At 30.9% G+C, this 56,559-nt stretch carries 59 protein-coding genes (1 of these 59 only partly in view); 25 read left to right on the top strand and 34 right to left on the bottom strand.

Annotation, left to right across the window (positions count from 1 at the left end):
- The 3 genes from ACTTAY_RS02480 to ACTTAY_RS02490 form a co-directional block, all read right to left on the bottom strand.
- Positions 1 to 656, bottom strand: a 656-nt coding sequence (locus tag ACTTAY_RS02480; RefSeq protein WP_440672230.1) for a sulfite exporter TauE/SafE family protein, incomplete at its 3' end; no start/stop codon positions are given.
- Complete coding sequence (locus tag ACTTAY_RS02485) at positions 647 to 916, bottom strand: GNAT family N-acetyltransferase (RefSeq protein WP_440614542.1); 270 nt, start codon at positions 914 to 916, stop codon at positions 647 to 649. The genes ACTTAY_RS02480 and ACTTAY_RS02485, both read right to left, overlap by 10 nt.
- Before the next feature lie 173 nt (positions 917 to 1,089).
- Complete coding sequence (locus ACTTAY_RS02490) at positions 1,090 to 2,523, bottom strand: helix-turn-helix domain-containing protein (RefSeq protein WP_440672231.1); 1,434 nt, start codon at positions 2,521 to 2,523, stop codon at positions 1,090 to 1,092.
- A gap of 111 nt (positions 2,524 to 2,634) precedes the next feature.
- Between ACTTAY_RS02490 and ACTTAY_RS02495 the strand changes: the two genes are divergently transcribed.
- From ACTTAY_RS02495 to ACTTAY_RS02505, 3 genes are all read left to right on the top strand, one after another.
- Positions 2,635 to 2,796 carry a hypothetical protein gene (locus tag ACTTAY_RS02495; protein ID WP_440647684.1) on the top strand — a complete coding sequence of 54 codons (162 nt, stop codon included), beginning with the start codon at positions 2,635 to 2,637 and terminating at the stop codon, positions 2,794 to 2,796.
- 40 nt (positions 2,797 to 2,836) lie between these two features.
- Positions 2,837 to 4,111, top strand: coding sequence for an isocitrate lyase (gene aceA / locus ACTTAY_RS02500; RefSeq protein WP_440672232.1), 1,275 nt, complete (start codon positions 2,837 to 2,839; stop codon positions 4,109 to 4,111).
- A gap of 97 nt (positions 4,112 to 4,208) precedes the next feature.
- Positions 4,209 to 5,348 carry a glycine cleavage T C-terminal barrel domain-containing protein gene (locus ACTTAY_RS02505; RefSeq protein WP_440672234.1) on the top strand — a complete coding sequence of 380 codons (1,140 nt, stop codon included), beginning with the start codon at positions 4,209 to 4,211 and terminating at the stop codon, positions 5,346 to 5,348.
- Here the strand turns inward: ACTTAY_RS02505 and ACTTAY_RS02510 are convergent.
- Positions 5,345 to 6,112 carry an ABC transporter permease gene (locus tag ACTTAY_RS02510; RefSeq protein ID WP_262589435.1) on the bottom strand — a complete coding sequence of 256 codons (768 nt, stop codon included), beginning with the start codon at positions 6,110 to 6,112 and terminating at the stop codon, positions 5,345 to 5,347. The genes ACTTAY_RS02505 and ACTTAY_RS02510 overlap by 4 nt on opposite strands.
- A complete protein-coding gene (locus tag ACTTAY_RS02515; protein ID WP_262589436.1) occupies positions 6,102 to 7,034 on the bottom strand; it encodes an ABC transporter ATP-binding protein in 933 nt (310 codons plus the stop codon). The genes ACTTAY_RS02510 and ACTTAY_RS02515 overlap by 11 nt, the downstream gene beginning before the upstream one ends.
- Before the next feature lie 69 nt (positions 7,035 to 7,103).
- On the opposite strand from ACTTAY_RS02515, the gene ACTTAY_RS02520 reads away from it, so the two are divergent.
- Positions 7,104 to 7,472, top strand: coding sequence for a thioredoxin family protein (locus tag ACTTAY_RS02520; RefSeq protein WP_440672235.1), 369 nt, complete (start codon positions 7,104 to 7,106; stop codon positions 7,470 to 7,472).
- Position 7,473: 1 nt separating this feature from the next.
- On the opposite strand, the gene ACTTAY_RS02525 is transcribed toward ACTTAY_RS02520, so the two are convergent.
- The gene (locus tag ACTTAY_RS02525) at positions 7,474 to 8,913 is read right to left on the bottom strand and encodes a sodium:solute symporter family transporter (protein WP_440672236.1); all 1,440 of its coding nucleotides are present in this window, start codon (positions 8,911 to 8,913) and stop codon (positions 7,474 to 7,476) included.
- 128 nt (positions 8,914 to 9,041) lie between these two features.
- Between ACTTAY_RS02525 and mgrA the strand changes: the two genes are divergently transcribed.
- Positions 9,042 to 10,070: an L-glyceraldehyde 3-phosphate reductase gene (gene mgrA, locus ACTTAY_RS02530; protein ID WP_440672237.1), complete on the top strand. Its 1,029-nt coding sequence runs from the start codon at positions 9,042 to 9,044 to the stop codon at positions 10,068 to 10,070.
- A gap of 85 nt (positions 10,071 to 10,155) precedes the next feature.
- On the opposite strand, the gene ACTTAY_RS02535 is transcribed toward mgrA, so the two are convergent.
- Positions 10,156 to 10,449: a hypothetical protein gene (locus tag ACTTAY_RS02535; protein ID WP_262589440.1), complete on the bottom strand. Its 294-nt coding sequence runs from the start codon at positions 10,447 to 10,449 to the stop codon at positions 10,156 to 10,158.
- Positions 10,450 to 10,452: 3 nt separating this feature from the next.
- Positions 10,453 to 10,965, bottom strand: a complete 513-nt coding sequence (locus ACTTAY_RS02540; RefSeq protein WP_262589441.1) for a pentapeptide repeat-containing protein — start codon at positions 10,963 to 10,965, stop codon at positions 10,453 to 10,455.
- Between the two features lie 105 nt (positions 10,966 to 11,070).
- Here ACTTAY_RS02540 and ACTTAY_RS02545 point away from each other — a divergent pair, with 105 nt between their 5' ends.
- A complete protein-coding gene (locus ACTTAY_RS02545; protein WP_440672238.1) occupies positions 11,071 to 12,135 on the top strand; it encodes a tartrate dehydrogenase in 1,065 nt (354 codons plus the stop codon).
- On the opposite strand, the gene ACTTAY_RS02550 is transcribed toward ACTTAY_RS02545, so the two are convergent.
- From ACTTAY_RS02550 to ACTTAY_RS02605, 12 genes are all read right to left on the bottom strand, one after another.
- Complete coding sequence (locus ACTTAY_RS02550; protein WP_440652607.1) at positions 12,132 to 13,169, bottom strand: Gfo/Idh/MocA family protein; 1,038 nt, start codon at positions 13,167 to 13,169, stop codon at positions 12,132 to 12,134. The genes ACTTAY_RS02545 and ACTTAY_RS02550 overlap by 4 nt on opposite strands.
- Before the next feature lies 1 nt (position 13,170).
- Positions 13,171 to 14,154 (bottom strand): aldose epimerase family protein, encoded by a 984-nt coding sequence (locus ACTTAY_RS02555; protein ID WP_440672239.1) that lies wholly within the window; start codon positions 14,152 to 14,154, stop codon positions 13,171 to 13,173.
- 8 nt (positions 14,155 to 14,162) lie between these two features.
- A complete protein-coding gene (locus ACTTAY_RS02560) occupies positions 14,163 to 14,924 on the bottom strand; it encodes an SDR family NAD(P)-dependent oxidoreductase (RefSeq protein ID WP_440647702.1) in 762 nt (253 codons plus the stop codon).
- 133 nt (positions 14,925 to 15,057) lie between these two features.
- Positions 15,058 to 15,906: a phytanoyl-CoA dioxygenase family protein gene (locus ACTTAY_RS02565; RefSeq protein WP_440654457.1), complete on the bottom strand. Its 849-nt coding sequence runs from the start codon at positions 15,904 to 15,906 to the stop codon at positions 15,058 to 15,060.
- Between the two features lie 42 nt (positions 15,907 to 15,948).
- The gene (locus ACTTAY_RS02570; RefSeq protein ID WP_440672240.1) at positions 15,949 to 16,728 is read right to left on the bottom strand and encodes an ATP-binding cassette domain-containing protein; all 780 of its coding nucleotides are present in this window, start codon (positions 16,726 to 16,728) and stop codon (positions 15,949 to 15,951) included.
- Entirely contained in the window at positions 16,728 to 18,323 is a 1,596-nt protein-coding gene (locus ACTTAY_RS02575) for an ABC transporter permease (RefSeq protein ID WP_440672241.1), read from the bottom strand. Before ACTTAY_RS02575 ends, ACTTAY_RS02570 begins: the two co-directional genes overlap by 1 nt.
- Before the next feature lie 72 nt (positions 18,324 to 18,395).
- The gene (locus ACTTAY_RS02580) at positions 18,396 to 19,301 is read right to left on the bottom strand and encodes a sugar ABC transporter substrate-binding protein (protein ID WP_262589451.1); all 906 of its coding nucleotides are present in this window, start codon (positions 19,299 to 19,301) and stop codon (positions 18,396 to 18,398) included.
- A gap of 176 nt (positions 19,302 to 19,477) precedes the next feature.
- Positions 19,478 to 20,380, bottom strand: a complete 903-nt coding sequence (locus tag ACTTAY_RS02585) for an ROK family protein (protein WP_440672242.1) — start codon at positions 20,378 to 20,380, stop codon at positions 19,478 to 19,480.
- Positions 20,381 to 20,385: 5 nt separating this feature from the next.
- A complete protein-coding gene (locus ACTTAY_RS02590; protein ID WP_262589454.1) occupies positions 20,386 to 21,135 on the bottom strand; it encodes an SDR family NAD(P)-dependent oxidoreductase in 750 nt (249 codons plus the stop codon).
- Positions 21,128 to 22,609, bottom strand: a complete 1,482-nt coding sequence (locus tag ACTTAY_RS02595) for a tripartite tricarboxylate transporter permease (protein WP_440672243.1) — start codon at positions 22,607 to 22,609, stop codon at positions 21,128 to 21,130. The genes ACTTAY_RS02590 and ACTTAY_RS02595 overlap by 8 nt, the downstream gene beginning before the upstream one ends.
- Positions 22,610 to 23,116, bottom strand: a complete 507-nt coding sequence (locus ACTTAY_RS02600; RefSeq protein WP_440672244.1) for a tripartite tricarboxylate transporter TctB family protein — start codon at positions 23,114 to 23,116, stop codon at positions 22,610 to 22,612. It lies immediately after the preceding gene.
- A 23-nt stretch (positions 23,117 to 23,139) separates the two neighbouring features.
- Positions 23,140 to 24,114: a Bug family tripartite tricarboxylate transporter substrate binding protein gene (locus ACTTAY_RS02605; protein ID WP_440647715.1), complete on the bottom strand. Its 975-nt coding sequence runs from the start codon at positions 24,112 to 24,114 to the stop codon at positions 23,140 to 23,142.
- A gap of 89 nt (positions 24,115 to 24,203) precedes the next feature.
- Here ACTTAY_RS02605 and ACTTAY_RS02610 point away from each other — a divergent pair, with 89 nt between their 5' ends.
- Entirely contained in the window at positions 24,204 to 25,205 is a 1,002-nt protein-coding gene (locus tag ACTTAY_RS02610; RefSeq protein ID WP_440672245.1) for a 4-hydroxythreonine-4-phosphate dehydrogenase PdxA, read from the top strand.
- Positions 25,206 to 25,208: 3 nt separating this feature from the next.
- Here the strand turns inward: ACTTAY_RS02610 and ACTTAY_RS02615 are convergent, their stop codons facing one another.
- The 3 genes from ACTTAY_RS02615 to iolD are packed head-to-tail and all read right to left on the bottom strand — an operon-like array spanning position 25,209 to position 28,995.
- Positions 25,209 to 25,970 (bottom strand): SDR family NAD(P)-dependent oxidoreductase, encoded by a 762-nt coding sequence (locus ACTTAY_RS02615; protein WP_440672246.1) that lies wholly within the window; start codon positions 25,968 to 25,970, stop codon positions 25,209 to 25,211.
- A gap of 16 nt (positions 25,971 to 25,986) precedes the next feature.
- Complete coding sequence (locus tag ACTTAY_RS02620) at positions 25,987 to 27,144, bottom strand: Gfo/Idh/MocA family protein (RefSeq protein ID WP_440672247.1); 1,158 nt, start codon at positions 27,142 to 27,144, stop codon at positions 25,987 to 25,989.
- A gap of 6 nt (positions 27,145 to 27,150) precedes the next feature.
- Positions 27,151 to 28,995, bottom strand: coding sequence for a 3D-(3,5/4)-trihydroxycyclohexane-1,2-dione acylhydrolase (decyclizing) (gene iolD / locus ACTTAY_RS02625; protein WP_440672248.1), 1,845 nt, complete (start codon positions 28,993 to 28,995; stop codon positions 27,151 to 27,153).
- Positions 28,996 to 29,090: 95 nt separating this feature from the next.
- On the opposite strand from iolD, the gene ACTTAY_RS02630 reads away from it, so the two are divergent.
- Together ACTTAY_RS02630 and ACTTAY_RS02635 are read left to right on the top strand one after the other, a co-directional pair.
- Positions 29,091 to 30,533 (top strand): NAD-dependent succinate-semialdehyde dehydrogenase, encoded by a 1,443-nt coding sequence (locus tag ACTTAY_RS02630; protein ID WP_440672249.1) that lies wholly within the window; start codon positions 29,091 to 29,093, stop codon positions 30,531 to 30,533.
- A 2-nt stretch (positions 30,534 to 30,535) separates the two neighbouring features.
- Complete coding sequence (locus tag ACTTAY_RS02635) at positions 30,536 to 31,330, top strand: HpcH/HpaI aldolase family protein (protein WP_440672250.1); 795 nt, start codon at positions 30,536 to 30,538, stop codon at positions 31,328 to 31,330.
- Here ACTTAY_RS02635 and ACTTAY_RS02640 read toward each other — a convergent pair.
- From ACTTAY_RS02640 to ACTTAY_RS02650, 3 genes are read right to left on the bottom strand one after another with little or no spacing between them, the layout of a single operon-like run.
- Positions 31,327 to 32,142: a 3-methyl-2-oxobutanoate hydroxymethyltransferase gene (locus ACTTAY_RS02640; protein ID WP_440635014.1), complete on the bottom strand. Its 816-nt coding sequence runs from the start codon at positions 32,140 to 32,142 to the stop codon at positions 31,327 to 31,329. The two genes, ACTTAY_RS02635 and ACTTAY_RS02640, sit on opposite strands and share 4 nt — an antisense overlap.
- Positions 32,142 to 32,555, bottom strand: coding sequence for a MarR family transcriptional regulator (locus tag ACTTAY_RS02645; RefSeq protein WP_262589473.1), 414 nt, complete (start codon positions 32,553 to 32,555; stop codon positions 32,142 to 32,144). The genes ACTTAY_RS02640 and ACTTAY_RS02645 overlap by 1 nt, the downstream gene beginning before the upstream one ends.
- Positions 32,556 to 32,583: 28 nt before the next feature.
- A complete protein-coding gene (locus ACTTAY_RS02650; protein WP_440672251.1) occupies positions 32,584 to 33,561 on the bottom strand; it encodes a DUF1907 domain-containing protein in 978 nt (325 codons plus the stop codon).
- Positions 33,562 to 33,648: 87 nt separating this feature from the next.
- On the opposite strand from ACTTAY_RS02650, the gene ACTTAY_RS02655 reads away from it, so the two are divergent.
- The 5 genes from ACTTAY_RS02655 to ACTTAY_RS02675 are packed head-to-tail and all read left to right on the top strand — an operon-like array spanning position 33,649 to position 38,369.
- Positions 33,649 to 34,593, top strand: a complete 945-nt coding sequence (locus ACTTAY_RS02655; protein ID WP_262589476.1) for a ketopantoate reductase family protein — start codon at positions 33,649 to 33,651, stop codon at positions 34,591 to 34,593.
- Entirely contained in the window at positions 34,593 to 35,462 is an 870-nt protein-coding gene (locus tag ACTTAY_RS02660) for a 2OG-Fe(II) oxygenase (protein WP_262589477.1), read from the top strand. Before ACTTAY_RS02655 ends, ACTTAY_RS02660 begins: the two co-directional genes overlap by 1 nt.
- Positions 35,463 to 35,493: 31 nt before the next feature.
- Positions 35,494 to 36,477, top strand: coding sequence for a phytanoyl-CoA dioxygenase family protein (locus ACTTAY_RS02665; protein WP_440618617.1), 984 nt, complete (start codon positions 35,494 to 35,496; stop codon positions 36,475 to 36,477).
- A gap of 10 nt (positions 36,478 to 36,487) precedes the next feature.
- Complete coding sequence (locus ACTTAY_RS02670) at positions 36,488 to 37,408, top strand: DMT family transporter (RefSeq protein WP_440672252.1); 921 nt, start codon at positions 36,488 to 36,490, stop codon at positions 37,406 to 37,408.
- A gap of 37 nt (positions 37,409 to 37,445) precedes the next feature.
- Positions 37,446 to 38,369, top strand: coding sequence for an NAD(P)-dependent oxidoreductase (locus ACTTAY_RS02675; protein ID WP_440672253.1), 924 nt, complete (start codon positions 37,446 to 37,448; stop codon positions 38,367 to 38,369).
- Here ACTTAY_RS02675 and ACTTAY_RS02680 read toward each other — a convergent pair.
- Positions 38,362 to 39,444: a Gfo/Idh/MocA family protein gene (locus tag ACTTAY_RS02680; RefSeq protein WP_440672254.1), complete on the bottom strand. Its 1,083-nt coding sequence runs from the start codon at positions 39,442 to 39,444 to the stop codon at positions 38,362 to 38,364. The genes ACTTAY_RS02675 and ACTTAY_RS02680 overlap by 8 nt on opposite strands.
- 31 nt (positions 39,445 to 39,475) lie before the next feature.
- Positions 39,476 to 40,708 carry a cytochrome-c peroxidase gene (locus ACTTAY_RS02685; RefSeq protein WP_440672255.1) on the bottom strand — a complete coding sequence of 411 codons (1,233 nt, stop codon included), beginning with the start codon at positions 40,706 to 40,708 and terminating at the stop codon, positions 39,476 to 39,478.
- A 105-nt stretch (positions 40,709 to 40,813) separates the two neighbouring features.
- Here ACTTAY_RS02685 and ACTTAY_RS02690 point away from each other — a divergent pair, with 105 nt between their 5' ends.
- A complete protein-coding gene (locus ACTTAY_RS02690) occupies positions 40,814 to 41,284 on the top strand; it encodes a tetratricopeptide repeat protein (RefSeq protein WP_262589483.1) in 471 nt (156 codons plus the stop codon).
- A gap of 40 nt (positions 41,285 to 41,324) precedes the next feature.
- Here ACTTAY_RS02690 and ACTTAY_RS02695 read toward each other — a convergent pair whose 3' ends face one another.
- From ACTTAY_RS02695 to ACTTAY_RS02705, 3 genes are all read right to left on the bottom strand, one after another.
- Positions 41,325 to 42,377: a TRAP transporter substrate-binding protein gene (locus ACTTAY_RS02695; RefSeq protein WP_262589484.1), complete on the bottom strand. Its 1,053-nt coding sequence runs from the start codon at positions 42,375 to 42,377 to the stop codon at positions 41,325 to 41,327.
- An 86-nt stretch (positions 42,378 to 42,463) separates the two neighbouring features.
- Positions 42,464 to 43,753 (bottom strand): TRAP transporter large permease, encoded by a 1,290-nt coding sequence (locus tag ACTTAY_RS02700; RefSeq protein WP_440618623.1) that lies wholly within the window; start codon positions 43,751 to 43,753, stop codon positions 42,464 to 42,466.
- Complete coding sequence (locus ACTTAY_RS02705) at positions 43,753 to 44,349, bottom strand: TRAP transporter small permease (RefSeq protein WP_440614590.1); 597 nt, start codon at positions 44,347 to 44,349, stop codon at positions 43,753 to 43,755. The genes ACTTAY_RS02700 and ACTTAY_RS02705 overlap by 1 nt, the downstream gene beginning before the upstream one ends.
- A gap of 112 nt (positions 44,350 to 44,461) precedes the next feature.
- Between ACTTAY_RS02705 and ACTTAY_RS02710 the strand changes: the two genes are divergently transcribed.
- The gene (locus ACTTAY_RS02710) at positions 44,462 to 45,427 is read left to right on the top strand and encodes a hydroxyacid dehydrogenase (protein ID WP_262589488.1); all 966 of its coding nucleotides are present in this window, start codon (positions 44,462 to 44,464) and stop codon (positions 45,425 to 45,427) included.
- 43 nt (positions 45,428 to 45,470) lie between these two features.
- Here ACTTAY_RS02710 and iolE read toward each other — a convergent pair whose 3' ends face one another.
- The gene (gene iolE / locus ACTTAY_RS02715; protein ID WP_440672256.1) at positions 45,471 to 46,373 is read right to left on the bottom strand and encodes a myo-inosose-2 dehydratase; all 903 of its coding nucleotides are present in this window, start codon (positions 46,371 to 46,373) and stop codon (positions 45,471 to 45,473) included.
- 134 nt (positions 46,374 to 46,507) lie between these two features.
- On the opposite strand from iolE, the gene iolG reads away from it, so the two are divergent.
- Genes iolG through ACTTAY_RS02730 form a run of 3 tightly spaced genes read left to right on the top strand, consistent with a single transcriptional unit; the run spans position 46,508 to position 49,285 of the window.
- Positions 46,508 to 47,509: an inositol 2-dehydrogenase gene (iolG, locus tag ACTTAY_RS02720; protein ID WP_440672257.1), complete on the top strand. Its 1,002-nt coding sequence runs from the start codon at positions 46,508 to 46,510 to the stop codon at positions 47,507 to 47,509.
- A gap of 1 nt (position 47,510) precedes the next feature.
- A complete protein-coding gene (locus ACTTAY_RS02725) occupies positions 47,511 to 48,251 on the top strand; it encodes an ATP-binding cassette domain-containing protein (protein WP_440672258.1) in 741 nt (246 codons plus the stop codon).
- Positions 48,248 to 49,285, top strand: a complete 1,038-nt coding sequence (locus ACTTAY_RS02730; RefSeq protein ID WP_440672259.1) for an ABC transporter permease — start codon at positions 48,248 to 48,250, stop codon at positions 49,283 to 49,285. Before ACTTAY_RS02725 ends, ACTTAY_RS02730 begins: the two co-directional genes overlap by 4 nt.
- On the opposite strand, the gene ACTTAY_RS02735 is transcribed toward ACTTAY_RS02730, so the two are convergent.
- On the bottom strand, positions 49,286 to 50,305 hold the full coding sequence (locus tag ACTTAY_RS02735; RefSeq protein WP_440672260.1) for a LacI family DNA-binding transcriptional regulator: 1,020 nt from the start codon (positions 50,303 to 50,305) through the stop codon (positions 49,286 to 49,288).
- Between the two features lie 142 nt (positions 50,306 to 50,447).
- Here ACTTAY_RS02735 and ACTTAY_RS02740 point away from each other — a divergent pair, with 142 nt between their 5' ends.
- The 4 genes from ACTTAY_RS02740 to ACTTAY_RS02755 all read left to right on the top strand — a co-directional run bounded on the left by ACTTAY_RS02740 (position 50,448) and on the right by ACTTAY_RS02755 (position 54,209).
- Entirely contained in the window at positions 50,448 to 51,452 is a 1,005-nt protein-coding gene (locus ACTTAY_RS02740; RefSeq protein WP_440672261.1) for a substrate-binding domain-containing protein, read from the top strand.
- 74 nt (positions 51,453 to 51,526) lie between these two features.
- A complete protein-coding gene (locus ACTTAY_RS02745; RefSeq protein ID WP_440672262.1) occupies positions 51,527 to 52,381 on the top strand; it encodes an SDR family oxidoreductase in 855 nt (284 codons plus the stop codon).
- A gap of 19 nt (positions 52,382 to 52,400) precedes the next feature.
- On the top strand, positions 52,401 to 53,243 hold the full coding sequence (locus ACTTAY_RS02750) for an amidohydrolase family protein (protein WP_440651176.1): 843 nt from the start codon (positions 52,401 to 52,403) through the stop codon (positions 53,241 to 53,243).
- Between the two features lie 3 nt (positions 53,244 to 53,246).
- Entirely contained in the window at positions 53,247 to 54,209 is a 963-nt protein-coding gene (locus tag ACTTAY_RS02755) for an aldo/keto reductase (protein ID WP_440672263.1), read from the top strand.
- A gap of 35 nt (positions 54,210 to 54,244) precedes the next feature.
- On the opposite strand, the gene ACTTAY_RS02760 is transcribed toward ACTTAY_RS02755, so the two are convergent.
- Positions 54,245 to 55,084, bottom strand: a complete 840-nt coding sequence (locus tag ACTTAY_RS02760) for a phytanoyl-CoA dioxygenase family protein (RefSeq protein ID WP_440672264.1) — start codon at positions 55,082 to 55,084, stop codon at positions 54,245 to 54,247.
- A 33-nt stretch (positions 55,085 to 55,117) separates the two neighbouring features.
- On the opposite strand from ACTTAY_RS02760, the gene moaA reads away from it, so the two are divergent.
- Positions 55,118 to 56,110: a GTP 3',8-cyclase MoaA gene (gene moaA, locus ACTTAY_RS02765; RefSeq protein ID WP_440672265.1), complete on the top strand. Its 993-nt coding sequence runs from the start codon at positions 55,118 to 55,120 to the stop codon at positions 56,108 to 56,110.
- Position 56,111: 1 nt separating this feature from the next.
- Positions 56,112 to 56,559: the 5' portion of a cyclic pyranopterin monophosphate synthase MoaC gene (moaC, locus tag ACTTAY_RS02770; protein ID WP_440672266.1), read on the top strand. Its footprint extends 98 nt past the window's final position; 448 of the gene's 546 nt are visible here — the first part of the coding sequence; the start codon lies at positions 56,112 to 56,114; the stop codon falls past the right edge of the window.

The raw sequence follows: 56,559 nt of genomic DNA on the forward strand, positions 1-56,559 counted from the left end.
ATTAATCGATAACCAATCAGTATTCCTATAAAAGCAATTGGAAATAAAAATACTGATTGTTTAAAGGTCAGTAAATTTGTCATTGAAAGGTTAATATATAAAGGAAGCTTTATTAGATTAACAAAAGTAAAAAATATAATTCTTGTTCCCACATAAATTTCTTTCTGCATCCTTAAAGGAAGCATATAAACACTTACTGGTGTTCCTCCTGCGTGGACACAAAAACTTGTAAAGCCAGCTATAACCGAACAAATACCTCCTTTGATAGAATTTTTTTGAGACTTTGCCTCCTTATTTTTTTTAAAAAAGAAATAATGACCTGCAAAAATAAATCCCATTAAACCAATCATAAATTTTAATAACTCTTCAGAAAAATATGTGAACGTGAAAGATGCAATTATTATTCCAACAGCAGCAAATGGAACCATTAACTTTAAAGTACCTAAGTCATATTCTTTTCTATATTTATAAACAGCGATAAAATCTGAAAATATTAAAATTGGTAAAATTATTCCTAATGCTTGGTTCAAAGGCATTACAATGGTCATTAATGGAATAGATATTAAAGTCATCGATCCACCCAAACCAGATTTTGCAATACCATACAAAATTATTGCTGGCACAACTGTGAAAAAAAATAATAAGTTTATTTCCATTTGTTTAATGAATTTAATAGTTTTGATCCTAAAGGGCTAATTGGTTCTTGAAGAATTATTTCTTTTCCTGTTTTTTGTTTAACTAACTGTAATAATTTAGTTGCTATTCCCTTTTTTCTAAAAATTGGATTAACGAAAATGTACTCCACTTCTCCCTTTTCATTAAATCTAACAAACCCTAGCGTTGTATTTTCATTTTTATAAGTAAAAACACCATCCGCTTCATCTAATTTATAAGTAGATAAATCAATGCTGTTCATAAATCCTAGTAATTAAGGAGTAAAAGGATAATTGCTATTGCAGCAACTATAGAACTAACAACGATATAATTAAGCTTAATATTGAACTTTTTCTCAACAAAATCAGTTATTTTTTCCCAAAATAATACGATCAGAAAAATTATTATGGCAGGTAAAATATATTTAATCATAGTTTAAGATTTATCGTCACTGACATAAACAGAAACCCCACGACTATTTAAGTCAACGTCGAATTTTTTATGTAGTGGTGGAAATGCTCTTTGTGAACAATCTAATCTGTCACAGGTTCTACAAGAAACACCAATAGGAATTTCAGTAGATTTATCATTAATATTCATATTTTCAGTATAAATAAAATCTTTTGCATATTTTGCTTCACAACCTAACCCAATCGATAATACATTTTTAGATTGTCCAAATCTTCCAATTCCTTTTTCTACAGTTTTTGCAATACAAACATATTTTTCACCATTATTCATTTTACTAACTGCTGTATGTAAAACTCCTGGAGTAGTGAATGCAGTATAAACATTCCATCTTGGACAAGCTCCACCATATCTTGGTATATCAATTCCAGATAAAGAAAATCTTTTTGAGATATTTCCAGCCATATCAACTCTTAAAAAATGAAATGGGATACCTGGTAGTTTTGGATCTTGCAAACATGTAACTCTATGGGCTACTTGTTCAAACGAAGTTGCGAATGTATTTTGCAATAATTCTAAATCATATTTTAATTTTTTACATTCAGAATGAAATAGTTTGTATGGCATCAAAATTGCAGCGCCACAATAATTTAACAAAGCAACTTTAGTAAGTTTTTTTGATTCTTCTGATGGAAAACTAAATTTAGTTAAATAATATTCAACATCTTTAATAGCGCCCATTTGTGCAACTTGAGATGCTGCATGTAATTTTTTGGTTTCTATAGAACTATAATCACTAAGCAATAACTCTTTTTTATTTTTGTTATAAATTTTTGAAAATGGTTTGTTCTCATCAGGAATAACATCTTTAACAGTGATTGAATATTCTGACTGCAAGTAATCGCATAGAGCTATATATCTTGTTCGATTATTTTTTTGAATTTTATTAAAAACTTTATTTGCAAATTCTTCTAACTTTGGAAAATAATTTTTATTCTCTTGAAAAAAATCAACAACAACTTCTCCAGGAAAAGAATTTTTTCTATTATCTACAATTTTACCTGAAATTTTTTCAATCTTACTTATTAATTCATGATCTTTTTTTTTAAGAATATCTCCTAATCTAACGATAGCTTTTCCAATCTTTGGGTTAGTGCTTACTAAATCTTTTACTTCTGGACCTAGAATATCTAAGTCTTCAAACAAACTATCATCTAAAATTTCTGAAATTGTGTTTTGAAGATTAATATCTGTTTTAGATGTAAGATCCGATAATTGGATGTTTAGTTTTTCACAAACATTTAAAAGTAAATCACCATCTATTTTTCTTTTACCGCTTTCAATTAAGTTTAAATAACTAGGAGAAATACTTAAATCTTCAGCTAATTTATTGGCTTGTAACCCAAGTTGTCTTCTAAAAGCTCTTATTTTTGGCCCTATTTTAAGATCTATTTGACTCATTTTACTATTTGTAAATTTTGTAAATTTATTTTTACAATATTTTTTCCCTATTTACAAAGCTTTTTAACGTTTTTTATAGATTTTGTAAATTTTGTAAAATATATGACTCGTATGGATAAAAACTTAAAAAACACAGAAAATGAAGCTCAAATCATCAAAAAAGAGGATTTAGATCACCATCATAATAAAGGAATTTACATGAGGGACGATCATTGTGATTGGGGTTCAAGTGGAATGAGTGAACTAATCGAAGCTTTAAACGATAGTAACTAATTCTACTTTTTCAATTTTCTTCAACAAAGGATTATAAACAATGAGTGCAGAGAAAATCTCTTATGAGTTAAAAAGATATGCTGGTATCAAACGAGACTACACTGATGAAGAAGTGGAGAGATTAAGAGGTTCAATTAAAATTGAGTACTCACTTTGCAAAAATCAATCTGAAAAACTTTGGAAATTATTAAATACTGAAGCTTATGTTAATACACTTGGTTCTTTGTCAGGTAACCAAGCTGTACAGCATGCAAAAGCAGGTCTAAAAGCAATATATCTAAGTGGTTGGCAAGTTGCAGCAGATGCTAATACTGCTGGAGAAATGTATCCAGATCAATCTTTATATCCTTATGATAGTGCTCCTAAGTTAGTTGAATCTATGAACAATTCTTTAATTAGAGCTGATCAAATTCAACATATGGAAATGCAAGATGGTGACATGAAACCTGAAGAAAAAGTTGATTATATGCTTCCAATTATAGCTGATGGTGAAGCAGGTTTTGGTGGACCATTAAATGTATTTGAATTAACTAAAAAATTTATAAGAGCTGGTGCTGCAGGTGTTCACTTTGAAGACCAATTGGCTAGTGAAAAAAAATGTGGTCATATGGGTGGAAAAGTTTTGGTTCCAACTGGTACTATGGTCAAAAATTTAAAAGCTGCAAGATTAGCTGCTGATATTGCAGAAGTTCCTTTAATTATACTAGCAAGAACAGATGCTAATGCTGCAAAACTTATTACAAATGATTTTGATGAAAATGATAAACCATTTTTAACTGGTGAAAGATCTCCTGAAGGTTTTCATTATGTTAAAGATGGAATTGAACAAGCTATCTCTAGAGGTTTAGCGTATGCACCGTATGCTGATTTAATTTGGTGTGAAACAGCTACTCCTAATTTAGCTGAAGCCAAAAGATTTGCAGATGCAATTCATGAAAAGTTTCCTGGAAAACTATTGGCTTACAATTGTTCTCCATCATTCAATTGGAAAAAACATTTAAGTGATGACGAGATTGCTTCATTCCAACAAGTAATTGCTAAAATGGGTTACAAATTCCAGTTCATTACTCTTGCTGGATTTCACACTCAAAACATTGCAATCTTTGAACTTGCTGAGAAATATAGAAAAGAAGGTATGGCTGCATATTCTAGAATTCAACAACAAGAGTTTGCTAGAGAAAAAGATGGCTATACTAGTGTTAAGCACCAAAGAGAAGTTGGCACATCTTATTTTGATGCAGTCTCAAATACTATTAGTAGTGGCCAAAGCTCGACAACAGCAATGGCTGGATCTACTGAATCTGAACAGTTTTAAAAAAAATACTTTCCCTCTCCATTTTTTTTAGTAGCCCTTAATTATTAGGGCTATTTTTTTTATTTGTAATTAATACTCAGACTGTTAAGGCTCTCAAATGTCTAATAAAAACTTTGGTTTTGGAACGCAGATTAGAAAATCTCCTTATTTCGATGCTACTGTAAAATGGGGAGCAACAGGTTTTTCTGTATATAATCACATGTATATTCCAAGGGATTTTGGAAGTCCTGAGCAAAACTTTTGGAACCTAATTGAAAAATCAATTTTATGTGATGTTGCAGTTGAAAGACAGGTCGAGATCACAGGTCCTGATGCATATAAATTTACTCAGCTTTTAACTCCGAGAGATCTTTCAAAGTTATCAGTTGGACAATGTAAATATGTTTTAATTGTAAATAATGATGGTGGAATTTTAAATGATCCAGTTTTATTAAGACTAGCTGAAAACCATTTTTGGCTATCTTTAGCAGATAGTGATATTTTGTTATGGGCGCAAGGTGTTGCGGTTAATTCAGGTTTGGATGTTAAAATATCTGAACCAGATGTATCTCCTCTTCAGTTACAAGGCCCTACTTCACAAGAAATAATGGTCAAACTATTTGGTGAAGATATCAGAGATCTTAAATATTATTGGCTTAGAGAATATGAACTTGATGGAATTCCATTAATTGTATCAAGAACTGGTTGGTCAAGTGAACTTGGTTATGAAATTTATTTAAGAGATGGCTCTAAAGGTAATGAACTTTATGAAAAAATAATGGAAGCTGGTAAAGAACATGGTCTTCAACCTGGTCATACATCCTCTATTAGAAGAATTGAAGGTGGAATGCTTTCTTATCACGCAGATGCAGATATCCATACAAATCCATTTGAGCTAGGATTTGATCGATTAGTTAATTTAGATACTGATATAAATTTTATAGGTAAAGAAGCGCTAAAAAAAATAAAGCAAGAAGGAATTAAAAGAAAACAAGTTGGTCTTATAATAGATTGTGATCCTCTATCAGGACCAAATACAACTTTTTGGCCAATTGAAAAAGATGGCAAGAAAATTGGTAAGGTAACTTCAGCTGTATATTCGCCTAGATTAAAAAAGAATATTGCACTTGCAATGATTGAAATCAGCCATTCAGAATTAGGTAATAAATTAGATATAGAAACTCACGAAGGAAAATATTCAGCTACAATAGTAGAAAAACCTTTTTACGATCCAAAAAAGAAAATAGCTAGTAGCTAAGATTTAATATTGTATCCTTTTTTCAATAGAACTGTAACCACAGTTACACATGACATCAAAAATACTACCATTGAAATAACACTCACCCAAATATTGAAATCTGAAACACCATAAAAGGCAAATCTTAAACCATTAATTAAATAAACAACTGGGTTAAAATAAGTAACTGTTTGCCAGAACTCAGGTAACATATCTAAAGAATATAAACTACCACCTAAAAATACCATTGGCGTAATAACTAATGTGGGAATGATAGACATTTGCTCAAAATTAGAGCTCATTAAACCAATTAAAAAACCAAACAAAGCAAATGTAAATGCTACTAATACTAATAAAAATATCATTAACAATGGATACATCACTTGGACCTCAACAAAAAACGTTGATGTTAAAAATATAACCAATCCAACAATAAGAGTTTTAGTAGCACCAGCACCCACAAAAGCTAAAACAATTTCAAAAGTTGAAATTGGTGCAGCTAAAATTTCATAAATAGTTCCATTAAATTTTGGAAAAAATATCCCAAATGAAGTGTTACTGATTGATTGAGTTAACAACGTTAACATTAAAAGACCAGGAACAATAAAAGACCCATAACTAATTCCATCAATTTTTTCTACATAACCACCAATTACAGACCCAAAAACAATAAAATAAAGAGAGGTTGATAGAACTGGTGAAAATAATGATTGCATCAATGTTCTCTTAAATCGATCCATTTCATGTAAGTACATTGCTCTAAATGCGTAATAATTAAACTTCATTGTTCTCCTTTACTAATGTCACAAATATTTTCTCTAAAGTAGTTTGCTCAGTTTTTAAATCTTGTAATTTTAAATTTGCATCTTTTAAATCTTGTAACAAGTTAGTTATTCCAGTGCTTTTAGCTCTAACATTATATGTGTAATTGATTGATTTTTTATCTTCTCCAATTTCTAAATTATACTTATCTAAACTGCTTGGGATTTCAGTGATTTCTTCTTGAAGATCTACTGTAAGTTTTTTATGTCCCATTTTTTTCAATAGTTCTTTTGTTTCATCAACAACAATGATTTCTCCTTGATTGATTACTCCTACTCTATCTGCGATTGCTTCTGCTTCTTCAATATAATGAGTAGTAAGAATAATAGTAACACCAGTTTTTCTTAGAGTTTCAACTACCTTCCACATGTCTTGACGTAATTCAACATCAACACCAGCTGTTGGCTCATCTAAAAATAATATAGTTGGTTCGTGAGACAATGCTTTTGCAATTAATACCCGCCTCTTCATTCCTCCAGATAACTGTCTTAATCTTAAATCTTTTTTGTCCCATAAACTTAAATCTTTTAAAATTTTTTCAATATGTTTTGGATCTGGTTTTTTTCCATACAAACCTCTTGAGTATGAAACATTGTTAAAAACTGTTTCAAATTGTTCTAAGGTTAACTCTTGTGGAACTAATCCAATTCTAGATCTTGTTTCTCTGTAATCATCAATGATATCAAAGTCATCTACTGTAACTTTTCCTGAGGATGGCCTAACGATTCCACAAATAATACTTATAAGAGTAGTTTTGCCTGCACCATTCGGTCCAAGCATTGCAAAAATTTCACCTTTTTTGATGTTTAGGTTTATTTTCTTTAGTGCTTCAAAGCCATTATCGTAGACTTTTGATAGATTATTTATGCTTATTTGATCTGACATGGACTAGGCATATATAGAGACAATTTATTGTATTACAATATTTTAAAATTTGTTTACAACCTACGATTAATGAGAAAAATTTTTGTATTTATTTGTTTTATCTTTGCATTCACTACTAATGTGATGGCTAAAGAAACAACTTACACTAAAGAGTTGTTTGATAAGGCTTTAGCGGATGGAAAAGTTGTAGTGGTTAGTTCTTGGGTTAAATATTGTACATCTTGTGCCAGCCAAATGAAAGTTCTTGATAAAGCAAAAAATGATTTTGATAATATTGAATACTTTAAATTTGATGTAACAAATAAAGAAATAGCTAAATTTTTTAATGTTCAATATCAAACGACACTTTTAATTTTTAAAGATAATAAAGAAGTTTACAGAAGCATTGGTGAGACAACCAAAGAACTTATTTATGATGCTTTAAAATCAGTGATCTAAATTAATTACTTTTCAATTTCAAAATTACTGCTGGTAAAAAAGTTGCAACAACAAATGATAAAAATAATAAAGATTGTACAACAAAAGGTGAAAATAGATCTTTAGACATCAATCCCCCGACCAATAAACTTTTAGAAAAATCTGGATAAGGAAACATTAAAAACCCACCAATTAAACCAATTATAATTGAAACATAAGCAGTTTTTTCATTTAGCTTGTTGTAAAAACTGTAAAAGACTGTGAACACAAACGCACAACAAAATAAATCTGCAAGTAAAAATAAATACAAAATATCAAATCCTTTTGATGCAACACCAAATGCAATCAATGACAAAAATACAATAAAGTATTTAGAAACTTTTAAATAATCTGTTTTTTTATCTAAATTAAAAGTTGCTTTACCATCAACAACAAACAAACTTGATATCGCATTAACCAATGTATCAACTGTTGAAATTGTTAAAGCTAATCCAAGAATAATGATAATCAAGGATAGCATTTCGGTCTGTTCTTTTAACAATAAAGTGAAAAATCCTAAATCAGCTCTTGCTGAAGGATCAATAGAAAATGACACCATTCCAATAAAACCCATTAAAAAAACTATTGGCACTATTACAAAAAAAGAAATTACCAATGCTGATTTTAAAGTGTTGTAATCTTTAGCAGCATAAACTCGTTGCCAATTTCCTTGGTGAAATAGATTGGTAGCTGCAACTGCAATAAAAAAAGTTAATCCAGCTGTATAACTTGGAATATAAGATGAGCTTAATAGTTGCGGATTTTTTTCTTTAATCAATGCAAATGAAAAATTATCTCCTGTTGATGAACTGATAATTAAAATTAGAATTAATAAAAGAAAGCCAATTACTATCATTTGAATATTATCAGTAAAAATAGAAGCTCTTAATCCGCCATAAAGCGTGTACGTTAAAGTTGCTAAAAGCACAATTAATGCAGTGATCCAAAGATCTGTACCTGATAAATAATTTATCAAAACTGCAACAGCTGTCACCTCTGCACAAAGAAAGATAAACATATAAAAAATTGTCATTAACAGAATCAGTTTAAATAAACTTTTTCCAAATTTTTTTCTCATAAACTCAATTAGAGATGAGCCTTTTGGAAACTCTGATCTAATTTTTCTTCCAAAATAAATTAAGAAAATCATTGGAAAAGCTGTACCAAGTGCATAACCAATAACAGCCCCTATTCCTCCCCATGTAGCAGCAGCAACAGGGCCAAATAAAATCCATGCTCCTAAAGCAGATGCAACAAGACTTGTTGTTAATGAAAATAATTCTATATTTCTATTTGCTGTTAAATAGTTACTTATTCCTTGGAATTTTTTAGAATGATAAATTCCTAATGCAGCAAATACCAAACTAATAATAATTACTAATGTTAATGATGATGATTGACTTAAAAAGTATGTGTTATCCATTTTATCCCTTTCTGAATTACCGGACAGGTTCGTAGGGTTTAATCTCAGTCTGTTAAGACACCCCTTTGTTTTAAATATATATTTAATTTTATGTTTTTAAACTAAAATATTAAGTTATATTAAGAGTTATGAACTACAAGGCATCACCAAAAAGATATTCCAACATGAAATATAGAAGATGTGGAAAGAGTGGTGTTGATCTACCTTTGATTAGCCTTGGTCTTTGGCATAATTTTGGTGGTAAACAACTTACATCTGAAGCAAAGAAAATGTTGTTTTATTCTTTTGATTCAGGGATTACCCATTTTGATTTAGCAAATAATTATGGTCCCCCAGCAGGAAGTGCTGAGGCTAATTTTGGAAAAATTTTAAGTAAAGAATTTAAAAGATATAGAGATGAATTAATTATCTCATCTAAAGCAGGTTATGATATGTGGGAAGGACCTTACGGTGAATGGGGTTCAAAAAAATATATCATTGCAAGCTGTGATCAAAGTTTAAAGAGAATGGGATTAGATTATGTGGATATATTTTATTCTCATAGATTTGATCCAAATACACCATTAGAAGAAACAGCAGATGCTTTAGAACTTATTTATAGATCTGGTAAAGCACTTTATATTGGGATCTCTTCCTATTCTTCAAAGAAAACAATTGAGATGTTCAATATTTTAAAGAAAAGAAATATTAAAATATTTATCCATCAACCTTCTTACTCTTTAATAAATAGATGGTTTGAAAAAGACTTGGATAAAAATTTAATTAAATTAGGAATTGGAACTATTGCTTTTTCTCCATTAGCACAAGGAATGCTGTCAGATAAATATTTAAAAGGGATACCAAAAACATCAAGAGCAAGTGATCCAAAATCTGCCTTAGACAAAAGTTTTATAACTAAAAGAAATATAAAGATAATCTCAGATTTAAATCAAATTGCTAAAAAAAGAGGTCAAACATTATCGCAAATGGCTTTGGCTTGGGTGTTAAATAATAAAGCAGTCACAACAGCTTTAATTGGTGCAAGTAGCGTAAAACAAATAAAAGAAAATATTGAAAGCTTAAATAATTTAAATTTTTCTAAATCTGAACTTAAAGAGATAAATAAAAAAGCTAAAGATGGAAATATTAATAAGTGGGCAAGATCTAGTTCTTATTAAAAGAAGTGTTTTTCAATTAAATAATGAAGAGTAAAAATAATTAAAGAAGCACAAATAATTAGAAACACTCTTTCTTGATTACTCATTATTGTTGACCTTTGTGATTCATTATTTCGATCATACACTGAGTGGCGTACTCTCTCCACTCTGTAGAATTCTTATTTTTTAGGCTATTTAAATGATCGCGGTTACTTTGAATATCATCTTTATGTTTAAGATAATCAGCACCATTTAGATTTGCTTCCATAGAAGAAAGGTTGGTTTCCATTGCTTTTATCCATTCTTTTCCAAGCTCAACACATTTTTGATCATCTTTTTCATCACAGATTTGTTTGAAAAAATTAAAAATAACATCATCAGTATTAACTGAAGTGTTCATATCTTATTGCTCAATACAGGTTCCGATTGAGTCTGGACCACATGTCTTACCATTAGTCCAAGTAGCACCAATCAGATTTGCATTTTCAAAATTTGCATTAGTAATGTTTGCAGATGTAAAATTTGCTTCCATCAAATTTGCATTTTGAAAATTAGCTTCTATTAAAGTTGCTCCCATAAAATCAACTCTAGTTAAGTTTGCATTAGTAAAATTTGTTTTTTCAAAATTTCCACCAATACTAATTGTTTCATAAAGATTAGCTCTAACAAATGTAGACTCTGGAAAAGTTCCAAAAGATAAATTTGAATTCATCATAATGCTTTTATCTAAATTTACTTGTACAAAACTTGCAAAAGATAAATTTGAGTTTGGTAGATAACTACCTTGTAGATCCTGTGCATCTGAAAATCTGCATTTAGAATAATCTACACCATCTGTTAATGGATCATCGCATGCAGCATTTGAATTTGAAACAAAAAAGAAACTAAAGAAGATTAAAAGAAGTATTTTTTTCATAATCAAAACTAACAAATAAAATATGTCAAAACAATGAAGGTTTATGCCTTTAAAAATAATTTAACATTACAAATTATTGTATTTTTGAAGTATAAAAATCAACCTATGAAAGAATATAACATTGCATCAATAGCAGGAGATGGAATAGGAAAAGAAGTGGTTCCTGAAGGCTTAAAAGTATTAAAAGACGCTGCTGAAAAACATCAATTTAAAATAAATTTTACAGAATATGATTTTGCTTCATGTGATTATTATGAAAAACATGGAAAAATGCTTCCAGATGATTGGAAGGAAAAATTAGGAAAACATGATGCAATATTCTTTGGTGCAGTTGGAATGCCAGATCAAGTTCCAGATCATATATCTTTATGGGGATCCTTACTTCAGTTTAGAAGAGAATTTGATCAATATATCAATCTTAGACCAGTAAAATTATTTCCTGGTATTAATCCTCCTTTAGCAAATAAAAAACCAGGTGATATTGATATGCTAATTGTTAGAGAAAATACTGAAGGTGAATACTCTTCTGTTGGTGGAAGAATGTTTAAAAATACTGATAGAGAAATAGCTATTCAGGAAACTATCATGTCTGCACATGGAATAGATAGAGTTCAAAAATTTGCTTTTGAATTAGCAAAACAAAGAAAAAGAAAAAAATTAACGAATGCAACAAAATCAAATGGTATTTCAATTACAATGCCTTTTTGGGATGAACGTTTTAATGCAATGAAAAAAAATTATCCTGATATTGAAACAGATCAATATCATATTGATATTTTGGTTGCTAGATTTGTACTAAATCCAGAATGGTTTGATGTTGTTGTTGCTTCCAATTTATTTGGAGACATTCTTTCAGACTTAGGACCTGCTTGCACTGGAACTATTGGAATTGCTCCATCTGGAAACATTAATCCTGAAAATAAATTTCCATCTTTATTTGAACCAGTTCATGGTTCAGCACCTGATATTGCAGGAAAAGGTATTGCTAATCCTGTGGGACAAATTTGGTCTGGGGCAATGATGTTGGATTATTTGGGCGAAAAAGAAGCTTCTAATTCAATTGTTGAAGCTATTGAAAAATCTTTAAGTGAAAAAGAAAATAGAACTAAGGACTTAGGTGGAGATGCTGATACCTTAAAATGTTCTAATTCAATATTGGCTAATCTTTAAATCTTAACCTTCTTACCAGTTTTTGCACTTTTGGTTATTGCTGCAAAAATTTTTAAAGAAATTAAACCGTCATTGCCATTTACTTTTGGCTTAACTTTTTTAGATACCACATCTGCAAAATGATCAATTTGGTTTACTAAAGTACTGTCATCTTTTTTGTTTTTATCTTCATTAACAAATATCTTATTCCACCAACTTCGCTCATTTTTATAGAACCAATATTTTAAATTAGGAAATTGCAATGATCCCTTAGTTCCACCGATCATGTATGCAGATTGATTAGTTATAGGATAGGCTGGATTTTCTCCTGCAGTTAACTCATAACTCCATGGAGCAACAATAGTATCTGACAAATTTAATGTACATAGCGCACCTGAATTAAAAATTAAGCTAATAGTTGCTGTATCTTCGACTGCAAATTTTCTAGTTTTGTTGGTTGTAAATGCTTGAACGTATTTAATAGATCCAAGTAAGTAGCAAATCATATCGATATCATGTACTAAATTAATTCCTAAAGGCCCTCCACCTTTACTAATTCTCCATTTTTCTTTGTAATAAGCTTTGTGCTTATAAAGCCAACACAAGACATTTGCTGAAACGATGTTTCCTAATTTACCTTTATCGATTAACTCTTTTACTTTTGATACAATAGAGTTATGTCTTCTATGATACCCAATTAATAACGGTGTTTTATTTTTATTAGCACTACTAATAATTTTTTTAGCTGAATTAATGTTATCTGAAATAGGTTTTTCTAATAATACTGGAATTTTTTTCTTTAAAAAACTGACTGTATGCTTTTCATGAAGTTGATTTGGAGTAGCTACAATTACTGCATCTAAATTCTTTGAATTTAAAAGTTCGTCTACATTTGAAAATAATGGGATTTTATATTTTTTTGATAAATTTTTAGCATTGTTGCTAATATCTACTATTGAATGAAGGTTTGCTTTTTTAGATTTTGAAATTGCCTTTATATGTTGCAATCCCATTAAACCAGTCCCAACAATGGATATGTTAATTTTTTTATTCATTTTACAAAATATTTATTTTTGTAAAGTACTTATAAAGTTTTTTAGGTTTAATTAAAGAACTTGGAAAATTTTTATTGTTTGGTGCATCTGGGTAGTGTTGTGTTTCTAAACAAACCCCCTGGTAAGGAGCAAGTTTATTTTTATATCTCAAACCTTGACTGGTATAGAGCTGTACTCCAGGAAGATTTGAATAAAAGTCTAATTGAATATTAGTTTTTTTATTTTTTAGAGAGGCTAAATAATTTTTAGAATTTTTTTTAATACAATATGTTAAATCAAATCCCAATTGATTGATTGTATTAGATACTCTCTTTATTTTTTTGTTTTTAATAATGTCTATTTTTTTTCCAATATTTTGAAACTTATTAAAATCATTAATAGTATTTTTAACTTTTTTAATTTTACCAGTTGGGATTAATTTATTAGTTACTTCAAGATATTTTTCAGAGTTAATTTTTAAATCATGATTGAAAATTGTCTCTTTTTTACTCTTATTCAAGTTCCAATAACTATGATTGGTTAAACTCACGTGAGTTAATTCGCTTGATTTATATTGATATTTTATAAATAAGCTTTTGTTTTTGATTTCAAAAATACACTCTGAATTTAAGTCCCCTGGGAAACCTTGGTCTAAATTTTTAGATAACAATTGATAGATAATTTTATTTTTTGAATGATGTTTTATTTTCCATTCTAATCTATCAAATCCTATTTTTCCTCCATGGAGTGTATTTCTTCCTTCGTTGCCATTAAGTTTATAAATCTTATTTTTAATCTTAAATCTTGAATTTGAAATTCTGCCCGCGTACCTGCCGCAAGTAGCGCCCACATAAAAATTCTTACTGCCATAATTTTTTGTAGGACCTAGGTTTAAGATTAAGTTAATTTTCCTTTGCTTGTCATAAACCTCATACAAACAAGCGCCAATATTAATTGACTTAACTCTTAAATATTTATTTTCTATCGTTGAACTTTGTACTTTCACAAAGTCTCTTATAGCCAACCTTTATCAACGATGTAAGATTGATTTGTGCAACCAGAAGACTGTTCTGATGAAAAAAACAAAACAGTTTGCGCAAGCTCATGAGGCATTAGTTTCTCTTTTAAACATTGGTTTTTCATCAAATCTTTTTCGGATTCTTCGTTTAACCACATATCAATTTGTCTTTGTGTTAAGACCCACCCTGGGACTACTGAGTTAACTCTAATATTAAATTCTCCTAAATCTCTAGCGAATGACCTTGTTAAGCCAACTACTCCAGATTTCGCAGCTGTATAAGCTGCCATACCACCTTGTCCAACCATCCAAGATGCTGAACCCATATTAACAATTACACCACCTTTATTTTCAATCATTGATTTTTTTACTGATTGAACTGTGAAAAAATAATGTCTTAAGTTTACATTTATTCTCTCATTCCAGTATTCTTCTGTAACATCATCAATTTTATGTCTTGTGTCATTAGCAGCGTTGTTGATTAAAATATCAATTGGACCTTTTTGATCTATGATGTCTGCAATTGTCTTTTGAAGTTGTTTTATGTTTAATAAATCACATTCAATAAAAGTTGGTATTGAATATTTTTTATTTTTTATACTTTCAATTAACTTTTCAGATTCTGATACATTAATATCTATAAAGTAAACTTCTGAACCTTGTTCACAAAAATGTTCAACAATTGAAGCACCAATTCCAGATCCTCCACCTGTTATAAATACTCTTTTATTTTCTAAATCATAATATTTTACTTTCATTTTCTTAATCCTCCACCAGTTATAAATGCTCTTAAATTTTCTAAATAGTGATATTTAAAAATTTTATTAATTAAATAATTTAAATTCTGTTTATTTTAGTACTTATAAAGAATTTAAATTAAAAATATAGAATTTATTTTGCCTTATAACCCAAACCAATATTATTTATTTTTTTACTTGCATCCATTATTTTTGGATATTCATAATTTAATCCTAAAAGCTGTCGCACTTTTGGATTTGAATTATTTTTGAAGTCTTCAGATAAATAAGTAACTAAATCTTCAACTGGTTTTATATACTTTGGAAGAAACTCTATCAGTAATGCTGCTCTTTGGTGATCTGATTTATTTGGTGATGCTCCATGCCAGCAGTTACCATTGAAAAAAACCAAATCACCAGGATTAGCAATCATTTGTTGTTTGTTTGAAAAGTCATCATTTTCATTTGGATAGTGTAGTTTCTTTTGTGATCCTGGTATGAAAGCCGTTGCTCCTGATTGTTCTGAACAGATATCTAAAGGTATGGTAGCCTGACAGTTTTGTGCAAATGAACTATTAAGACCCATGGGAAAAGTCTCACTATTATAAAAATCCCAATATGGATAATCAATATGTAGTTCTTGACCTATGGATCCTGGTAACAATCTACTTGCGCAGTATGATCCACAAAAAAACTCTGAACCTAAAAGTTTAGACATTAAGCTAAAAATAATGTCGTTTGTTATTAATTTACTAAAAACCTCTCCTTTACCAAACAAATTCCATATCCTTTGCTGTAGTTTAATTTTATCAGACGCCTCAGCCTCAGCGTTAAAGTGGGTTTCTTTTTGCTCTTGTGTATCTGCAAAATGATTAACAATCTCTCTTGCTTCTTTGATTTCGTTTAAATTATATACGTTTTCAACAACAATAACTCCAGATTCATGCATTAATTCATTTATTGCTTCGGTAATATTAAAATTATCTCTTGAGAATTTCCGCATAGATAAATTTTAAGTGAAAAAAAATTAAAAAAAAATAAAAAATTATAACTCTAATTCTTTAGCTAGATCACCAATTTTAGCACCACCTGCCATCAATCTTTTCACATCTTCGTTACCTAGTTCTGAAGACAATCCTGAACCAATTACTTCTCCTAAACTTAAAAATGTAAATCGATCAGCTATAAGACGAGCATGAATTTCATTGTGTGTGATAAGTATAATTGCAATGTTTCCTAAATTTTGAACTTTTTTAATTGTCTTTAAAACTTCCATTTGCTGCTTTTGACCTAATGCTGATGTAGGTTCATCTAATATCAATATCTTTGCACCAAAATAAATTGCTCTTGCAATCGCCAATGTTTGTCTTTGTCCACCTGACATTGTTCCAACTGGCTGATTAGGGTTTGCAATGTTAATTCCAATTTTGGACATTTCCTCTATTGTTATTCTATCCATCTCATCCATTTGCATTAAACCAAATCCACTAGGTCCTTTTATTAATTCTCGTCCAAGAAAAAAATTTCTTGTTACTGATGTTAGAGCGTTAAGTGCTAAATCTTGATAAACAGTTCCAATTCCTGCATCAGATGCTTGACGTGGTGATGTAAAGTTAACATTTTCTCCATCTACTTTTATTTCTCCACTTGTCATAGGATGAACACCAGATAACACTTTAATCAAAGTTGATTTTCCAGCACCATTATCACCTAACAATGCATGAACTTCCCCTGGATAAACATCTAATGAAACACCATTTAAAGCAGTAAATGATCCAAATTTTTTTACTAAATTTTTTATTTCAATTAATGGTTTTTTATCCATTAGATATTTCCCATAATTCGTTTTCGTATATTCTCATTGGTAAAGGCAGCAGTAACAAGCACTGCTCCAAGGAACACTCTATAGAACGATCCATCAATTCCTGGAATATAAAAGAAAGCTTCTTTTGCAATACCAAAGATAATTGTACCTAAGATTATTCCACCTATAGTTCCAAAACCACCAGTTAATACAACACCACCAATAACAGCTGCAGCAATTGCTTCTAACTCTTTTAAATTACCTTTAGCTGTATCTGCTGTGTTAACTTCAAATACCTGACAAGCCGCAAACATAGTTGCGCAAAAAGCAGTGAACATAAATAATGAAATCTTAACTTTATTCGTTGGTACACCATTAGCTTTTGCAGCATTAAGATTTCCACCTGTTGAATAAATCCAGTTACCTGCTTGAGTTTTACTTAAAATTAAATAACAAATAAATGCAATTAGTCCCCAAATCATCAAACAAGAATACATCCCTTTAGCAAAAATGTTTCCAAAGTTATTTACGTTCCAATCTACTGTGTAATAAAGCCAGTTAAATACTGGTTCCATAATATCGCCACCAAAGAAATTAGCGACTGGTCTTGCAGTAACAATGGTGTCGATATAAGCTTTTGCTATATCGATATCAGTAACAGCTTTTGCTGCAACTTCAGGAACATTAACACCAGCTTCAATTTTCTTTGTCAAAATTTCAACCATTGAGTCATTGCCAGATTTTTTTGCCCCAGCTAATGATTTTTCTAAAGTTGCAATCATCTTTTCAGCATTCATAGCAGTTTTGTAAGCTGCAACTTTTTCGTTAATATATGTTAATCGTTCAGTTAATTTTGCAACCGTGCTAGCTGGCACAGTGTTAAGAATTTCTAATAATTGATCATTTGGTAAAGATTTAGCAGCATCTCTTTCCATTTCTCCATGACCTGGTACATTTATGATGTTTTTGATATCTGGTAAATCTGTAACAGTTGTTGATCCAGCAGTTTGATCAGGAGCTTTGTTAAATGCTCTGTATGATACCTCAGTTAAACCTCTTAAAAAGAAAAGTCCACCCAGTGTAACGATGAAAGAAGATATTCCACTCTTAACAATTATCCATCCTTGTATCCATCCAAAAGATAATGTCATACATAATGTAATTAATATTGCTAATAACGGAGATACATCTTGAATTTTAAATAATGTAAATCCTTCAAAATGAAAACCACCTTCAAAAGATATGTAAGGAATAACAACAGCAAAACCCCATTTTAGTATCATTGCCATACAACCACCAGCAAAGCCGATCATTGAACCAACAGAAAGATCAAATTCACCTGCAATGATTAACATTCCAGCAGCAAGTGCAACGATCCCTAATTGTGCAATTACCCTAAAATTATTTCTAATTCCTAAAGCGTTAAATCCTTCACCAGAGAAAGGGTTAAGAGAAAATTGTCCTTCTGGAATAGAAAAGTATCCCAACATACAAAAAAGTAAAACCATAACTCCAAAAGGTCCAACTTCTGGTCGAGACATAAATGCAGAGTACCATTTTTTTTCACCTTGTCGGTCTGACTCTTGTCTTGGCTTTTTTGTTGTTGATGTATTCATTTATAAAAGACTTATTAATTTTGTTAAAAAAAAAGGGCCGATTGAATAATCGACCCTTTAAATTATTACAGACTATCTATCAATACCTGCTAAAGCAGCAACTGAAGAAGCGTTAGACTTGTCAACGAAGCCAGGTCCTGATGGGATGTTAGCTCCTGGTAAAAGTCCAGCACTGTTGTTGTACAAGTGTAATACGATAATTGGCATATAACCTTGTAATCTTTGTTGTTGGTCGATAGTGAAAGCAACTCTTCCAGATCCGATTAAATCCATAACTGCAGGACTTAAGTCAAAGCAAGAGTGGTGTACTGTCATACCTAGATCAGCTAAAGCTTTATCAACAGCTTCACACACGTGTGGTCCTACTGAAAGGATCGCATCGATATCGCTGTTAGCTTGTAAAGCAGCAGTTGCTCTAGTTTGAATAGTTGCAGGGTCAGATGTAGTATCAGTCATTTGCATAGGAACAGCTGAACCGTAACCTTCACATCTGTCTACAAGAGCTGTGTTGTATGCTTCTTGAATCATACAAAGTGCTTTAGAAGCACCTTCAGCTTTTGCTCTTTCACCAGCTTTTTGACCAGCAAGTAATTCAGGCTGACCAACGTGCATTAAAGCACCTAGGCTAGCAGAAGACTCTAAACCAGAGTTCATTGTAATTACTGGAACACCAGCAGCAACAGCAGCTTTAATAGCTGGGCCTAATGCATCTGGATCTGGTAAAGAAATTACCATACCATCTGGTTGAGTAGCTGCAGCAGCTTGAATTGAGCTTGCCATATCAGCCATATCAGCAGAAGGGTTATAGATATATTCGAAGTCAGCACCGATTGCTCTAGCTGCATCTTCACCACCTTTTTGAACTACAGGCCAAAAAGGATCTTTTCCTTCACCATGAGTAATCATGACATATCTTTCAGCGAACGCAGAAGTTGCAAATAATGCAAGAGCTGCAATCGAAAGTATAAGTTTTTTCATTATTTCTCCCTTTTTTATTGTTTTTAAATTAATTTAAAAAACGAAATATACCTAGTTTGAGCAAAGTTCATAACAAAAAATATAAATACAACTTTTAATTGATTTTTTTTTTTTAAATTTTTTTCGCTTTTTTGCTTATCTTTAAAATTTAGAATTTCTCTAATTTAAATTTAAAACTAGTATGTCGCACTTCTTCCTAATCTTGCAGCACCTCTAACGCCACTAGCATCACCATATCTTGGTTTTAAAAAAACACCTTCGTATTCTCTCCCAATTACAAATTTTCGTACAAGTGAATCTATTTCATGCAAGAAATCAATTTCGTTTGAAACTCCTCCTCCAAATATAAAAGCATCAGGATCTAAAATATTTATTATGCTTGAAAGTGACATTGCTAAATTGACTTTAAAATCGTCTATAAATTTTTCAGCATCTAAATCATGTTGTCTATTTAATTCAAAAATTTCATTTGTTTTCAAATTTTTTCCATAAAGTTTTTTAAATCTTTTAGCTAGCCCTAAGCCAGATAAAAAACTCTCAATCTCTGCTTCTCTAGGGTTACTCGAGTCGAAATTTTCCTTCTTTGCTGCGAAATAAGGAATTTGATTATGACCCCACTCTCCAGCAACACCATTAGGACCACTAACTATTTTTTTATCAATTACCAAACCACCTCCAACTCCAGATCCTAAAATAATTCCATAAACAATTTTATAATGCTTCCCTGCTCCATCTATGGCTTCTGACAAGGCAAAACAATTTGCATCATTTTCACAAAATACTTCTTTACCAAGTGCCTTACGTAAATCATTTTGAAACGGCTTCTTTTCTAACCAACTGATGTTAGGAACGTTTTTAACCAACCCTGTTTGAGGGGAATGAACTCCTGGATGACAAACGCCAATTGGAAGCTCTTGCTTAAACTCTTCTTCTAATTTTTTATGAATATCTCTTATTGCAGTAATAATTTGAGTATAGTTTTTTGGACATGCTATTCTAGATCTGTGTTTTTCTTGTCCATCTTCTTCAAGTACAACACTCTCGATCTTTGTTGCACCAACGTCTATACCTACTTGCATAATTATTAGTAAGTTGCTCTACCACCACTTAGATCGAACACTGCAGCTGTTGAAAATGAATTTTCTTCACTAGATAGCCAAGCAACTAAGGAAGCCAATTCCTCTACTTTAGCAAATTTATTTCTTGGTATTTTTGAAAGCATATAATTTATATGCTCCTCAGTCATTTGATCAAAAATTCTAGTTTTTGCGGCAGCTGGAGTAACACAATTTACTGCAATATTTTTTTGTGCAAGTTCTTTACCTAAAGATTTAGTCAAACCTATAACTCCTGCTTTTGAAGTACTGTAAGCGCTTGCATTTGGATTTCCTTCTTTACCTGCAATAGAGGCAATATTAACAATTCTTCCATAATCATTCTTTGCCATAAATGGAACAACTGCTTTACAACAATAAAATACTGCATTTAAGTTAAGATTAATAACTTTGTTCCACTCTTCTATTGGATATTCTGCAACAGTAGTATTCATACCTGCTACACCTGCATTGTTTATAAAGATATCAATTTTACCATGTGATTTTTCAACTTCAGATAATTTTGAATTAATTGTTTCATAGTTGCTCACATCAACTATTTGATAAGTTAAATTTTCAGAATTTACTTTTTCTAATGCTTTTTTAGCTTCTCCCTCGTCGATATCCCAAATTACTACTTTGGCACCAGACTCGATAAATCTTTCAGTGATAGCTAATCCAAATCCTTGAGCTCCACCTGTTACAATTGCTACTCTGTTGTTTAAATCAAATTTAATCATTTTTATTTTTTAATTTTTTTGCTCTTATTAAAGGAAAAGCTAAAGCAATTAAAGATAAAATAAAGAATGTTAAAGCTATTGGTCTTGTCAAAAACATTAACCAATTTCCATCAAATATAACCAGAGATTGTCTTAAGGTTCCTTCAACCAACTCACCTAAAATCAATCCAATGATAACAGGGACAACAGAGAAACCATATCTTCTCATAAAAAAACCAAGCACACCAAAAAATAACATTATCCAAACATCAATTATAGATTGATTTAATGAATAAGTTCCACAAACTGAAACTGCAAAGATCATTGGCCATAATATTTTATTAGGTACCAACGTTATTCTTGCAAAAATTTTTGCACCAAAAAAACCAAATATAAAGAACAAAACATTAGCAATTAACATTGCGCCAAAAATTCCATATAAAAAATCAGGTTGTTCTCTAAACAAATCAGGTCCTGGTCTAACCCCATGTATAATTAATCCTGTTAAGATAACAGCTGTTGTTGCACTACCTGGAATTCCAAGTGCAAGTGTTGGAACCATTGCTCCACCTGTTGCTGCATTATTTGCAGCTTCTGCACCAGCTATACCTTCTATGGATCCTTTTCCAAATTCCTCTGGTTTTTTTGAAAATCTTTTTGCTTCTGAATATCCAATTAAAGAGGCAACTGTTCCACCTTCTGCAGGCAACACTCCAATAAATGAACCAATACCACTAGATCTTAAAATTGTTTTCCAAGTTTTTTTGTAATCATCTTTACTTGGAAGTTTGATTGCTTTTAAAGCTATTCTGTTAAATACCTGATTAATTAAAGTTGATTGTGTTAACATCTCACTCATTGCAAACAAACCAACCACCACCGGTATAAAACCAATTCCTTCTGTTAATTCATTAATTCCAAAAGTAAAACGATCAATTGATGTCATAAAATCTTTACCAACCGTTGAAATTAAAATTCCAAATGCGCCTGCAATCAAATTTTTAATAGGACTACCCTCTCCAATTGATGCAAGCATCGTTAAACCAAAGATCGCTAATGCAAAATATTCTGGCTGACCAAATTCATATGCAAGCTGAGCTAATATAGGTGCAAAAAAGACAAGTATTACAACACTAAAAATACCACCAACTGTACTTGAAACAGTAGCCATTCCTAGAGCTCTTCCAGCCTCTCCTTTTTGTGCTAAAGGATAACCATCTAAACAAGTTGCTGCAGCAGCTGGTGTTCCTGGTGTATTAATTAGAACTGCTGTTATCGCACCACCGTAAGTACCTGCACAATAAATAGAAGTTAACAATACAATTGCTGACAATGGATCAAGTGTCATTGTAAAAGGTAAAATTAATGCACCGCCGGTTGTTGGACCTAAACCAGGTAACACTCCTAAAATTAATCCAAACAATGTTCCAAAAAATAAAACCAATAATAGCTTTGAGCTAAATAAAGGAGCCATCATTAATAATAAATTATCCATCTAGCTATAATAAATGTTAGTTATAATTCCAGGTGGAAATCTTAGACCTAAAATTGTTTCAAAGAAAATAAAGACAATCACAGGAAATATAATTCCAACAAGTAATAAATAAAATATTCTTTTCTCTCCCCAACAATAAGAAACAAAAATAGATAAAACTGAAATTGCTAAAAAGAAATCTAAAGTCTTTGAAATGATTAAAAAAATCACAAAACTAGAAAGTGTTAAAAAAAATGACTTTGGTAATTCTTTTTGAACCTTCCAAGGGTTTTTAGTTGCTAAATAATAGATCAATAAAGTCATAGCTATTATTAATACCAAAAGTGCTTTTGGAAATGTTGCAGGCTGTATTCCTCTATTCAAAATAGGAGGAACAATATCAAAAGTAAAAGTAGTGATTAATAATGCTACAGAAATAAAAATAATTACAAAAGAGACTTTAAATTCATCTCTAAAAAAAAAGGGCAAACTTTTGTTTGCCCTTTTTTGTTTTTGTACATTTTTCATATGTAAATGTACTTTTAATTAGATTAGTTAATGTAACCTAAAGCTTTTAGCTGAGCAGTCATTTCAGCAAGCATTTCTTCCATTTGCTTACCCCACTCGTCAGCACCAACTACACTAGTGTCATCAAGACCAATTTCAGTTAAGAAATTTTTGTAATAGTTGTGGCTCATAGCTTTCATCATTCCAGCTTCTAACTGTTTCACTCTATCCGCTGGAGCACCTTTTTTAGTTACGAAACCTCTAACAGTAGATAAAGAAACAGGAATTCCCAATTCTTTTGCTGTTGGAGAGTCACCAATTTTAGCCATTCTATTATTTGCTAAAACAACTGATACACAAAGTTTACCTTCGTTGATTTCAGTTAATGCTTCACCTAAGTTTAAAACACCTACATCGATATCACCTTTGATAAGGTTAGTTTTAATTGGCGCTACACCTTTGTAAGCAACAATAGTTGGATCTGTTAATCCACCCTTTTTAGTAAATGCAATTGCACTAACATCATCAATACCACCAGTGTGTGTTGTTCCATATTTTAGTGATTTTGATTTTTGCGCGCTAATGAATTTTTTAGCATCTTTAATTTCATTGTTACAGTTAACAACAAATAATTGAGGATCATCTGTACCTCTTGCTAAAGGCTGCATATCGCTTAATTTTACTTTAGTTTTTCCTAAAGCCATTGATACTGCGTGACCAGTAGTCCAAGTTAGAGTGTGGTTACCATCTGCAGGTAAAGACATCATGTAATCCATAGATGCTGCTCCACCACCACCTTTTTTGTTAACTAACTGCATATCTTGTTTAAGAACTCTTCTTGCTCTTAATAACATCATTCTAGTAGTAACGTCAGTTCCACCACCAAAACCAGCGTGAGTAATTGCTTGGATTGGGTGTCCATCAGCTTTTGCTGAAGTGATCATTAATGGAAGAGCTACAACAAAAAATTCAGTTACTAAAAAAGCAGCTGCTAAAAATAGTTTAAAGCTTTTTTTCATTATTTCCCTCTTTAGTTTATTTAGTTTTTATATATAAAAGTTATATATAAATATATAATCATATTTTAATACAATACGTAAAGTAAAAAATGAGTGAAACAAAAGCTAGCATCGCACTTCTACTTGGTGATCCTGCGGGAATAGGACCTGAACTTATTTCAAAATTATTAAGTGAAGAAATAACTAACAAAGCAAATATTGTTGTTATTGGTGAAAAACAAATACTTGAAAGTGGAAATAATGTAACTGGCAACTCTCACCAACTTGAAATCGTAGAAAGCTTTGATCAAATTGATTTTAACAAATCGAATAGATTTTTATTAGATATTTCAAAAGGAAAAAATCATAAATATAAAATAGCTGAACCTTCAAAAGAATCAGGTGAAAGTGTTTTGGAGGCTTTAGATTTAGCATTAACTCTTGCTAAAGAAAAAAAAATTGATGCTATTAATTTTGCTCCAATGAATAAGACAAGTTTAAAGCTTGGAGGAAATACCCATTCAGATGAATTACAATTAATGGCTGAAAAATTAGATGTAAAAAGTTTTTGTTGTGAGTTTAATGTTATAGATAATTTTTGGACTGCAAGAGTAACCTCTCACATTCCAATTAAAGAAGTTGCACAGCACATCACAAAAGAAAATATCTTAAAGCCTATTAGATTAATTAATGAAGTTATGGAATTGAATGGCGTAAAAAATCCTAGAATAGCAGTTCAAGCACTTAACCCACATGCTGAATTTGGCACTGAAGAAAAAGATGAAATTATTCCAGCAATAGAAGAAGCAAAAAAGCTTGGATTTAATACAGATGGTCCGTTACCATGTGATACTTCTTTTGTAGTTGCTTATAAAAATAAAAACCATGATTGTATGGTTGGAATGTATCATGATGCACTTCAATCTGGACTTAAAGCATTTGGTTTTGATAGAGGAGTTACTGTTCAAGGTGGATTAACTGTTCCTGTAACAACTACTGCACATGGTTCTGCGTTTGCAATTGCTGGTAAAAATGAAGCTAACTTAGCTCCAATTTTAAATTCATTTAAAATTGCACTATCAATGGCTGAAAATAAAAAGAAGTTAAGCTAAACTTTAAATTAAACCCGCATCTACTGTAAAATTTTGTTTAGTACATCCAGATGAAACATCTGATGCTAAATATAAAACCATCCTTGAGACATCCTCAGGTAATACTTGTTTTTTAAGACACTGTTTATCTAAAATTTCTTTTTTAAATTTTGGATTTAACCATAATTTTGACTGTCTTTTAGTTGCAACTGAACCAGGGGCAATAGAGTTTATTCTAATATTATGTTGCCCTAAATCTCTAGCTAAAGATTTTGTTAAACCATAAATTGCAGCTTTTGCAGTACTGTATGCTGGAAACATAACTGCTCCTCTAATCCAACTAACAGAACCTAAATTTATAATTGATCCACCTTTATTTTTAATCATACTTTTTTTAACTGCTTGAATAGCAAACAAATAGTGTTTCAAATTTATTGCCATTCTGTCGTCCCAGTATTTTTCGGTAACTTCTTCAAGTGTGTGCCTTTGATCATTGGATGCATTATTTACTAAAATATCAATTGGGCCTTTTTTTTTAATAATGCTCTGGATTAGAGTTTTGTATTTTTTTATATTTTTAATATTGCAAAAATGAAAAGTAGGTATTTTTTGTTTTTTCTTTTTTATTTTCGAAATTAATTTTTGAGCTTCTTTTTTATCTATATCAAAAAAATAAACCTCAACACCTTGTTCACAAAGATGTTCAACAATTGATGCACCGATACCAGATGCTCCACCTGAAACTAAAGCACGTTTATCTTTTAAGTCAAAATATTGGACTTTCATATTTTGATTATAAAGATTATTTCAATATTTTCTTTATATCTTTTGTATTAAATAAACTTGGCTTTTTGCATGTAGTTTTAATTACTTGTGGTTTATTTGTCTTACATGCTTTCATTGTTGATTGAATGATGTCTAAAACATGAAGAGATAGCTCTCCATTACATTTATTTATTTTTTTATTTTCAATTGAATAAGCCATTTCTGCAAGTCCTGCTCCACGGTAATTTGCATTGGTAGGAGACTCGTTTGCTCTAGAACTCTGTGATCTTATGTTGATTTTACCAAGATGCATTTTGTTTGTTTTATATTCTTTCCAAGGATCCCCTAGTTTATTACAAACATAAACAGATCCACCAAACATATTTGGGTCTGGTACAATCATAGAACCTTTGCTTCCATATAATTCAATGTGATTTCTTTGATGCGCAATAACATCAAATGATAAAGTTAATCTTATAATTGTACCATTCTCAAACTGAATTGTTGATAAATATGTTGTTGGACATTCAACTTTAAAAGTTTTATTTTTTTTAGGCCCAATTCCAATTGTTCTTCTCTTTACTCCTTCCATTATACTACCAGTTACTTTTTTAGCTGGTCCTAATAAATTTACTAAAGCTGTTAGATAGTAAGGTCCCATATCTATTACTGGTCCACCTTCTTTTTTAGCAAACCAAGGTTCTGGATTTGGATGATAGGATTGAACACCTGGGAATGCAAAAATTGCATTTCCTAATGAAATTTTGCCTATTATATTTTTTTCTACTAACTCTTTTGATTTTTGAATTCCACCACCTAAAAAAGTATCAGGTGCATTTCCTATATAAAGTTTTTTTCTCTTTGCGATTTTAACAAGGTTTAAACCATCTTTAAAATTAATGGCCATAGGTTTTTCAGAATAAACATGTTTACCATTCAACAATGATTGCTTAGCAACTTGATAATGAGCTTTTGGAATAGTTAGATTTAATATGATTTCTACTTCTTGATCTTTTAATAAATCTTTTACCGATAATGCTTTAATTTTGTATGTCTTTGCACATTTAAGTGCATTAGCATGATTAATATCAGCACATTTAACAATCTTTATATTATTAAAATATTTTTCAGCTCTAAAATAAGTCTCTGAAATATGACCACATCCTATGAGACCGACTTTAAATACTTTGTTCATAAAGGATTAAATACCTTGTCTTTGTTTGCTTCTTCCTTCTTTGTAAAGTTTTAAAGCTTCTTCATTTTCTTTAGTAGTTGGTATTTCTAAAGTTGGACTATCCCAAAAAGATGATCCTTCTACCCATTTATAAGCATGAGTTTTAATTGAAATAACATAAGTTACATCAGATGCTTTAGCTCTTTTAAATGCAGCTTCAAGATCTGAAATTGAAGTAACGTGTTCAGATTTAGCCCCCATACTCTCTGCATGTTTTGCAAAATCTACATCAACTAAGCCAGGAGTATTAGAGCTCTTTAATAAGTTGTTATACTCTTTTCCACCTTTGAATAATTGAAGTCGGTTTATAACTGCAAAACCTCCATTATCACAAACAACGATGATCAATTTATTTTTTGTAATTACTGAAGAATAAATATCAGTATTATTTAATAGATAAGAACCATCGCCAACAAATGAGATCACTTCTTTATCTGGATTAGCCATCTTAATTCCTAATGCTCCAGATATTTCATAACTCATACAACTAAAACCCCACTCTGTTTCATGAGTATTAAGTTCTCTTGGTCTCCATACTTGAATTACTTCACCCACCAAACCTCCTGCAGCTGTAACTGCAATGTCTGTTGGATCAGAATTTCTATAAATAGCACCAATTACCTGAACATAACTTGGAACTTCCTGATTAGTTGGAGCGCTCTCTTTATCTATATGTTCATTCCATGACTTAAGTTCAGTTTGAGATTTCTTATTCCAATCCTCTCCTGCTTTCCAATCACCTAAAGCTTGAGAAAGTTCAGTTAATGAAACTTTTGCATCTCCAACAACAGCTTGAGCTAAATGTTTATTTGCATCATATCTTGATACATTAATTGAAACTAATTTAAAATTTTCGTTTTCAAAATTTGCCCATGATCCTGTTGTAAAATCAGCAAGCTTTGTACCTATTGCAATAGCAAGATCAGTTTGTTTTGCTAATGTGTTTGTATTTTTTCCACCAAGTCCTCCAATTTGACCTGCAAAATGAGAATGATCTCTCTTCATTGTTGAATAACCCATTACAGTTTGTGTAACTGGAATATTGTGTTTGATTGCAAACTGACTCAACTCTTCCATTGCATCTGAATAAAAAACTCCCCCTCCAGATATAATGATGGGATTTTTTGAAGATTTAATTTTTTCAGCTGCCTCTTTAATTTGAAATTCATCTGGTCTAGGTCGTCTAATTGTGTGAACTTTTTCTTGGAAAAATTCTTCTGGATAATCAAAAGTTTGGCCTTGGATATCTTGGCTTAAAGCAATACAAGCAGGGCCACAATCAGCAGGATCTAACATTGTTTGAATTGCTATTGGAAATGATTGAATTATTTGTTCAGGTCTAGTGATACGATCAAAATATCTTGTAACTGGTTTGAAAGCATCGTTTGCAGTTACACTTGGATTGTTAAAATGTTCAACTTGTTGCAATACTGGATCTGGCATTCTATTTGCATAAGTATCACCTGGTAAAAATAAAATTGGCAATCTGTTACTCATCGCTACTGCTGCTGCAGTAACCATATTGGTTGCACCTGGGCCAACAGATGAAGTAGCAACAAAAATTTGTTGTCTTCTTTTAGCTCTAGCGTAACCTATTCCAGTTAAAGCCATATTCTGCTCATGATGGCCTCTATAAGTTGGTAATTCTTTTTGATTTTCTTCAAGTGCTTGACCCAAACACGCTACATTTCCGTGCCCAAAAATTCCAAAGACACCAGGAAAGAGTGGTTCTTTTTTGCCGTTAATTAATATTTTTTGAGCTATTAAATATTTTACGATTGCATGTGCACAAGTAAGAGTGATTTTTTTCATAATTGGGTTTATTTTTTTTATGTATAATGTTTATATATATTTATATTTATAAATTAAAAAACCCAACTTAGTAAACCTTAAAAAAATAAAAAATTATGTATAGCAAATTTGGACAATTCATTGATGGAAAATGGCAAGAAGCAGAAAAAAAAGAGACATATGATGTAATCAACCCTGCAACTGAGGAAGTGATTGGAAAAGCATCAAAAGCATCTTCAGCAGATGTACAAAAAGCATTAAAGTCAGCTGAGAAAGGTCTTAAAGTTTGGAGTAACACTACTCCATGGCAAAGATCATATGTAATAAGAAAAATTGCAGATCTAATGAGAGAGAAAAAAGATGTTCTTGCTAAATGGTTAACACTTGAGGTTGGTAAACCTCTTGCTGAAGGAGTTGGAGAAGTTGGTGGAGGAGCTGATATATTTGAGTGGAATGCTGAAGAAACAAAAAGAATTTACGGTCAAACAGTTCAAAGTAGATTTCCTGACACAAGAGTTCATGTTTATTATCAGCCAGTAGGTGTTGTGGCTGCTTTAATACCATGGAACTTTCCAATTATTTTGGCTGCAAGAAAAATTTCAACAGCATTAGCAGCAGGTTGCTCTGTAATTTGTAAACCAGATGTAATTACACCTGGTGCAGTTATGGAATTAGTTAATATCTGTAAAGAAGCAGGTGTTCCTGATGGAGTGGTTAATTTATTATCTGGCGATCCTGCAGAAATTTCAAATGAACTATTAGAGTCTGATATTATTAAAAAAGTATCAATCACAGGCTCAACAAGAGTTGGTAAATTAATATTAAAGAAAGCTGCAGACAAAGTTCAAAGAGTAACTATGGAACTTAGTGGTCACTCACCTTTTATTGTATGTGATGATGTTGATATGAATAAAGTTGCAGATATTGCGATTACTGCAAAATTCAGAAACAATGGACAAGTTTGTATCTCTCCAAATAGATTTTATATCCAAGAAAATAAAAAAGATGAATTTCTTGGAGCTTTTATGGATAGAGCAAAGAAATTAAAAATCGGAAATGGTATGGATGAAGGAACTATCTTAGGTCCTTTAACTACTGCAAAAAGATTAGATGAAATTGAAAAACTAGTTGAGACAACAAAAAATGAAGGAGCCAATGTTTTGATGGGAGGAAAAAGACCTTCGGGTTTTAACAAAGGTTATTTTTATGAGCCAACTGTTTTTGATAATGTAAAAGACGATTTTACTATTATGAGAGAAGAGCCATTTGGTCCTCTCGTACCCGTTCTTACGTTTAAAACATTTGATGAAGTCATAGAAAGAGCAAACAATAACGACCTTGGTTTATGCAGTTATTTGTATACAAATAACATGGATCAAGCCAACAGAGGTTCTGAAATGTTAGAGTCTGGTTGCGTTGCTGTTAATACTGGTGCAGTTGCTGTAGCAGAAGCTCCTTTTGGTGGTATCAAACAAACTGGTTATGGACGTGAAGGTGGATCAATGGCGATCAAAGATTATCTAAACGTTAAATACACGCACATGGCATTAAAGGTATAATTATGAGAAAAAATAAAATTAAACAAATGATGAAAGACGGTAAACCCGTCATTAATGGTTGGTGCGCAATTCCAAGTACTGCATCTGTAGAAGCAATGGCACATCAAGGTTGGGACTCATTAACTATAGATATGCAGCATGGATTAGTTGATTATAGTAATGCTCTTCCGATGCTTCAAACAATTTCGACAACAGATGTCACTCCACTTGCTAGAGTTAATTGGAATGAGCCAGGACAAATAATGAAAATTTTAGATGCTGGTTGTTATGGAATTGTTTGTCCAATGGTCAGTAATAGAAAAGAAGCTGAAAATTTTGTTCAAGCATGTATGTACCCACCTGATGGTTACAGAAGCTTTGGTCCTGTTAGAGGATTAATTTATGGTGGTGCAGATTATGCAGATCACGCTAATGAAGAAATTCTTAAATTAGCAATGATAGAAACTAAAGAGTCTTTAGAAAATTTAGATGAGATAATGTCTACACCAGGTGTTGATGGTATTTATATTGGGCCTGCAGACTTAAGTTTAGCAATCGGTGAAAAACCTGGATTTGATCGAGCTGAAACAACAAAGGCTTATTCTGAAATTTTGAGAATTCTAGAACATGCAAAGAAAAATAATATTTTTGCAGGAATTCACAATGGTACAACAGAATACGCAACGAAGATGATTGAAAAAGGTTTTGATTTTGTAACGATAGCTTCTGATTTAAGAGCTTTAAGTGCTGGCGCTAAAGCAACTGTTGATAAGATGAAAGGTTCTTTGTCTAAAAAAGACGACGACGCTACTTATTAATCAAGTTGATTTAAAAATTCTTCAAACTGATTTTTATCTAAATTAGAGGATTGTTTCTTACTTGGAAACTTTCCAGCCATAGAATCTTTTTTAAATGCTTTAAGAGCTTTAACTCTTTCAACCTTAATTTCATTTCTAAGTTTTAATAAATTTCCATAAGCTTTAGAATGTCTTGGAGGATTTTCGGTATCACCACAAATATCTTCCATAAATAAATACATCACATCTGCATTTCTTCCAGATCCTAAAGAGACAGTTACAATATCTGTTCGTTTAGAAATTTCTCCCATTACATTTTCAGGTATTACTTCACACTCAGCAGAAAAAGCTCCTGCATCTTCTAATCTTTTAAATTTTTGGAATAACTCATAAGCCTCATTTGCAGTTTTACCAACTGCTCGAAGTCCACCTATCCAAGTTGATTTTCTTGGAACTAATCCTAAGTGACCCATAACAGGCACATCTTCTTTTGCTAGCATTTCTACTATGTCCATACTTCTTGGTGTCATCACTGCATCAGCACCATTTTCTAAAGCTTTAAATGCTCCACGCATAATATCATCTGCTGTAACAAATTCGTTCAAAACTAAAGCTGCGGTTAAAAAAAGATTTTTTGACCCTTCTCTAACTGGAATAATATTCTTAGCGTTAGCAATAATCATGTCAAAGCCAGCTTTTTCTGCTGCAGCAGCCTCATCAACAGTATTTGCAGTAACTTGAGTAAATTTTCTTTTACCTTTGGCTGCTTTTAAATCACCTACTGTAGTTGATCTTTTGGCTGGTTTTGCAGCCCATGTATATACATTCTTCATTAAATACCTTTATAAAGGACGTCTCTTCGATCAATAAATTCCTCAAAAGTCTTAATAGTAACAACTGATGGTAAAATAAAAATTGATCTTTTGTCCTTTTCGTTTCTAATAATTCTAAAATAACCTTTTTTGATTGCTGTATCGATATAAACATTAGAAGTTAAATAAGATTTCTCTATAACTCTTAATAGTTCATTTTTTGTAATAGATTTATTTTTGTAATAAGCAAGCATCACCATGTGCAGCATAATCCAATGTTGAGGTGTCAGAGAAAACCAATTTAATAAATCATTTGCTAACCTTCCCTCAAAATCTCCAAGTGAAATTTCAGCTAATGTAATTCTTTTTTGAGTTGATTTTGAAATTTTTTTCTGTTCTTCAAAATTTTTTGGATACTTAAACTGTCTTTTCATTTAAATAAACTTAAACTTATTAAGTTTTCTATTCAATACTATTTTTGCTTAGTAGCTCTTTATAAATGTTATTTACTCTATGCACTTCTGAAGCTGTATTAAAATATCCCTCATATTCGATTTCATCTGGTGTTACATCAAAATGATAATGACCAGCATCTTTATCATGTTCATAAGAATGAAAATGCGTATGTTCACCAGACTCTCTTAAATTCAATTCTCCTCCTGTAGGATCTCCAGTCCAAAGTACTGTATAACACTGCAATTTTGGACCTACAGGTTCATAAAATTGAAGAAAATCTTTTACACACTTCATTTGTTTTGGATCATAGTATTCATGTGTAATATCTTTGTAATCTGGTTGAACATGAGATCTTACTTTCCCTTCTAATATTCTAAATACACCTGCGATAGCAACATGTTCATTTTCTTTAAGATTTAAATTATTTGATAATGAAGACCTCATCGCTTGCGGAAGTGAACCTTGATCACCTGATCTTCCTTTGATTTTTATTTTAATTACTTTTCCTTGTTTACCATCTGTATAATAAATATTTCCAAGTCCTCCATGTTTTCGTGCACTATATTTTTCAACAATACATTTTTTATCAGGACTTACTCTTGCAATTATAGATCTAGACTCGTCAGTAATTAAATTTTCATTAATTACTAGTTCTCCGCAGTGACCGTCCAAACACGACATTGCACCAGATCCAGCACCTAAAGCATAAGATTTTTCTGATCCAATCATTTTAGAAATTTCTTGGTAATCAAATTCAGCACCAATAAAATTAGGATCATGCATGTATGGTTCACCACCAACATCAATGATTTTTTGGTTACCACTTATTCCTTCAGATGGACAATCCCATTCACGAAGATTGGGACAATCTACAACTTCTACTTCAACATTTTTATAATTTTCTGAAAGTCCTTTTTTTAATGCATTCGCTATATCTTCAAGTGAATGATTTGTGAAAGTTCCTTTTTCTATTTTTAATTGCATGATGTTAATAAGCTATAATTTATTTTGCATATTGTCTATAGATAATATATATAATTTCTATACATAAATAATTTTAAAAAGGTAACGATGATAAATAAAGATTTAAAAGTAGCCGTACTAGGCGCAGGTGCTATGGGCTGCCTGTTTGGAGGATTGCTAGCTGAAAAAGGTTTAAATGTAACTTTAATTGACGTTTGGAAAGAGCATGTTGATGCGATTAATAAAGATGGTTTGAAAATGGATGGTCACGGTGGTGATCGTATAATTAAAGTTAATGCTACTTCAGATCCATCATCGTTAGATAAGATGGATGCAGTGATTGTTATGTGTAAAGCAACTGCATTAGAACCAGCGTTAAATAGCATTAAAAATATTATTGGTGAAAAAACAGTTTTCATGTCTTTTCAAAATGGAATTGGTCATGAAGCAATAATTCAAAGTATCGTTGGAAATGAAAAAGTAATCGGTGGAACAACGACACAAGCTTCTAATATTTTAGGACCAGGTCATATAATGAACCATGGCGCATTGCCTTCATGGATTGGTGAATATGAAGGAGGAATAACGGAAAGAATTACAGAAATAGCTGATACTTTTACTGCACATAATTTAGAAATGATTGCAGCTGAAGATGTTAAAAAAAGAAAATGGATGAAGCTTTTTGCTCTAACAGCGATTGGTCCTCTTTCAGCTATATTTGACCTACATCACACCGATCTTTACGTAAATAATAAGGCTAATGATGTTTCAAGAGGGCTTGGTAAAGAAATCATTTTAGAGACAAGAGAAGTAGCACTTGCTGATGGAGTTAATGTTTCTGAAGATGAGTGTCTATTTATGTTCAATAAAATTGTAGATTCGATGCAAACTAACAAATCTTCAATGGCTTTTGATGTTCAATACAAAAGAAAAACAGAAATTGATTTTATAAGTGGTGCTGTTTCTAAAATTGGAAAAAAACATGGAGTAAAAACACCTTTAAATGACCTGATGTATAAAATGATCAAGGTTAAAGAAGGTATGTATAGTTAATGCTTAAAATTAATCGATTAAAAAAAATTAAAAGTAATTTTCCTGTACTAGTTGGAGACAAAGTTGTTGAGAAAAATACTTGCAATTTATTAATTGATGAAATTAGTAAATCTAAAGCTTTTGATGACATGATAATGGGTGGTCGAAGCAGAATTAATAAAGGCTCAAAAAATTTTAATAACTATATTAAATCTTCAAATAATTCTGCAAAACTCTTCAAACTTTTTAATAGCAAGGCATTTTATAAAAAAATTGAAACTCTTTTTTCTAAAAATTTTAAAGATGGATCTTGGACAAACACTCACAAACCAAAAATATTTAATCAAAAAAAATTTACTATTAAAAAGAAATTAAATTCAAGTGAATTAAAAAAATTATTAGGAAACAATTACACTAACCCAAAAGTTAATTTAGATATTGATTTTTCGGTTTCTAAAGGAGGATACAGACTGCGTCCTCATAGAGATGATATTACGAGATTGTATAATTTCTTAATTTATCTAACAGATATTCCAAAGAAAAATGGAGGATCACTTACAATTTATAGAAAAAAATCAAAGAAAAATTTAAGAAAAAGTTTCAGGCGATTTCCAAAAATGAGTGAATTAGAAATAGTAAAAGCATTTACTCCAAAGAAAGGAACTGTGGTATTTTTTCAATCTACACCAAATTCTTATCATGGAGTTAAACGTTTTATAGAAAAAAACTGTCCAAAAAGATTTTTTATTTATGGAAGTTACGCACTCAATAAGCCAGTTATTTGGAATTATAAAGGAACAGCTTACTATCCACACATCATCAGTACGAAGAAAAAAATGTTAACTTCTTTTCATGATGCAAATTATTTAACAACTGCTCCTAAGAATTGATATTGTTAAAAATTTCTACTAGGTTCTATTAATGCCAAATAATCTACAAAAGAAATTATTTGAACAAGGATATTTAAAAGTAAAAAATGTTCTTAACTATCAAAGAGATTTAAAGCCAATCCTTAATGACATGGAATTTGTAATGGATTGTTTGATCCAAAAATTTGCAAAAAAAAAGGATGTAAAAAAAGTTCTTAATTTAGATTTTAAAAAAAAATATTCTTATATATCGAAATTAAAAATTGATGATTTAGATCAATATTTTAATACTAGATTGCCAAGAGATCACGTTAAGAAAGATAGTGATTACTTTGCTACTCAATCTTTATGGAATTTAATTACTAATAAAAATATTTTAGATGTTGTTGAAAAAATTTTGGGAAAAGAAATCATGTCTAATCCAGTACAAAATACTAGAATTAAACAACCTGAAAAAAAATTACCAAAAGGTTCAATTTTAGACGGTTTAAGTGGAAGAACACCTTGGCATCAGGATGCTGCAGTTCTCAGTCCTAAAGGACAAAAATTGACTGACATGGTTACTGTATGGATACCTTTTACAAAAACTACAAAAAAAAATGGGTGCATGATTACTGTTAAGAAAATTAATAAAATGGGATTATTAAATCATATTGCTGGTTATAGAGGCCAAGTAGAAATTAAAGACAGTAAATTACTGGATAAAATGCAGCATATTCACTTAGAGGCAGACGTTGGAGATGTAATTCTTTTGCATAAACATTCAATTCACTGCTCCTTACCTAATAGATCAAATGATTTTAGAATAAGTGCAGACCTTAGATACAATGTAGCTGGTCAACCTTCTGGGAGAGATCCACTTCCAAATTTCTATGTAAGAAGCAAAAATAAAAAAAATCTTAAAATTCAGAATTTTAAACAATGGTTAGCTCTTTGGGAAAAAGCAAAAGAAAAATGTATTCCACGCAAATATGCCTTTAAATATCCTTTGCCGACGTTTAAGAATAGTAAAAAAGATCTTTCAAAATTATTATAAAAATTAACAAATGAATTCAGTAACTACCCGTGTCTACTCGGTAGACTTTTTTTTAGCAATTCTTGGTTATTCCTTATTTGTTATCATGGACTCTATAGCAAAAGAATTGACAAATTATTATCATGTAACACAAATAATATTTATTAATTCTTTATCGGCATTACTGCCAATTTTACTTTACACGCAAGTTAGAAATTCTTGGAAAAAAATTAAGACTAAAAACTTTTTTGTACATTTGGTTAGAGCAATAACTTTAATAATTTCAATGGGATTATTTTTTCTTTGTATAAATAAACTTCCACTGACAACCATGTATAGCATAATCTTCTTTACACCCTTTGTATTAACAATTGGTTCTGTAATTTTTCTAAAAGAAAAAGTAAGTTGGAGAAGATATACAGCAATATTAGTAGGTTTTATTGGAACAATAATTGCAATCGATCCTTTTGGAAAAGAAATTAATAACTATGTATTATTGGCATTATTAATACCAATTTTTGGGTCTGTGGGTCATTTGTTGGTTAAAAAATATGGTCAATCAGAGAGTGTGTATTCATTTTTAATAATTGGAAAGTTAATCTTAATTTTTATTTCAGGTGTGATTACATTTGAGCTTTATATACCAATGACTAAAACAGATTTTTTCTTAAATTTTAACGCAGGTTTATTAAGAGGAATGGGAATGATTTTTATTATAAATTCTGCTCGACATCTTCCTGCTTCAATATTTGCGAACACACAATATGTTCAATTATTAATTGGTGCATTGATCGGTTTTTATATTTTTAATGAAATCCCTACTTGGAATATTTATTTAGGAAATGTTTTTATAATTGGTGCTGGAATTTATATTGTTTTAAGAGAGATAAAACTTTCTAGAAATATTGTTTCAAATTCAATAAGGCCAACAACTATTTCAATTAAAAAGTAAGTTATTCAATTTAAGTTAAAAATATATATAAGTAAGTATGGCTAAAATATTAATAACAGAGTTTATTAATCAAGACAGTTTGAACGATCTAAACAGGAGTTTTGAAATCAAATTTGATGAAAAGCTTTGGGAAAAAAAAGATGAGCTTAAAGAAATTATTAAAGATTATGATGGTTTAATTGTCAGAAATAAAACTCAAGTAAATAAAGATATTTTATCTAACGCTAATAATTTAAAATTTATAGGAAGATTAGGTGTTGGTTTAGACAACATTGATACTGAATTTTGTAAAACCAAAAATATTCATGTCCAACCTGCAACCGGCATGAATGCAGACTCTGTAGCTGAGTATGTGATTTCATCTTCTATGTCTTTAATAAAAAAAATTCCTATGTTTCATCATGGAACGATCAAAGGTGATTGGCCTAGAACAACTATTAAATCTACTGAAATAAATGGAAAGTGTATTGGAATAGTAGGTTTTGGTACTATCGGCAGAAAAGTTGCTGACTATAGTTTGAAAAATGGACTAAATGTTTTGGCTTATGATCCTTATATTAAAAAATTAGAAGATAATGAAAAAAATTATAAATTATCTTCATTAGAAGATGTATTTAAAAATGCAGATATTATTTCTTTACATTTACCATTAACAGAAGAGACTAAAAATTTAATCAACAAGACTTCATTTTCTAAAATGCAAAAACAGCCAATTATAATCAATACTTCTAGAGGTAGTGTTGTAAATGAGAATGATCTTATAAATGCTTATGATCAAAATCTAATTTCAGGATTTGCATTAGATGTATTTGAAAATGAACCTATTAAAAAAGATTTATACGAAAGAATAACATCTGGAATTAATTGTATTTTAACTCCTCATATTTCAGGTGTCACTACAGAGTCAAATATTAGAGTTAGTAATTTTATAGTTAAAAAGGCGATTGATTTTTTTAACTAATTATCTCGTTTAACTTAACTACTCTTCCAAGTTTAATTGATGTCTCGGCAGCTTCTCCAACAGCAACTGCGATTAATCCATCATTCAAAGATACCTCTGGCTTTAATTTATTTTTTACTGCATTTATAAATGCTAAATGTTCATAATAAGTTGAACCATGATGATGTCCTGCTTCAAGTATTTTTAGATCTACACTAATACTTTCTTGTTTAGTTTTTCCATCTCTCATACCAATTCTTACATCAGAAGTAGTTTTCCCAGACTCGTTTGAAGGAACTGAAGTTTCAATTTTACCAATATTTCCTGTTGCTGTTAACTCTTCTTGCATTTCAGAATTTTCAGCAAACATACAAAGCTCAAGCATACTTCTTGAGCCGTTCTCAAAATTAACAATTACGTAAGCATTATCAATAATATCTGGTTTTTTCCCATCATATTCCTCATCTAAATGATTTACATCTTGTCCCCCACTCGCATAAACACTTACGGGCTCACTCTTAACAATAAAACGCATCAGATCAAAAAAATGACAACACTTTTCAACTAAAGTTCCTCCAGTATTTTTTTCAAATCTGTTCCAGTCATTTACTTTTTTTAGGAAAGGAAATCTGTGCTCTCTTATTGTTAATGTTTTTAGATCACCAATTGTTTTGTTGTGAATTTCTTTAATAAATTTTGAAACAGGAGGCATGTACCTATACTCCATAGCAGTCCAAAGTACTGATGGGTAATCTTTAGTAAGTTTTTCTATTTCTAAACAATCTTTTGTCTTAGTACACAAAGGTTTTTCAACCAATATGTGTTTCTTAGTTTGAATTACATCTTTTAAAATTTGAATATGAGTAAAATTAGGAGATGAGATTATATATACATCGACTAAATTTTCTTTAATCAAATCTTGATGATTTTTAAAGCAAACAACTTCTGATTTAAGTAATTCTTGGCACTGTTTCAAAGACTCTTCGTGAGGATCTGAAAGAGCAACTACTTCAGCTTCGTCTATTAAAGATAAATTTAAAATATGTTCTCGAGCCATCGTGCCAGCTCCAATTATTCCATATTTAATTTTTTCCATATTTATTATCTATCAGTTTAATTAAATAAATTTAATCAATTGTTAATCCGCTTGGTACTTTTTCTGGTTTACCGAGTGGTCTTTGATTTCCACTTTTTCCAGTTAGAGATTGTAAAAAAGAGACTAATTGATCAATTTCTTTTTCACTTAAATCTATTGGCTTGATATCTATACTTGAAATAATTCTATCCTGTTCTCTTTTGTCAGAAAAAGTCACAAAATCTATTTGTTCTAACCATGGAGCCTTTGGTAAATTTGCATATTGAGGTTTCCAATTTTTATTCATAGTTACTGGATTTAAATGATGTTTAATTATGCCCTTAAGTGTTGGATAAGCACCATTATGACCATAAGGTGCTGTTAAAGAAACATTTCTTAGCGCAGGTGTTTTAAATTTATACATGTCATCGACATCATCTGTTTCAACCATTCTTCCAACATCACGTGCATAAGGATCAAATGGTCTGGTTCTGCCTGGTCCAAATTGTGGAATACCTATTGAGTGAAATTTTTGATCGGACAATAAAGACCCTGAATGACATGAGCTACAATTAGCTTTGCCATAAAATAAATTCATACCTGCAATCTGATTTGAATTTAAAGCTGATTTATTGCCGTTTAAATATTCATCAAAAGGAGAGTCAAAAGATGTCCATTCATGAATTTCAAAAGCTGCAATTGAGTTTACTATATGTGTAATATTTATGTCTAAAGCATTATCAACATCATCAAAAGCATGTTTAAACATCTCAACATATTCAGGAACCCCTCTTATTCTATGAGCGATTACAGGCCAGACTCTATCAATTCTCATACTATCTTTACCAACTTTTGAAACCAATCCTATAATTTCATTTTCACCTGGATTTCCAGCCATTTCAAATTGTCTTGTCATTGGAAATAAAGCTTGAACAGCAACTATATTATCAAGACCTTTTGGAAGCAGTTCTTGTGCTGGGGTATTAAAACCATTTCCAAATATATCAGATTTAGTCACTCTTCCATCATGAAGTAATGTGGTAATATGTTTAAATCCTAAATTCCATAATGCTAAAGCGTTTCTTGGAATACGTTTTTTAATTTTATCATCCCCTGATCCAGCTGTTCTTTCTAATCCAATACCATGTCCTCCTTCACCAATACCTAATGAAAGTCCATCAGACCCTCCTAAATCATGGCTATGACAAGTTGCACAAGCAATATTACGATTGGCAGATAAAATTTTATCATGAAATAAAAGTCTTCCTATTTTAACCTTTTCCATATCAACTTTATGAAAATCATTACTTGTTAAAGGTTTTGGTAATTCAATTGAATATGTTTTGTTTGCTGAAATTAAAAATGGAATTATAAATATTAATATTTTTATATGTTGAGATACTTTTTTATAATTTTTTTTATTCCATCTATAGTTTTTGCAGAAATTGAAAATGCTAGAGATTTGATGGAAGCTGGAAAATTTCAAGAGGCTATGGAAGAGCTGATGCCAGCTGCTAGATCTGGGAACGCTGATGCTGAAGAACTTATTGGAATAATGTATGCAATGGGTCTTGGAGTTGAGCAAGACGATGTTAGAGCTTTTGAATGGTATCTTAGATCTTCGATGAAAGGTCATCCCGGTGCTCAATCGGGTGTTGGGTGGTATTATGAAATCGGTAGAGGACTTCCTGCTCCTGATCTTGTTAGAGCTTACATGTGGTATGGTTTGTCTGCTATTGGAGGCGATCCTGATGCTGCGATTTCTCAAGAAGAAGTTGTTAAAAAAATGACTCCTGAACAAATTGAAAAAGCGCATATACTTATTAAAGATTACAAAGCTTGGATTTATCCGTTTAGGTAATGAGGCGAATAATTAAATCCGCCCCATCATTAAATTAAGATTATAAGTCTTTGTCGTATGCACTTGATGCTTTTTTCTCAGCATCAGCAACTGCGCTTGTTAAAGCGTCAAAGATTTGTCCGCCACCTTTAACATTTGACTTAAACCAATCATAAACTGGACTAGCAGCTTTTTTGAAGCTAGCTTTTTGTGCTGGAGTTGGAACATATAAATCTCCACCGCCTGCTACAAAGTCTTCATATGCTTTGATTGATTTTCTTTTTGGAGATGCAAATGTTGCTTGTTGCAATGCATAAAATCCATCCGTAATAACTTTCTTAAGTTCTTTTGGCATAGATTGATATTTTGCATTGTTCATCCACCAAAGTGCTCCCATGTATGCATGGCCGTCTAAAGTAACATATTTTAGACCTGCATCTGGAAACTTCATGTTCATAATGTCAGTTATTCCATTTTTAGAACCTTCAACTACACCTGTTTGAAAAGATGTAAATAATTCTGGCCATGGAATAGGAGTTGGTGATGCACCTAAAGCTCTTACAAGCTCTTGAGGTAAGTCAGCTACAACAGTTCTGATTTTTAGACCTTTCATGTCTGATGGTTCTGCAACTCTTCTTTTAGTGTTAGCAAAATTTCTCCATCCACCAGTGTTTCCAATAGTCATTAATCTTATTGTATCGCCTGAATCTTTAAGAGCCATTTGTCTCATAGTTCTTACAAAATCACCTTGCATAACATCTTCAGCAATTCTGTCGTCTGCCATTAGGTATGGTAAATCTAAAACTTGAACATATGGGAATACACCAGCTGCTCCTCCAGAAGTAGAAATGTAAACGTCGATGCTTCCATCAGAAACACCTTGTAAACATTCTGCTCCTTTAGAACATAACTGTGTACCTACGAAAAGTTCTACAGATATTTTTCCATTTGATGCTGCTTCTACATAGTTTTTAAATACTACTGCACCATCATAGTCTTCATCTTGATCATTAGAGTTCATTGTCATTCTTAAGTTGTAATCAGCAGCTGAAACAGAAGCTGTAAAACTAATTAAGAATAATAATGAAAAGAATGATTTAATTATTTTACTCATTATTTTTTCCCTCTCTTTAAATATATATTTAAGTATAGAAACTATACCTAAATTGAACCTCAGTGTCTATTATCTAAAAATTAAAATTATTTTGCAAAACCCGTAAGTAAAGGAATGGTCATTGAGATTGACGGGAAGTAAGTAATTAAAAATATTACAATTGCTTCTACTGCTAAAAATGGCAATATTGCTTTTGATATAGTTTCAACTCTTTCACCAGAAACTGAGGATGCAACAAATAAAACTAAACCCATTGGTGGTGTTGCTAAACCAACAGTTAAGTTAACTGACATAATAATTGCAAAATGAACTGGATGTACACCTAATTCTACAAACACTGGTCCAAGTATTGGTCCTAAAATAATTATTGCAGGACCAGCATCTAAAAACATTCCAACAATAAATAGTAAAATATTAATCAGAAATAATAAAATATAAGGATTGTCAGTTAATCCTAAAACAAATTCAGCAAGATATTCTGGTGCATGAGATAAGCTAACAACTGTTTTAAAAGCCATTGCAGCACCAACCAAAAGCAATACTACGGATGAAACCATTGCGGCTTTTGTCATAACCTTTGGTACGTCTTTCCACTCTAAAGATTTTAAAACAAATAAACCAATAAACATTGCATAAGCAGCTGCAACTGCAGATGCTTCAGTTGGAGTAAAAATTCCTCCAAGTATACCTCCTAAAATTATAACAGGAGTCATTAATGGAAAAAAAGCTTTCAAAGAAGCTTTTCCTCTTTGTCTCCATGTTGTCTTTTTTGTTACGGCAGGAAAATTATATCTTTTAGCCATAAACTTGATTGTGACCATCAAACTAACACCAACTAAAATTCCAGGAATAATACCTGCTAGGAATAAGGCAGCTACGCTCTCTCCCATAACGTATGCGTAAATAATCATTATTCCTGAAGGTGGAATAATTGGACCAATTACTGAACTCGCTGCAGTAATTGCTGCTGAAAATTTTTTAGTATACCCTTGCTTCTCCATTGCAGGAATTAACATTGAACCAATTGCAGAAGTATCTGCAACTGCAGATCCAGATAAGCCAGCAAAAAGCATTGAAGTTAAGACGTTAACATGTGCCAAACCACCTTTTAAATGCCCCATCATCGCCTGGCTAAATTCTACTAATCTTTGAGTAATTCCTCCCCTATTCATTAGCTCACCAGCTAACATAAAAAAAGGTATTGCCATTAAAGGAAAACTATCAATTCCATTGTAAATATTTCTATAAAGCATTGCTCCATCTCTAGATTGATCATTTAGCCAAAGTAAAATTCCAGGAGCAGCCAACAATCCAAAAAATACTGGTAATCCAATTAATAAAAATAATAAAAATAAAGGGAGAAACCAAATTAACATTATTGTGTCTCCAATTTTTGTTTATCTAAATCTTCAGGTAATTCTAGTTTTGTAAAATTACTCAAAAAATTTCTTAAAATTAACTCTATGTTTACTGATATCAAAAAAACAATTCCAACAGGTAACGACATATACATCCAAGCTAATTTTATTGGCTCTGCTTTGCCGCCAATTAAATTAAATGGAATTTTGATTGAAGCTGAATTAAATATCCATCCAGCATTAATGTGTTTCAAACCTAATTCAAGTCCAATGATCAAAACAAATAAAGATATGATTAATAAAAATAAGGTTAAAAAAGTTGATATAATTTTAGGTAAAAATCTTTCCAGCATATCAATTGAGACAAAACCACCCCATCTATAAGCTGAAGGAGCAATTAACCCTGTCATCCATAGCATTAAAAATCTCGCAACTTCATCAGGCCAAGGTAATGCGTTGTTGAGAACATATCTAAAAAAAACCTGGATCATAATTACGACAACCATTAAAAAAATTGCGATCCATGCAAATTGTCTTCCAATTCTTAGAAAAAAAGTATTTATCTTTTCAAGAAAGTTAAAAATATAAAGTAGAGTTTTTATAGTTAAATTCACAACTAAATTTATTTTAATAAGAAAATAATTACAACTTTTTAAAAAACTATTTTACATTGTTGGATATTTTTCGTATTAGAAAAGCCTTCAACAGAAAAGCTTAAATAAAATTATGAGTAATAAAAAGAAAATTCTAGTTATCCAAAAAGTTCATGATAAAGGCATGGAATTAATTAATAACCATCCAGATTTTGATGTAGAGGTAACTGACGATGTTTCAGTAGAAAACTTAAAGGCTAAAATAAAAGATTGTGATGGTGCTTCAATTAGAATAGCAAAACTACCAGGTGAGGTAATTAACGAAGCCAAAAATCTTAAAATAATATCTAGACATGGAGTTGGCTACGATAATATTGATTTAAAAACAGCTAAAGAAAGAGATATCAAAATTGCTATTACAGCTAATGCAAATGCAGTTACAGTTGCAGAGCATGTTATGTTTGTCTTGCTAAATATTGCAAAAAGAAGAGAGCTTTATCATACAACGGTTAAAGAAGGTAATTTTAAGGATAGAAATAAATTACCCAAGACTATTGAGGTATGGAAAAAAAATTTCCTAATTATGGGATTTGGCAGAATCGGTAAAGCACTTATTAAAAGATGTTTAGGATTTGAAATGAATGTTTTTGTCTACGATCCATTTGTAGATAAAGATACAATAGAGAAGCTTGGTGGAAAAAAAGTTGATAATCTTGAAGAAGCAGTAAAAACCATGGATGTAATTTCTTTACATATGCCTTTAACAGAAAAAACAGAAAATCTTATTAATTACGATTTGCTTAAAACGATGAAGAAAAACTGTATCATCATTAATGCCGCTAGAGGTGGAATTATTCATGAGGAAGATCTTGATAAGGCTTTAAATGAAGATTTAATATTTGGAGCAGGAATTGATGTATTTAAACAAGAACCACCCGAAAATGATAATCCTCTTTTAAAAAATGAAAAAGTTTACTTAAGCCCACATACCGCAGCATTTACTGATGAATGTATGACAAGAATGGGCGTAGAAACAATTCAAAATATAATTGATTATTTCGATGATACTTTGGAAAAATCAAAAATTGTAAGACTGTAGTAAGAAATTAATCTTAAAGTTTAGGTTTATTTTTTATTGAAAGTTAATTTTTGTAAATCTCAATACCACTAAGATTTAAAGTTTCAGTAAGATACTTGTATCCTATTTTTGCATATTCAAATGGATTTGCTTTTGCAGGGTCTTGTTCTGCTTCTACTACTAACCATCCAGAATATTTTTTTTCTTTCAACACATCGAATAAAGGTTTGTAATCAATACATCCATCACCTGGAACTGTAAATGCACCCTCTAAAAATGCTGCTCTAAAACTTAAGTCTTCTTTTAAAGATTTTTCTAAAACACTTTTTCTAATATCCTTGCAATGTATATGAATTAATCTTTCGCTAAAGTCTTTTAATATTTTTAACGAGTTTCCCTGAGCAAATAACATGTGACCGGTATCTAATGTAAGTTTTACGCTATCATGAGTGTTCTCAAGCAATCTTACTGTATCCTCTTCAGTCTCTATTACTGTTCCCATATGATGATGATAAGCAAGCGGCATACCTTCATCTTCAAGATATTTTCCCATTTCTGAAATTTTTTCATAGTATTTTTTAGACTCTTCAAAATCCATTTGAGGTCTAGTAGATAGTTTTCGATTTGGATCCCCTTGAATAGAACCAGAAACTTCAGCAAAAACCATGCAAGGTGAATTACAATCTTTAAAAAGTTTTAACTGATCTTGAATAACTTTTTTTTCTTCATTAACACTATTTGTTCTTAAATTAGCTCCATACCAACCTGAGCAAAGATTTAGATTAAATTCATTAAGTTTAGGAATTAATTCTTCTGATTTTTTTGGAAATTTACCACCAGACTCAATTCCAATAAATCCTGCCTGACTAGCTTCAGACAAACATTGTTCTAAAGGAGTATCACCACCCAATTCTGGCATATCATCATTACTCCATGCAATTGGTGCAATTCCTAATTTTACTGTCATACAAATTATTTAAAATTTAAATTCTTTTAGAATATGATGTTTTGTGCATCAAGAAAATTATATTTGAAATTGATGTTTAATTCATCATTAAAAATGTTTCTTGATTTTGTTTTTTAATTCTGTTCTATATTCCTATGCTTAATTTTTCTTTGATGGGTGCGGGAAGAATTGGAAAAATGCATGCTAAATTTATAGCATCTCATCCCAAAGCAAAATTAAAATACATATATGACGTTAATTCTCAATTTGCTGAAGAAGTAGCAAAATCAACAGGATGCTCAATTGCATCTTCACCAGAGGAAGCAATAAATTCAGATGATGTAGATGCAGTTCTTATAGCTTCTGCAACACCAACTCATACACAATTTATTACTATGGCAGCAAAAGCAGGAAAGGCAATTTTTTGTGAAAAGCCAATTGATTTAGATATTAATAAAGTAAATGAATGCATGGAAAATATAAAAGGAATAAACGTTCCTATCCAAATTGGCTTTAATAGAAGATTTGATGCCAGCCATGCAAAGGCACAACAAGCAAGAATAAAAAAAGAAATTGGCGAATTGGAAATGGTTGTTATCACAAGTAGAGATCCTGAGCCTCCAGGCATTGACTATTTAAAAGCTGCCGGAGGATTCTTTAGAGACACCACTATCCATGATTTTGATTTAACTAGATTTATTTTAGGGGACGATCCTGTGGTTCAAATATCCGCATTTGGAGATGCTTTGTTTGATAAAAATGCACAGCAGGAAAAAGATCTAGATACCGCAATGTTTATTTTAAAATCAAAAAAAGGTGTTTTAATACATATTAATAACTCTCGAAGAGCAGTTTATGGATACGATCAAAGATTAGAAGTATTTGGAAGTAAAGGTATGGTAATTTCAAACAATCAAACCCCCACTTCTTTAGAAAGATACACAAGCACTTCAACAAATGAAAAAGAGCCCATACATTTCTTTTTTATTGAAAGATACGAGCAAGCTTACAGAGATCAATTTAACGAGTTTGTAAAATGTGTTGAAGATAAAACAAAACCATTAGTTGGATTTGAGGATGGTCGAAATGCTTTAATAATTGCCAATGCTGCCTATGAATCGTTTGAAAGTGGCAAAGTAATAGATGTAAAATTCTAAAATGAGTATTCTTTCTTTAAATAATATTGAAAAAAATTTTGGAGCTATACAGGCTTTAACGGGAGTTAGTTTTGATATTAAAGAAGCCGAAACCGTAGGATTAATGGGAGATAATGGAGCAGGTAAATCTACACTGTTAAAAATTATAGCTGGTAATTTTAAACCCTCAGGTGGTGAAATAAAGTTTGAAAATAATACTGTGTCATTTGAAAAACCAATAGATGCAAGAAAATCTGGTATAGAGGTAGTTTATCAAGACTTAGCTCTTTGTAATCATTTAACTGCAGCATCTAATGTGTTTTTAGGTAGAGAGATACAAAAAGGTATTTGGCCATTTAAATATTTGGATTATCCAGCAATGTTTAAAAAATCTTCTGAATTATTTGAGGAACTTAAATCTGAAACTCGGCCAAAAGATCTAGTTATGCAAATGTCTGGAGGACAAAGACAGGCTGTGGCAATTGCAAGAACAAGGCTTACAAATCCTAAATTAGTTTTAATGGATGAACCCACTGCAGCAATTAGTGTTAGACAGGTTGCTGAAGTATTAGATCTTATAAAAAGATTAAAAGATCAAGGAATAGCTGTAATGTTAATTAGTCACAGAATGCCAGATATATTTGAAGTATGTGACAAGCTAGTAGTATTAAGACGAGGTGAAAAAGTTTGTGAAAAAAATATAAAAGATTCTTCTACAGAAGAAGCAACAGGCTTAATTACAGGGGCAATAGATAAAGTATGAGTTCAGTAAAATTTAATCAGGAAATAATCTCCAAGACAGAAAAAAATTTATTTCAAAAACTTGTTTCTGAACAATCTTTTTGGGTAACAATAGCTTTATTTGGGATTTGTTTTATTATGTTTTTTGTAGAAGATGCTTTTTCTAGCAAAGATAATCTTTTTAATATTACACGAAACTTTTCTTTCATCGGAATAATGGCAATTGGAATGACATTTGTGATTATTACAGCTGGGATAGACTTGTCAGTTGGGTCAATTATGGGTGTCACAGGAGTTATATGTGGTTTATTTTTGGATGCTCAATTTTTACCTGAATGGTATTCCAAAGCTTCATATTTTGAAGGAGTATACGTTTGGGTATCAATAATTTTAGCTTTACTTGCAGGTACTTTAATTGGTGCAGTAAATGGATATTTAATTGCTTATCTTAAACTTTCTCCATTTGTGGTCACTTTAGGAATGATGGCTGCAGCGAGAAGTTTAGCTTTAGTGGTTTCAAACAATAAAATGTTTTATGAATTTGGACCTAAAGATGAAATGTTTTATGAAATTGGAGGAGGTTCAATGCTAGGTCTTGCTAATGCAACTTGGTTATTAATATTTCTTACAATAGTTATGGGTTTAGTATTGAAATATACCTCCTACGGCAAACATGTTTTTGCAGTTGGTAGCAATAAAAAGGCGGCTGAATTATCTGGAATTAATACAAGATGGATTGAAATGTCCGTATACATGATCAGTGGATTATTTGCTGCAATTTCTGCGGTTATGATAGTTGGATGGATGGGGTCAGTAACTAATGCTTTAGGTTACACTTATGAGTTAAGAGTAATTGCTGCAACAGTCATAGGTGGTGCTAACTTAATGGGCGGTGTTGGTGGCACTTTTGGAGCATTTATTGGTGCTGCATTAATGGAAACAATTAGAAACAGCCTTCTAATGGCTGGAATTGACCCTTACTGGCAAGGAACGTTTTTAGGTATATTTATCGTGGGTGCAGTTTGGTTAGAAAAAGTTAAAAATAAAAAGAATTAGTTAATAAACTTTCTTATCCATACAATTATATCTATTGAAAATTAATATATCTGAAAAAAAAGAATTTTGATTACCTGGATTTTTTTCAAAATCTAAAATTTTATCAAATGCAACTTTGATTTCTAATTCAACATCATGGCCTATAACAAAATCCATTTTATTATTTTCTAAAAGATTTCTAGAATTTTTATTTAGTTCATGACCTACAAATACAATATGATCTTTTACATTCATTTCACTAATTGCTTTTGAGACACCTAAATTTCCTCCAGCAATATTATAAATTCCTAACGGTGGTCCATTTTCTTTAATATATTTTTTTACATATTTGTAACTTTGTTCCGATGTATCTAAATTAAAAACACTTTCTTTGATTTTAAGATTTGGAAATTCTGATCTTAATACTTTTCTAAAACCTAGTTCTCTTTCTTGTTGACACCTGTATGGCATACTCATAACCATCAAAATTGAACCTAATCTTTTCCCAACATTTTTTCCAATTATATTTGCAGCAGTAGATCCAGCATTAGACTGATTATTACCTATATAAGCTGTTCTGCTCAAATTTGGAAAATCAGTGGTTAATGTAATCACAGGTTTTCCTTCACTTATAATTTTACTTAGCTCGTTAATTATATTTTGGTCCTCTTGAGAAACTATAATCACTGCATCAAAACTTGCAGTTTCTCTTAAAATTTTAACAAATTGAATAGGTTTAAATTCTTTTGCAGGAATAAAATGTTTTATCAAATTAAACTTATAAATTTCATTATTAATATTATCTAAACTCTCCTCAAGAGTCTTGTTGTACGAAGGTCCTGATTGACAACAAATTAAAATATTTTTAGTTTGATTTTTATTATTTCCGTTTTGAAGGTTATTTAAAATATTTAAGATTTTATCTTTAGTTTTTTTACTCACCCCTTTTCTGTTATTCAAAACTCTATCTACTGTAGCTGTACCATATCCTGATTCGTCAGAAATTTTCTTTATAGAAACATTTTTCCAATGATTTTTCATGTAAACATCGTATCATGAACTGATGTAAAATCAATCATTTGATGTATCACTTTTTAGTTGAATCACATCATTTTACTTGAATCGTAGACTCATTCTAAATAGTATTTGTTAAATAAATTAACTAACTAAGAGAGAGAGAAATATGAGAAAAACAATAATTGCAATGTTAGCATTTATTTTTGTATCAATTTCTGGAATTTCATATGCAGCTGATAAAGTTTTTGCATTAGTTCCAAAAGCTATGAACAACCCGTTTTTTGATTTGGCGAGAGATGGTTGTAAAGTTGCTGAGAAAGAAATTGGTGGGATAGAATGTTTATACATTGGACCTGGAGAGCATACTGAGCAAGAACAAGTTCAAATTGTTCAAGATTTAATAGCTAAAGGTGTTGATGGAATTGCTGTTGCATCTTCTAACGCAGCTGCAATGGCAAAAGCTGTTAAAGGAACAGATATTCCAATCATTACTTGGGACTCAGATCTTTTAACTAAAGATGCTGGTTTAAGAGCAGCTTATGTTGGAACAAAAAACTATGACATTGGTGTATACCTTGCACAAATCGTTATGATGTTAAAACCTAACGGTGGTGAAATTTGTATACAATCTGGTGGTGCTGCAGCTGCAAACCACAATGAAAGAATGTCAGGTATAAGAGATACTATTGCTGGAAGAGCAGATTCAGGAACTTATCCTAGTGCGGCTCTTAAAGGTGAAAATGGATGGACTGAAGCTAGCGGATGTCCTTTGTACACGAATGACGATTTCCCTCTTTCTGTACAGCAGATGGAAGATATCTTTGCGAAACATCCTAACCTAACTGCATTTGTACCAACTGGAGGTTTTCCTCAATTCGTATCTAAAGCTTTTAGAAGAGTTACTGAAAAGCATGCAGATAGAATTAGTTCTATGAAAACTGCAGTAGTAATTGCAGATACTCTTCCTATGCAAATGGAAGATTTAGATGCTGGAAGAACTCATGGTCAAGTAGGTCAACAGCCATATATGATGGGCTACAAAGCTATGTATGTTCTTAAAGACATAGTAGATGGTAAAGCATTAAAATTTGACAACCCATCACTAAAAGCAATCTATACAGGTCTTGATGTTTGTATGAAGCCAAACATTGGATCTTGTATTGCAGGATAAAATCATTATTCTTCTTAAAAGTTTCTAAGCCCAATTTTATATTGGGCTTAGTTATCTGTACAAATTAAAATTTTATGACTAATAAATATATATCTGATCAAGCTAACCAGTTTAAAAATAAAATAATAATTGTAACAGGAAGTACTCAAGGTAGTGGAGCTGAGACAGCAAAATTACTTGCAAGTAGAGGTGCCAAAGGAGTAACTATCTGTGGTAGGAATAGTGATAAAGGAAATAAAGTAAAATCTGAAATAGAAAGTATAGGCGCGGAATGCTTATACGTTCAAGCAGATTTAGAAAAACTTGAAGATTGTAAAAAAATAGTTTCTGAGACTGATAAAAAATTCAATACTGTAGATAGTTTTATTAATGTTGCTGCTTTTACAGAAAGAGGAACGATCTTAAGCACAACAGAGGAGAATTATGACAAAAATTTTAATGTAAATGTAAAAGCTCCACTTTTTATGATGCAAGACGTTATAAAAATAATGATTAGAGATAAAAAAAAAGGAACTATTGCTCATATTTTATCAATGGCCGGATATAGTGGTATGCCTTTCTTAACCGCTTACAGCTCTTCTAAAGCAGCATTAGCTATAATGATTAAAAATGTTGCAAATTCAGTATCTGGGCACCAAATAAGAGTGAATGGTGTAAATTTAGGTTGGACAGATACGCCAGCAGAAACAGTAATTCAAAAAAAATTTCATAATGCAGATGATGACTGGCTAAAAAAAGCTGAAGCCAAAGTTCCATTTAAAAGATTAAACAAACCTTTGGATGTTGCTAAGATCTTAGCTTTCTTGTGCTCAGATGAGTCGGGTATTATGACTGGAAGTATTGTTGATTTTGATCAAACAGTTGCAGGATGGCATTCTTATTCAGCATATGACACTAAGATTTTAGATGAAAGCATTTTGGGAGAGTGAACCTAATTTATAATAACTTATGAAAGTTATTGATTCACATCAACATTTTTGGGATCCTTCAAGGGGTGATTATCATTGGATGCCAAAAGACAATCCAATATTAAATCAAAAATATGAAGTTAAAGATTTAATTCAAGTTTCTGACTCAATAGATTTACACAAAACTGTTTTAGTTCAAGCTGCAGCAACTAATGCAGAAACTGAATATATGTTAAATATTGCTGAAGGTTCTGATTTAGTTTGTGGAGTTATTGGTTGGGTGAATTTTGAAGACCAAAATCAATTAGAACAATTAAAAATTTTCTCAAAACATCCTAAATTTCTTGGAGTAAGACCTATGATACAAGATATTCCAGATGAAAATTGGGTTTTAAATAAAAATTTTGATACTTTTTTTAAAAATATAATTAATTTAGATTTAAGCTTTGATGCACTAGGATTTCCAGTGCACCTAGAAAATTTTTACAAAATTGCTACAAAATATCCTTCTCTAAGATTTATCATAGATCATTTAATGAAACCAAAAATCTGTAATAATAAACAAGAAGAATTTATTCATTGGCAAAAAGGTATGAACAAATTATCTAAGCTAGAAAATGTATATTGTAAATTTTCTGGAATGGTCACAGAAGCCTGCGAAAATTGGACTGAGCAAGATCTAAAACCATATGTAGATGAGATATTAAATCTATTTACTGATAAAAAAATTTTGTGGGGATCTGATTGGCCTGTCTGTAACTTAAGAACAAATTATTCAGGATGGTATAATGCAGCAACAAATTTACTTAAAGATTTAAGTATAGATGAAAAACAAAACATCTTTTATAATAATGCAAAAAAGTTTTATAAACTTAAAATATAATTTATGAAAAAAAATAAAATCAAAGATACTGGCGTTGAAGTCACTGAATTGAGTTTTGGAACCTCCTCTTTAGGTAGTATGCCAGATACTTACGGTTATGAAGTACCTGAACAAAGAGCTCAGGAAACACTAAAAAGATTTTTTCAAGGTCCTGTAAATATGCTTGATACATCAAGAAATTATGCAATGGGAGAGAGTGAAAAAAGAATTGGTATGGCAATAAAAGAAAATGGTGGGTGGCCAGAAAAATTTGTCTTATCAACTAAGATCGATAGAAATATGGATACATTAGTTCTTGATAAAAAAAGAACAAGGGAGTCTGTTGAAGAAAGTTTAAAAGCTTTAAACGTTGATTCTGTAGATGTATTATTTCTTCATGACCCAGAATATGTAAAAGATATTAATGACGTAACTAAAAAAGATGGGGCATTGGATGAATTGTTTAAAATTAAAGAAGAAGGTTTGGCAAAAGCAGTTGGTTTAGCAATGGGAAGAATAGATATTATGTTCCCTATCTTAAAAAAGTGGGACTTTGATGTCATAATAAATCACAACAGATACACTTTGTTAAATAGAGAAGCAGATGAAATGTACAGTTATGCTCATAGTAAAAATATATCTATTTTCAACGCTGCCCCTTACGCAGGTGGTGTTTTGGCAAAAGGTCCAAGTAATTTTAAAAAAATAACTTATCAGGATGCTACTGAAGAAAAACTTGCACCTGCTAAAGCAATAGAAAAAGTTTGTAAGAAATATAATGTTGAAATGGGTGCTGCAGCTTTACAATTTTCTATGAAAGATAAAAGAATAACATCTACCATTTGTGGTGTTACTAGTGTTCAGAGTATTGAAAAAAATATTTCTTGGGCTGAAACAGATATACCAGAAGAATTTTGGAATGAAGTTTTAAAATTACCTTACTCAACCAAAGATCCAGAGGCTGAGAGGACATATACTCCAGGCTAAATTTTAAAAAAATTTAAGACAAATAGATTTTATAATTAATTTGAATTAATTGCATAAAGGGTTGGAAACATTTTACCACTTAAATCATCACCGTTTTTATATCCATTAGCTTCCATAATTGATCTTTCTTCTCTAGCCCAATCACCTCTATAAATTATTTTTGAATTTTCTTTTGCCATTCTAAGTGTAAATCTGTTTATGTCTGATTTTGGAGTAGTTTCGTATAAAGCTCCATGCAAAGTCCTAATATCAAAATATACACAATCTCCTACTTCTAAATCCCATTCTAAAAACTCATAATTTTCTTTATTAGAAATTATATCTGGGGTTAATTCGTACTTAACACCATTCACAACTCCTTCTGCTCCATCGACTTTATGACCGTCTTTAAAACGAGTTCTTAGAAATAATTTATCCCACAAATGAGAGCCTTTTATCCAGGCTATAGAATCTTCTTTTCTTACTGGTTCAAGAGGTATCCACAAAACACACATGGAACCTTCAAAATCAAAATAAGAAATATCATGATGAAATGGTGGTTTAGATGTAGAGCCAGCTTCTCTAAAAAACCAATTATCCATTACTAAATTAATCTGCTTAGCATCTAGTAATTCAGAGGCAATTTTAGCTGTAGGTGAATTAAAAACAAAATTTTCAAATTCTTTATGTAAGTTCCATGTCCAAAAATCCTCTAAATAACAAGGTAAATTTGGATCTGTGGTATGATTAGTAAACCTGGGGCTTGGATTATTTTTTGCTTTATTTATTCCAGATCTTAAAAGCTCAATCCATTTGATATCAAATTTATTTCTTAAAAATACCGCTCCATCTCTTTTAAATAGTTTGATCTCATTATCATTTAAAATTTGACTCATAGATTATTTAAGAAATAATACTCAATATATCATATGAATATTCTCAAAGATAGTTTTGGGCGGAGGTTTCCATACATAAGATTGTCAATATCTGATGTGTGTAATTTTAAATGTGGCTACTGTTTACCTGATGGTTATAAGATAGATAAAAGTGATAACAGAACCTTTATCACTAAAGAAGAAATTGGAAGACTTGCAAAAGCTTTATCAGAATTAGGTGTGTCTAAAATAAGATTAACTGGAGGAGAGCCTACAGTTAGAAAAGATTTTTTGGATATAATTAAAATAATTAAAAAAAATTCAGGTATTAAAAAAACTGTAATTACTACTAATGGATATCACTTAGATAGAATTGCAGATGATTTAAATAAGAGTGGTCTTGATGGTATAAATATAAGTATTGATAGTCTTGATCCAAAGACTTTTAGAAAAATTACTGGACATGATAGATTAAATGAAATTTTAGAAGGAATTAAAAAATTACAAAAACTAAATTTTAAAAATATTAAAGTTAATGCTGTCCTTCTTAAAGGCGTTAATGATAAAGAAGAAGATTTTAAAAGTTGGGCTAATTTTATAAAAAATAATCAAATTGATTTTAGATATATAGAATTAATGCAAACTGGAGATAATTTAGATTATTTTAATCAGTATCATGTGTCTGCAAATAAATTTACAGATTATTTAAATAATAATAATTGGGTAATTCAAACATTTGGTAAAGATGCTGGTCCTTCCAAGAATTATATAAATCCTGAATACAAAGGAAAATTTGGTGTTATTGCACCCTACTCAAAAGATTTTTGTAAGAGTTGTAATAGACTAAGAATAACTGCTAAAGGTGATTTAAGATTGTGTTTATTTGGAAATACTGGAATAAATATTAGACACTTGATGCAAAGAGATGACCAAACTGAAGAACTGAAAGATTTAATTTTGAAACAATTAAATTATAAAAAAGAATCTCACTATCTTGAAATAGGGGAAACAGGATTAACAAAAAATCTATCAACAACAGGTGGATAAGATGAAAAATTTAAAGATTGTAACTAACAATGACTTAAAAAACTGGGCAAAAGAAATTTTTGAAAAAAATTCATTTAAAATGATTGATGTTTCTGAAAAAAAAGAAACATTCCGTAGAGCTTTGGCATCAGGAAAAATTTATGTTGGCAAAGAGGTGTTTGAACTTATTAAAAGTAAAAAGATGCCTAAGGGTGATCCAATTACTTTAGCAGAAGTTTCGGCGGTATTAGGTGTTAAAAAAACAAGTGAATTAATACCTTTGTGTCATCCTCTTCCAATAGATCATACGGCTACTAAAATCATAATGAATGAAGAAGATAGTTCACTAGAAGTATACTGTGTGGTTTCCGCTTATGCCAAAACAGGTGTGGAGATGGAAGCAATAATGGGTGTAAATGCAGCTCTGATTACAATTTACGATTTAAGCAAAATTGTAAATCCTCATCTAA

Origin of the sequence: Candidatus Pelagibacter sp. HIMB1715 (assembly GCF_052047595.1) — a bacterium.
Lineage (GTDB): Bacteria > Pseudomonadota > Alphaproteobacteria > Pelagibacterales > Pelagibacteraceae > Pelagibacter.

Excerpts from the sequence above, each read along its gene's own strand:
- ACTTAY_RS02485 (WP_440614542.1), bottom strand. The coding sequence starts at position 916 with ATGAACAGCATTGATTTATCTACTTATAAATTAGATGAAGCGGATGGT.
- ACTTAY_RS02490 (WP_440672231.1), bottom strand. The coding sequence starts at position 2,523 with ATGAGTCAAATAGATCTTAAAATAGGGCCAAAAATAAGAGCTTTTAGA.
- ACTTAY_RS02495 (WP_440647684.1), top strand. The coding sequence starts at position 2,635 with ATGGATAAAAACTTAAAAAACACAGAAAATGAAGCTCAAATCATCAAA.
- aceA (WP_440672232.1), top strand. The coding sequence starts at position 2,837 with ATGAGTGCAGAGAAAATCTCTTATGAGTTAAAAAGATATGCTGGTATC.
- ACTTAY_RS02505 (WP_440672234.1), top strand. The coding sequence starts at position 4,209 with ATGTCTAATAAAAACTTTGGTTTTGGAACGCAGATTAGAAAATCTCCT.
- ACTTAY_RS02510 (WP_262589435.1), bottom strand. The coding sequence starts at position 6,112 with ATGAAGTTTAATTATTACGCATTTAGAGCAATGTACTTACATGAAATG.
- ACTTAY_RS02515 (WP_262589436.1), bottom strand. The coding sequence starts at position 7,034 with ATGTCAGATCAAATAAGCATAAATAATCTATCAAAAGTCTACGATAAT.
- ACTTAY_RS02520 (WP_440672235.1), top strand. The coding sequence starts at position 7,104 with ATGAGAAAAATTTTTGTATTTATTTGTTTTATCTTTGCATTCACTACT.
- ACTTAY_RS02525 (WP_440672236.1), bottom strand. The coding sequence starts at position 8,913 with ATGGATAACACATACTTTTTAAGTCAATCATCATCATTAACATTAGTA.
- mgrA (WP_440672237.1), top strand. The coding sequence starts at position 9,042 with ATGAACTACAAGGCATCACCAAAAAGATATTCCAACATGAAATATAGA.
- ACTTAY_RS02535 (WP_262589440.1), bottom strand. The coding sequence starts at position 10,449 with ATGAACACTTCAGTTAATACTGATGATGTTATTTTTAATTTTTTCAAA.
- ACTTAY_RS02540 (WP_262589441.1), bottom strand. The coding sequence starts at position 10,965 with ATGAAAAAAATACTTCTTTTAATCTTCTTTAGTTTCTTTTTTGTTTCA.
- ACTTAY_RS02545 (WP_440672238.1), top strand. The coding sequence starts at position 11,071 with ATGAAAGAATATAACATTGCATCAATAGCAGGAGATGGAATAGGAAAA.
- ACTTAY_RS02550 (WP_440652607.1), bottom strand. The coding sequence starts at position 13,169 with ATGAATAAAAAAATTAACATATCCATTGTTGGGACTGGTTTAATGGGA.
- ACTTAY_RS02560 (WP_440647702.1), bottom strand. The coding sequence starts at position 14,924 with ATGAAAGTAAAATATTATGATTTAGAAAATAAAAGAGTATTTATAACA.
- ACTTAY_RS02565 (WP_440654457.1), bottom strand. The coding sequence starts at position 15,906 with ATGCGGAAATTCTCAAGAGATAATTTTAATATTACCGAAGCAATAAAT.
- ACTTAY_RS02570 (WP_440672240.1), bottom strand. The coding sequence starts at position 16,728 with ATGGATAAAAAACCATTAATTGAAATAAAAAATTTAGTAAAAAAATTT.
- ACTTAY_RS02575 (WP_440672241.1), bottom strand. The coding sequence starts at position 18,323 with ATGAATACATCAACAACAAAAAAGCCAAGACAAGAGTCAGACCGACAA.
- ACTTAY_RS02580 (WP_262589451.1), bottom strand. The coding sequence starts at position 19,301 with ATGAAAAAACTTATACTTTCGATTGCAGCTCTTGCATTATTTGCAACT.
- ACTTAY_RS02585 (WP_440672242.1), bottom strand. The coding sequence starts at position 20,380 with ATGCAAGTAGGTATAGACGTTGGTGCAACAAAGATCGAGAGTGTTGTA.
- ACTTAY_RS02590 (WP_262589454.1), bottom strand. The coding sequence starts at position 21,135 with ATGATTAAATTTGATTTAAACAACAGAGTAGCAATTGTAACAGGTGGA.
- ACTTAY_RS02595 (WP_440672243.1), bottom strand. The coding sequence starts at position 22,609 with ATGGATAATTTATTATTAATGATGGCTCCTTTATTTAGCTCAAAGCTA.
- ACTTAY_RS02600 (WP_440672244.1), bottom strand. The coding sequence starts at position 23,116 with ATGAAAAATGTACAAAAACAAAAAAGGGCAAACAAAAGTTTGCCCTTT.
- ACTTAY_RS02605 (WP_440647715.1), bottom strand. The coding sequence starts at position 24,114 with ATGAAAAAAAGCTTTAAACTATTTTTAGCAGCTGCTTTTTTAGTAACT.
- ACTTAY_RS02610 (WP_440672245.1), top strand. The coding sequence starts at position 24,204 with ATGAGTGAAACAAAAGCTAGCATCGCACTTCTACTTGGTGATCCTGCG.
- ACTTAY_RS02615 (WP_440672246.1), bottom strand. The coding sequence starts at position 25,970 with ATGAAAGTCCAATATTTTGACTTAAAAGATAAACGTGCTTTAGTTTCA.
- ACTTAY_RS02620 (WP_440672247.1), bottom strand. The coding sequence starts at position 27,144 with ATGAACAAAGTATTTAAAGTCGGTCTCATAGGATGTGGTCATATTTCA.
- iolD (WP_440672248.1), bottom strand. The coding sequence starts at position 28,995 with ATGAAAAAAATCACTCTTACTTGTGCACATGCAATCGTAAAATATTTA.
- ACTTAY_RS02630 (WP_440672249.1), top strand. The coding sequence starts at position 29,091 with ATGTATAGCAAATTTGGACAATTCATTGATGGAAAATGGCAAGAAGCA.
- ACTTAY_RS02635 (WP_440672250.1), top strand. The coding sequence starts at position 30,536 with ATGAGAAAAAATAAAATTAAACAAATGATGAAAGACGGTAAACCCGTC.
- ACTTAY_RS02640 (WP_440635014.1), bottom strand. The coding sequence starts at position 32,142 with ATGAAGAATGTATATACATGGGCTGCAAAACCAGCCAAAAGATCAACT.
- ACTTAY_RS02645 (WP_262589473.1), bottom strand. The coding sequence starts at position 32,555 with ATGAAAAGACAGTTTAAGTATCCAAAAAATTTTGAAGAACAGAAAAAA.
- ACTTAY_RS02650 (WP_440672251.1), bottom strand. The coding sequence starts at position 33,561 with ATGCAATTAAAAATAGAAAAAGGAACTTTCACAAATCATTCACTTGAA.
- ACTTAY_RS02655 (WP_262589476.1), top strand. The coding sequence starts at position 33,649 with ATGATAAATAAAGATTTAAAAGTAGCCGTACTAGGCGCAGGTGCTATG.
- ACTTAY_RS02660 (WP_262589477.1), top strand. The coding sequence starts at position 34,593 with ATGCTTAAAATTAATCGATTAAAAAAAATTAAAAGTAATTTTCCTGTA.
- ACTTAY_RS02665 (WP_440618617.1), top strand. The coding sequence starts at position 35,494 with ATGCCAAATAATCTACAAAAGAAATTATTTGAACAAGGATATTTAAAA.
- ACTTAY_RS02670 (WP_440672252.1), top strand. The coding sequence starts at position 36,488 with ATGAATTCAGTAACTACCCGTGTCTACTCGGTAGACTTTTTTTTAGCA.
- ACTTAY_RS02675 (WP_440672253.1), top strand. The coding sequence starts at position 37,446 with ATGGCTAAAATATTAATAACAGAGTTTATTAATCAAGACAGTTTGAAC.
- ACTTAY_RS02680 (WP_440672254.1), bottom strand. The coding sequence starts at position 39,444 with ATGGAAAAAATTAAATATGGAATAATTGGAGCTGGCACGATGGCTCGA.
- ACTTAY_RS02685 (WP_440672255.1), bottom strand. The coding sequence starts at position 40,708 with ATGGAAAAGGTTAAAATAGGAAGACTTTTATTTCATGATAAAATTTTA.
- ACTTAY_RS02690 (WP_262589483.1), top strand. The coding sequence starts at position 40,814 with ATGTTGAGATACTTTTTTATAATTTTTTTTATTCCATCTATAGTTTTT.
- ACTTAY_RS02695 (WP_262589484.1), bottom strand. The coding sequence starts at position 42,377 with ATGAGTAAAATAATTAAATCATTCTTTTCATTATTATTCTTAATTAGT.
- ACTTAY_RS02700 (WP_440618623.1), bottom strand. The coding sequence starts at position 43,753 with ATGTTAATTTGGTTTCTCCCTTTATTTTTATTATTTTTATTAATTGGA.
- ACTTAY_RS02710 (WP_262589488.1), top strand. The coding sequence starts at position 44,462 with ATGAGTAATAAAAAGAAAATTCTAGTTATCCAAAAAGTTCATGATAAA.
- iolE (WP_440672256.1), bottom strand. The coding sequence starts at position 46,373 with ATGACAGTAAAATTAGGAATTGCACCAATTGCATGGAGTAATGATGAT.
- iolG (WP_440672257.1), top strand. The coding sequence starts at position 46,508 with ATGCTTAATTTTTCTTTGATGGGTGCGGGAAGAATTGGAAAAATGCAT.
- ACTTAY_RS02725 (WP_440672258.1), top strand. The coding sequence starts at position 47,511 with ATGAGTATTCTTTCTTTAAATAATATTGAAAAAAATTTTGGAGCTATA.
- ACTTAY_RS02730 (WP_440672259.1), top strand. The coding sequence starts at position 48,248 with ATGAGTTCAGTAAAATTTAATCAGGAAATAATCTCCAAGACAGAAAAA.
- ACTTAY_RS02735 (WP_440672260.1), bottom strand. The coding sequence starts at position 50,305 with ATGAAAAATCATTGGAAAAATGTTTCTATAAAGAAAATTTCTGACGAA.
- ACTTAY_RS02740 (WP_440672261.1), top strand. The coding sequence starts at position 50,448 with ATGAGAAAAACAATAATTGCAATGTTAGCATTTATTTTTGTATCAATT.
- ACTTAY_RS02745 (WP_440672262.1), top strand. The coding sequence starts at position 51,527 with ATGACTAATAAATATATATCTGATCAAGCTAACCAGTTTAAAAATAAA.
- ACTTAY_RS02750 (WP_440651176.1), top strand. The coding sequence starts at position 52,401 with ATGAAAGTTATTGATTCACATCAACATTTTTGGGATCCTTCAAGGGGT.
- ACTTAY_RS02755 (WP_440672263.1), top strand. The coding sequence starts at position 53,247 with ATGAAAAAAAATAAAATCAAAGATACTGGCGTTGAAGTCACTGAATTG.
- ACTTAY_RS02760 (WP_440672264.1), bottom strand. The coding sequence starts at position 55,084 with ATGAGTCAAATTTTAAATGATAATGAGATCAAACTATTTAAAAGAGAT.
- moaA (WP_440672265.1), top strand. The coding sequence starts at position 55,118 with ATGAATATTCTCAAAGATAGTTTTGGGCGGAGGTTTCCATACATAAGA.